We start from the raw sequence: 50260 nt of genomic DNA, 5'->3' as shown, positions 1-50260 counted from the left end.
GATGTCGGTAGCGGCGAGGCCTTCGGTGAAGGTGTGAGTGAACATATACTTGATCACTTCGCCTTTGCGGTGAGGGTGCGGCACCGGTGTGCGGGCGTTCCCTACGAAGTATTGCGATTGCTTGATAGCCATTGGACTGTCTCCGTTCTGGCGTTGAAAGGGTGAGAGGCGCCGCTAGGGCGCCCCATCAATGGCTCAGTTCGGGTTCTTACATGCGGTGTCGAGCGCGCAGACACCGAAGTCGAGGTCATTGAACCGCGTCTTCTTGATGCCCGCGATCAAGCCGCAGTAGATTTCGATCTGGTTGTCGGCGTCGGTCATTTTCTCGACCCACGACATCCGGGCACCGTTGCCGCCGGAGCCGTATGCAACCACACCGGCCTGACGGCCCAGCAGGAGCGCGCGGCCCGCGTCAACATCACCGCCAGCACCGTAGTCATTGAAGCGGCGAACCGATTCATGCTCATGCAGGACCATGTTGTTGACCATACCCAGACCACCTTTGCAGATGGGCGAGTTGCGGCCTTCCGAGGTGGCGAGTGCCTGACTGATCTTTGACCAGGACAAGTCGCCGGTTTCCACGCGCATGTCGTAGGCTTGGAAGGGCGACATCAGCACCACGAACCGTTTACCGCCTTCCACATTGACCGGGCTCATGCGAACCACATTCGGGTTCACCGCGTTCATCATGGTTGGCTTCACGGCCACACGCTCAAGGAACGCGACGTTCATCTTGTCGGTTGCCGTAATGGTCGCCTTGGATGTTGCCGAACCTGCATACAGCATGTGGTCGGCGTCAGGCGCATGAAGCGGGTTGCCTGCGAACGCTTTGTCGAACACGCCATCTTGGTTGATGGCGGTAAAGCCAACGTCACCGGAGAGGTAGCAGAAGTAGCCTTCATCCATCCACTGGGCGACATACTCGGAAGTACGGTCGCGGGCGATGCGGCGCAGGTTGTGCAGTGTGCGCTTGCGCGACATGCGGCCCGCAGCAGATGCACCCTTACGGGCTTGGTCGATCTTCACCTCGTCGGTGTAGAACGTCAGGCTTTCAGCCGAACCTTCGACGCGGTTATCACCCAGTGTCATGCCACCGCGCAGGCGCATGGACAGGTCGAACTGGATGGTGTCACCGGCTTCATCTTCGAGCTCAACCTTGCGCTCAACGATGTTGTTTTCACCTTTGCCGATGAATTTGGTCCAGTAGGACTGCTTTTCGGTATCTGTTGCGAGCGAAGTAGCCCAGCGACGGACTGCTTTCGGGTCGTTAACCCCAACCACAGTTTGCATTAGAACGTCTCCTTAGAGTCAAACTTGAGAATGACCCAGGCACGTCCTGCGCTTGGTATATGAACGCTGTTTACCACGCTTTAGGCGATCTTATCAACCTTCTTGGGCGGGGGTCTGAACGATGCTGCCCGCGCGCCTTACGATGGTCTTGTGGCGGGGGGCATCGACCACGATGCTCAACACCCCCTCTCCCGACCGAACCATGCGGATGATCGTATCATCGCCAACAGCAATCTCATGCGGGATGTGATTGTCTTTGGCGGTCAGTTTGGTCTTCCACATGGTCCTAGCCCCCTCAGACTTCTTCCAAGAAGCGTTCTTGCTGCTCGGGTGTCATGCTGTCGAAGGCGTTTTCGGCGCCAATCGGGTCTTTCATGATCTGCCGATCGATGGCGGCGAAGCGGCTGTCTTCCACCTCGGCGCTGGTGTCGCTGTTGAAGTCGGCCAGCGTCTGCGGTGCCTTGGGCTTCTCGCCCTTCTTCACCTCCAGCTTTTCCTCGGGCCCCTTGTCCTCGGCTCTTGCCTCGCCTTTGGCCGCCGGTGGGGCGATCTCAAGCGGTTTGCCGTTACGGGCCTCGTATTCCGCAGCGTAGAGGCGGTGCGCCATCTTGATCTGAGCATCGCGGCTCAGGTCGGCATAGGCTTGGTTGCCTGTCACAGCGCGCAACTGGCGGTCCCATCCTGCAAGGTGGTCGTCGTTCCAAAGATCGGGCGCGGCCTTCTTGTAGGCTTCCAAGCGGTTGTACCAGTGTTGCTGCTGGCTCTGCACCGCCTGCTGCACGGCGTTCTCGGCGGCTGTGACAATGGCTTGCGCCTGTGTCTGCTCTGCGATGATAGCCTTTTGCTGCTCACGGTATTCCTCCGAGGTCAGGTCGCCGTCGTCATACTTCGTCAGAAGTGCCTCCAAGGCTTCATCACCGGCGGCGATCTTCGCCTCTGCCTCGCTGGTGTCCGGGATTTGCGGCATGGCCGGGTCTTCGACCTCGGCGGCGGCGGCGGCATCATCTGCGGCTTGCTGAGACGCGGCGGCGTCTGCGGCGGCCTGCTGGGCTGCTGCGTCGTCCTCGCCGGTCGCTTGGTCCGCGATGTCGCCTTCCTCGGCGGGTGGCGTGCCCACCTCGGCTTTGGCCGGGTCGTCCGCGGCGGCCTTGCCCGCTTCGGCCTCTGGGTCTTCGATGTTCACAATGGGATCTTCACCCTGAGACAAAAGCTCAATCTCGGCATCCTCGAAGCCCGCTTCCTTCAGGCTTTCCACGGTGAATTCTTCGGGGATGTGGTCATGGTCGGTTTCGTTCACGCGAAAGGTCATGGCGTGTCTCCTTTGGTTGAGTGGTTCAGGCGTCGGTGCGCTGGTTGTCGTCGTCGTAGAAGACGGCTTTCACAGCGAACATGCTGGCCGTTTCGACGTGCGTGAGTGCGATACTCCGGCGGCGGCTTACGGGTAGCTGATTGACCACCTCCGCAAGCTCATTCGCCTTCTGTTTGATTTGATCCACCAATTCATTGTTGGAGGGATTGAAGTCTTTCGCGGTCACGTCGGTAGTCATGTTATGCGTCCTCTTTGTTTGCGGCGCCTGCCTGCTCTTTCAGGCGTTTGGCGCGGTCGGTGATCTGGTTCATGTCGTCTGTTTGCTTACGGGCGGCATCGGCGGTTTCTTCTTTGTGCTGGGCGTTGATCTTGGCGATTGCGACCTTGGCCTGGGCGTCAATCTCAGCGATGCGGATGTCGCCATCCTCCGCGATACGGGCCTTCTCGATCTCTACGGCGCGATAAGCTGCATCAGCGCGAGCGTCGGCTTCTGCAATCTTCTGCTCGTAGCGGGCGGTCTGCTTCATGGCTTCTTCGCGTAGCTTCATCAGCTCACGCTCAAACGCTTGCTGCTGCTCCATGAACCGCCGTTCAATCTCTGACCCTTGGGCGGCGTTCTCGGCGCCATTCCCGCCTTGAAGCTCTGCAATGATCTTCTGAGCCTCGGCGGATGCTTTCTCGGCCTCTGCCTTGGTCTTGGCGGCGTCGGCTTCCTTCTCGGAAAGCTCGGCCATGGCTGCACGCTGTTGAAGATCGTTCTGGGCCTTCTTGGCGGCCATACGCTCGGCTTCTTCCGGTGTCGGGTTATCGGGATCGGCGTCGGGATCCTCTTGGCCTGTCACCTCACGGATGCGCTTCACCAGTTCATCACGCTTCGGCACGTCGAGGGCTTCCACAATGAGGTCCATGATGCCCACAACCATCTGGGGCGCGGTCGAGGATAGACGGCCAGCCAATTCGAGTAGCTGCTCGGCCTGCGCCTGACGGGCTGTTGCGCGCCAGTCTTCCTCAGACACCACAAAGTCGGCTTTGAACTCTGCGATGCTGTTCTCTGGGTCGCCGTTGTTGATCGCCACAAAGTCGGGGTTGCCGCGACTGTCCGTGATGCGGAACTCGTCTTCTTCGGTGTAATACTGCTCCACCATGATGAGAGACTTCTCGCCATGGATGGCGCGGGAGAGGCGCAGGTTATCGAAGAATAGCGATGTGGTGAGTTGGCCTTGGTCCTGACGTGCCAAGATAGCCTTGCCGCTTGTCGCGTTGGTCTTGCGGCCAAGGTTCTCGTCCGTGACACCGCTGACCTGCTGGATCATCTGGGCATCGCGCGACATCATTTCGACGTGCGCGGCGGCAATGTCGCGGTCAGCATCGATTTGGGGGGCGGGCTTGCCTTGCTTATAGGTAATCACGGCATCCGGGCGCGCTGCCTCGTTGCGCAGTTCTTCGATGTCCTCCACGGCCCCTTCTTCCACGGTGACACGGGTGGTCGAGAGGTGGTGCAAGGATTTCGCGGCGCGGCGGTTCAAGTCACGTTGGATGTCGCGCAGGCCACGGATCATGCCATAGGGCATCCCATCACGGGCGCGGCGATAGCCCCAAAGCGGGGTGAAGGGGAAACGGTTGTGGCGGTATGGGCTGCGGCGCACGTCCAGCAGGCCGCTATCGGTCAACAGGGCGCAGTGAACCACCTGACGTGGGCGAGTGGAGAGGAAGGCGCGCCCCTCGTTGTACTCTGCGACGTGGCCGGGGCTGTAGGGGTCGAATAGCTCGCCGTGGAACTGCCCCCCCTTCATCACGGCTGCATCAGGCACCATGCGCTTGAACCAGCACTCAATGACGCGCACACGGTCGCGGTTGGCCACGGCGTTCTGACGGTTGCCGCCGGCATAGCTGTGGAAATGCTCGATTTCCTGAAAATCCATGGCGTCGTCGCCCAGATCGTCAGACATGAACATGCCGCTGCCGGATTCATTGGCTGCACGTTCGATCATCCCGGCCCGGTGACGCCAGAGCCCCATAGCGATGTCCACGTCCAGCCATTTGACGCGCATCTGATACCGGGCGTCCTCAAGGTCATAGCGAACGGCGGTGCTGTCATAGAGCATGGAGCGCCAGTTCTCGGAGCGCATGATAACCTTGGCGTGGTCGTCGTCGCTGCCCTGACAGGCTTCGAGCCAGCCTACACCGGCCTTCACGGCAGATTGGAAGGCATCGGCGGTGGCGCTTTCAAAGTGCGAGGCATCCGAGACGTGCTTGAGAAGCTGCGTCTTGCGCTCGGCGGCCTGCACACCGCGCTCGTTGCGCGCGAGAATGCGGTAATCCATGGTGGAGCGGCGCTGCGATCCGAGAACCCAGTTCACAGAGGTGTGGATCATGTTGAAAACCAGCGGCGCTTGCCCGCGCTCGGCTAGGATCTCAAGTTCATCCTCGGTGAATTGGATGTGGTCGTAGAAGTCCTCGTCCATCGCCATCTGAACGCGGTTCTCTGCCTGCCGGTCGAGCTCACGGATGTAGTGGCCCATGAGGTTCGTGTGCAGGTTCCAGCCTTGCGGGCTGTCCAGCCATGCGGTCTTGCGCTTGAGGTTGCGGTTCGGGTCCGGGGTATCATCCGGCAGGAACGTGTCACCCGGGGCCTTCTTGCGCCCGCCATGATAGACCAAGCTGCCCGATACATCGTCACCGGATGGCCGGTTGCGCTTTTCATCAGGGTTAAACATCGTTCGTGATCTCCGTCTCTTTAAGGGTCGACCCTGACAGACGGTCTTTGATGATAAGGTCGCCTATGGCCTCGGTTCCAAAGTTCGGCTTAGGCGGCATGTTGTAGAGGTCGCGCAGGCTATCGTTGATGGCGCTGAGGATGGGGATGAAGCCGTTGGGCAGAAGACCTTCTTCGATCCAGCCCACGATGGCGCGCTTGGCGTGTTGGCGGTCGCCAATGGTCTTGTCGTCGGACACGGCATAGCGCCACGCCTCACGCATGGGGATTACCACCGGCACGGTGCGGCCTGCGGCAATGGGGCGGGATGCGTCCAGGAGGACAAGGCACGGCTCTGTGCGGCCCTTCTGGTCGTCGTGCGTCAGCCATGTGCCAATGCAAGTGATGCCTTGGTGCGTCCGCTCAAAGTGGCGCTGTGCGAGATTGAGGGCGGGGCGAATAAGAGAAGTCATGCGGTCAATCCTGTGGCTCGGCGGCGGTGCTTGTTGCGCAGCGCGGGGAGTTGATTGGGGGGCGTGTAGCCTTGTGCCTTCTGGCGCAGTGCGTCAGCGGCGTGATTGTGCTCTGAGGGATGCCGGGGGTTCTCGGACCACCACTGCTGCTGATTGTTCCAGCCGCGGGAATAGGCTTCCAAGTGGGCGATGCCCTCTTTGCAGCCTTCCTCGTCAAACTCGTAGTGGCTGAACTCTTGGTAAACCAAGTCAATGCCGTGCTGGACGCGGGCGATCCGGGGAACAATGATCCATTCCCATGTTGGGCGGGTTTCCCTGACCTGCTGAACGGGCGATGTGACGCTCTCAACGCCCTGCTTGGCGTTGCTGCCGTCGTGAGGCAGGTAGTGCGCGCCCCAAGTGCAACCCAAGCTCTCCAGCCAGAGGATGAAGTGCAGGTAGCCTTGGTTGTTGTTCTCGTAGAAGTGCGTCCAGCGGTCCATGGCGCCGATGCGCTGGTGACACCAGATCGCGGTATGGTCGGTGGCGCCGATGTCCCAGAACGTATTCACCGGGACGTGCTTGACCATCGGGAACTTGCCGATGCGCTGCTGAATGCGCGCGTTGGAGATGGCAACGGCGTAGTATTTGCCCTCGTTCGAGGCTTGCCAGCACTCGGAAGGGGTCGAGGGATACTCACGCCACATGAGGTCAGGCGTGTTGGCAAAGTCGTTGTCGCGTTTGTTGATGTACCAAGCGCGCTGGTCGAGGTCCAAAACGCAATCCATCTCGATCTCAACCTTGTCGAAGTATTCATGCTCCTTGGCGCTGATGCGGATGCCTTCGGGGTTGATCCGGTATCCGCTGTCCATCCACCATGCGAAGAAGTGAAAGCGGTAATCTGTGGGCTGTAGCAGCACCTTGGCCTTGTGCTTGGCCTCGGCGCGCTGGCTCATGTCATAGAACGCGCCTGCCTTGCCTTCTGCCGTGGATTCGATGAACACCAGCCCAGTCTTGGGAACGCCCTGTAGCGAGCCGGAGGTGATCTCCATGGCCTTGTCAGGGTACTTGGCCGCGATCTTCCCCATTTCGGAGATATGCAGGAAGTGAGGCGTACCACCACGGGCCGAGGATGTGACTTCGATCGATGATCCGTTGGTGAAGACCATCTGCGTCTGAGTGCGCTCTGTGTAGGGTACAGCTTCACGCACCACCGCGGGCAGATTGTCGTAAGCGAAGCAGACCTTCTTTCGGTAGAGCTTGGTTGCCGCTTCCTTTGTGTGGGCGATCACGACAACCTCTTGATCCTTGTTAAACAAGGCGTGGTCGAGGGCCATGATCTCAATGAGGGTGGAAAAGCCCATCTGGCGGGCCTTGAGGATGATGTTCCGCTCATTGAGGTTCGCCAAAAGCTGCTGCTGCGGCTCGTTGGGCCTGAACGGAACGGCAATGTCGGGGATGTCGTCGGCGTCGTCGTCGCCTTTGGTGGTGATCTTGTAGAGCGCACCCGAGAATATGCGCCATTCCCATGAACCAAGGGCGGTTTTGAACTCGTCGTCGTCCTGCGGCACAAAGTCAGCCGTGACCACCCCTTGTTCGAGGAAGGCAATGCGGGCGTTCAAGGTCGCCAAGTTGCCCTGCGCGATGCTCACTTGCCGTCCTCCGGCTTATCGCGGCGGATCGGGGCTTTCGACATGCGCTGTTGGATCTCGGTGATGGCATCAGCAAATGCGCCAGCCGCGTGTTCAGCCTCCTTCTCGTAGACGCCAGTGTATCGGGCCAGCTTGTCGAGGGCGTTCAGCTTGTCATGCAGCTTGATCTTGGTCTTGCGGACATGGGTGAACTTGGCCTTGCCTTCGCTGTCACTCCCGTCGCGCTCCAGGACGGTTTCTGTCTGTATCTCTGCCAGTGCGTCGAGGTTGTCGTCGTCGGTGTCGTCCATGTTGATCTGAGGCTGTCCCTCGTCGTCAACGCGCATGAACTGGCGCATAGTGGCGAAGCCGACCTTGGCAAGCTCTGCAACGACACGCTCTTGCGTTACACCCTTTTTTTCGGACAGGCGGGCGAACCCGGCGCGGATAGCGTCGTAGACGTGTGGCTTAACCTTACCATTGCTTACCCACTGATAAGCCTTCGATTTGGCGACGGACTTACTGTATCCCGCTGCGATGGCGGCGCGCTCGGTATCCAGGTCAACAAGGTATTCATCCACGAACCTCAGTTCGCGGTTATCCAGCTCACGCTTTTTAGGTGTCTTTTTTGGTGGGGTCTTCGGTGCCAAGAAACCGCATCCTGCTACATTGTGGCGCGGTTTTATGATACCCCACAGGATGTAGCGGGAAAAAGGCGCTTAACCCCCCTAAAAAGGGGTCTGCTTAGATCAGTCTTCCGGGGGCGTTTCGTCTGGGTATGGCGTTGCCTCATAGTCGCTGAGGTATATCCCTACCATGCTGACGGTGTGCGGGCGCTCTGCGTTGTATTCCATGTGGCGGTATTCAACCGTGACCTTGGCAACAACGCCTGTGACCCTTTGCGGCTCTCCGACTTCCGTGGGGCTTAGGCCACGCTGCGCGCGGGTCATGTGGGTTGGGTAGTCCACCCAGTAAACCACTTCATCCCCTACGCGCGGGATAACGCTGGTGTAGATCGTGACGGGGAATGCGTCGTCATTGTCCGCGTCATGCAGGTGAACGGAGTTTGTGATTCCTCTCATGCCTTATCTCCACTCCATAGGCGGGCATACCGCTTGAGGATGCCCATGGTGCGGTCTGTGGGCTTGTAGGGCTCAATATGAGCGGGATCAGTGTTGAGCGCGGCGCGGCGCTTGGCTTCTTCAAGACCCATGGCGATGCTGTTGCTTTCGTCGGGGTCAAAGTGCTTGGTCCCCATAACCTTGTCATAGCATTCTTCGGGTGACAGGGGCTCAATACCAATGGGCGTCACATGGAGGCCTCGCGCCACCAAGTCTGCATCTGTGACCGTGTACCGTGGGCGCAGTGCTTTGGCCAGCAGATCAACCCAGTCGGTGCCCTCTGGGCCTGAGACTTGGATCACATGGCCGCCGATCAGCAAGGCGGGGCCGAGCTTGGTGGTGACGGGCTGGGCATGGGCGGCGTCTTTAATGAACTGCTTTTGATCCATGGGGGCGCTATCCTGCTTTGGCTGGTGCTTGTGGAGGGGGCTACAGACGCAGGGCATACCGGCGCCACAGTCGCACTCTTTCGGCCAAGCCTTGTCGGGGTGGTTCTCGCATACCCGCTCGCGGCCATTGCAGATGGTGCAGGTGGCTTGGCGGGCAAATTCTTCGGCGGGGCGGTATCCAGTGGTGTTCATGGTGTTCCCCTTGTCCCTTGTGAAAAGTGGCCCGCTATTCTCCGGGGGAGGACGCGGGCCTAGTTCAACTGAGGAAGTTGCAGTATCGAGCGGCGTTTTCTGTCCGACTCCCACGGACCAATCCAGCCACGGCCCCGCTGCAATCTACGATTAAGCCAATCGTCCCAACGGGTAGAACATATATGCGTCTTTCACCGGCTTCCCGGCGATCTGAATTTGGTTGCAAGGGTCGGACTTGAACCGACGACCTTCTGGTTATGAGCCAGACGAGATACCGCTTCTCCACCCTGCCCGAGAATATTACCCCTGCCCGATTCGCCTGTCACCACGCTTACCCCCCCCTATTCCGTTCGAACATTTGCCATCAGATGAATGTGCATACATTCCTCCGGGGCCAGCCCTTCGCCCGTGGCGGTTAGTATTTCGATCTTGTTCAGGAGGTCGGTGAGATAGTCGATCTTCTCGGCGGCCTCGCGCAAAACTTCGGGGTAATCCCATATGGCTGAATGGGTATCGCTCTCAGCGTCCCGCGCCACATCACGCAATTTCTTGGGTGTCGTCATGTCTTCCCCTCGGTCTGCGGCAATCCTGTTGCCATAGCTGCATCCCATCCATCGTTGTGGCCGAGGACATAGGCGCGATCCGACCTGTACCGCTCGATCTCCAGCGCCTGCTCGTTCAGCTTGTCACTTACTCGGTCGAGGATGTGGGCGTGTAGGCCCATCGCTGCGAGCCCCTCGCGCATCTTCCAGAGTTCTTGGCACATGGAGCGCACCGCGGCGTCCTTCGGCACGTCCAGTTTCGAAGTGTCTCCCATTACCGTCTCCCCTTCCGCGCTGCGGTGATCAACATCACCCCTCCAACGACGATCACCCAAAGGCCCATGGTCAACCCAAGCCACACCCAGAAGCTCGAAACGTAGAACTGCATGATCTCAAGCATCACTTCCGCCCCTTCTTGCTGCGGCGCTGTTTGCGGGCTGCTTTGACCTTGGCCCTGCTCTTACCGGACGGCTTACGGTTCTCGATGAATGAGCGCGGCGGCGATGGTGGTGGCGGGCTGACCATACCTGCGGCGAAGATCGAGGCGGCGATTGCTCTGAGGCTTCTCATAGTTCCAACTTCTCCAGCCATTTATCCCAACCTTCCTTTGCTTCGATCTGCTCAATCAGCTTTTCTGCGCACTGCGCGAAGTGATCGGTGATCATGAAGCGGCGCTTTTCTCGAAAGTCCCGCATACGGCGGATGTCGCTCGTGTCCTTGAGGATATTGGCGGCGGCCACGGCATCATCCAGCGCACGGTCGCTGATGGTCATGGGCTTGCCCGTTGCGGGGTCCAACATGTCGGTGTTCCAATCCCCGGAGAACCCACCGCTCATGTAGAATTTGACCTCAAGAACGGGCGGGCGATGGAAAACGGCATCTTTCGCAACCGCGTCCGTCCCTTTCCGCCCAGGACGGCCAAGGGGGCCACCATCGAAGCCACCAGCGTTGTAAACGTCTTCAACCTGCTTGCTTGGCATTGTGTCTTACTCCTTTGGCATTTTCAGAAGGTGGCGGGTGATGTCGCGCATGTCTTCAAGGTGCTTGCCCTGCGCGGTGTCGTCCTGTGCGCGAGACGGGCGCAAGCCATAGTCGTAGGCGGCATCCATGACGGCTTGCATGAAATCCACCGCTTCCGGCCCGTCGAGGATCGGCTCGGCTGGCCCGTGTTCCCCGTATTCGGAAACAGTGAACGTCAGGTCGGTGAGGGTGCGGAGGGTGTTGTTCTCCCCCGTCATAGCGAGGCGCAGTGCAGCCCCGCCGGTGAAATAGCTCTGTTGAGCGTGTGCGCGCCAAACCATTAGACGTTCTCCTTCTCGGTGTCGTGGATCTTGTCCCAGACGGGGCGGCCACACTTGGCGCAGTCTGGTCCCCACATTTCAGCCATGTCGGCCTCGTATCTGTGAGGGGTTACGGGTTGGCCGCGAAGTATCCCTATCGCTTGTTGGAGTGTTTCGTTATTGGCATAGATCGCTTCGATCTTGGCTTCGAACGTCACCGGTTTGGACAGGCGCCCGCAGGTGTCGCACTTCCAGTTGATGCGACCAAGGCTATCCCGGCAGACATAGCCGCCAGCGTGAAAGCGTTCGCACCACGCCCGCTTGATGCGGTCCCAGATGGTCATAGTCCCTTCCTCCGTTTAACTGCTTCGATTCCGTGCTGGACGGTCGTGTGGTCCCGGCTGAACAGCCGCGCAATGCGGGACAGTGAAAACCCCTGCTCATGCAGTTCGGCCATGCACTCTTGACGCCGGTGGGCGACATCGTGGGTCCGGGTCGGGCCAAAGAAATCGTGCAAGGGTATGCCCTGCCGACGTGCGAAGTCCGCAGCGTATTCTTCCGGGTTCTTGGATCGGGCAAGGTCCGGGTAGCACTGCGCCGCCCAGAAGTACGCCGTCTGCATTTCCTTTGCGGTAATCGGATCAATCATGCCTCAACCCTCTCGGGCTGCGCGGGGGTGCCGATGCTCTCGACCATCTGGATAAGCGCCCGCAAGGCGTCGGGCTTGCGGACGCGGTAGCGGATCACGTCGCCATGCCGGGGCCGCGTCCACGTCCATGCGTCTCGGACCAGATGCGCGTTTTTGGGAACAACCTGCCTCCCGTTGAGGTCAAGAAACACCTCAAACGCCACATGCTCGGATATGCCAATGCCAAGAACATCTGTTTCAACGATCTTGCCCTTGCAGGGACATCCGCGCCCGTCGTGGTCGATCCACGGGCCATATTCCTGATCTCGGGTCATGCTGCGATACCTCGCTCTTTCAGCTTTTCAGGGGGAACACGTCCGCTGTCCACAAGAGCCCGGGCGGTGATTGGGTTGACCGAACTCGGCGCGACGAACTTGCCGCTGTTGATCCGTTCGGCCCAGAAATCGAGCATTTCCTCTGTTGTCGCGCGATTGGCTTTCTTCGGAGGCCGATGGTTCTTCCAGCGTCCTTCAGCCAGCCAGTTGTCGGACATCTTGAGGTACTGCCGACTGTTTCCGGTGTTTTCGGCCTCATATGCCACGGCAGCCGCAACGATGTGCGCAGGATCGGCACCTGCCTCAACGGCCTCTTCAAAAAGCTGCTTAGAAAGGGTCTCGTCGTTCGGCCTCGGGTGTGCTTCCCAAAACTGATCGAAAAAATCTGTGTGTGTGGCGGTTTCCGACACACAATGGTTCTTTCCAGGTTCTATGGTGAGGTTCGTGTCGCAATTTGAGACTACCCCCGTCTCACCGTTGAGACTTTTCCCCTCGTTTTTTGAGACTACCCCCCCCGTCTCATTTTGAGACTTTTCCTTGGGCTTGGATGATGGGCCAAGCACAACATCTAGGTGTAGCTCGTACTGGTTCGACCCCCGTCCGCCGCTTCCATCACCTTTGCTTTGGCGTGAAACAAGGCCGAGATTTTCCAGTTCCGTGAGGTGCCGAAAGACGGTCGCGCGGCTCATTTCGCACTCGTCAGCGAGACGTTGCGCGGACGGATCGCACCGGTTCGTTTGCTTGTTGTGGAAGTCCGCAAGCTGGATCAGCACAACCTTCGCGGCGGGTTTTAACCCCTTCACGTTGGCCGCCCATATCAAAGCAATTCCGCTCATATGTGGTCCTCCAGCGTTATAGATTTCCCACTCAAATCGGGGTGGCATCCGGCTGTTTTCGATGTGTCCAGCACTGTCACAGGGCAGTTCAATTCGTGGTCGTAGACGATGAAGAAGGTGTACGCGCAAGGACCGCCCCCTACCCGCCACAGGCGGCGTCCCTTCTTGTTCAGGCGGGCGATGAAAGAGACGTACAGGTTGTCGCCGCGCTCTATGGCGTCGATGATCCCGTCCCATATCACCTTTGCATCTAGGCTGGGCTCTACGCGCTCTCCTAAGCGGCGTGAGAAATGGCTAAAGCACTTCCGGCTCGGGTGTACCTGATGGGGCTTGCGGCGGCGCTGGCGGCGGGTCATGCGGTACACTCCCCGTCTTCGTATGCGCCGCAGGTTCGATGTCGAGGGTGTCGATCAGGCTCCTCAAACATATCTGATTGCGCCAATAGCTTTTCACGAAACTGGCCCCAAGGAACCCCGTCGATGAACGTGCCAAAGCCGGTTTCTTCCATTTCATCAGGGAACCGATCATGCGGGTCAGCCCTCATCTGAGCGGCCAGCTTGACGCGGTGGAATTGGAAACATTGGCGGCAATTGCTAACGGTTCCGGCGGCGAGGTCGAATGGCTGCCGCTGCCAAAACCGAAGAACTTCATCGCGCCTTACGTTGGCCGAGACTAGAGGCATCCAAAGCGCCTCACGCGGCTGGTCCGGCATATCGTGCCGATGTGGTTCATCAGCGCGAATACCCAAGGCCTTAACCCACGAATTCCAGCCTTCCGAAACCAACATGCGCTTAGCGGCGCGAACCTTTAATTGCTCGGTGCAAATACGCTTCCGACCGTTCGGCACAAAGCGCTTGTGCAGGATCATCGCTTTGAATGGTTCGCCGTCACGCGCAGCGCTATTGTGGGAGACAACCTCATACCACGGCTTGACCGGACTATACTGGACCCACGTTATCGGGATGGACCATCTGTCAGAAACCTCTTGAACGAAATCAAGCGTTCCGTCCATCTCGCGGCCAGTGTTGGCAAAGACTACGCGGACACGATCAGAGATCCCCCCGTTTGCCTCCGCTATCTGGTGAAGCATGTAGGCGCTGGTGCGTCCACCGCTGAAAGCGATATGCACGTTTCCTTCGGGCAACAGGTATGGCGCCAAACTTGTATCATGAAAGGTCATAGCAGCCGCTCCTGCGTTGGTTCGCCGCCCTCACGGAACAAACGACGCAGGACGGTTTCCCCCTGCCAATCGCGGTCCCAGACAAGCCAGCCATTGCGTTGAGGGGGTGAACCTCCCCCGCGGAAATCGATCTTCCAGCAGCAGACATACGCGCGGCTTACCGGGAACCGGGCGTGAATCTCGTCCATCCCGTTGATGCGGGCCGCAATCCAGTCCCAGTTAAGCAGCATGGCGGCATATCGGACGCCCAGCCTCTCGATGTGTTCCAGCCACCGACCATGCCCGTCGCGCGCCGATACCTCGTTATACGGCGGGTTGGTGATGATGATGTCCGCAGGTGGGCGGCCCATGTTCTCATAGGTGCCGTCCCAGCTATAGAACGGTCGCGTGATGGTCCCGGGGTGGCCCCGGTCCACGATGTCGCTGCCAATCACGTCGAACCCATGCGCGGTAAGCTCACGGGCCATGTGGCCGCCGCCCACGGCGTTCTCCCAGATAGGGCCGCCGATCTCGCGCAGACGGTCGCCTTCGGCTGCGAGGAATGCCGCCGTGGCGTCCCGTGGGGTGGGATCATAGTCCAACGGATCGCGGATTGCGTCAGGCTTCCGCTGTTCAGGCAGCCCGCCGATAAGCATCTGCGCGGGGTGGATCTTGCGCTTCGCTTTGGTCGCGCGGAAAAGGGACTTTGTGGAGGGGGCGTTCATGTATGCTTCTCCATGCTGGCTTTGATCCGGTTCATGATCCAAGCGATGCACGGCACGGCCATGCTGTTCCCAAGCGCCTTGTATTGCGGGCCATCAGCGGCAGGCTTGCCCCGGTAAGTGATGGCGCAGTGATCGTCGGGGAACCCTTGCAGGCGGGCGCACTCGACGGGCATCAGGCGGCGGACCACTGGGCTAAACAAGTGAGGCGGCTCTGATTTATTCGGAATCGTGTGGCAGACTTCCGGCGACGGGACGCTTCCGTTCGTCTTGCATGTGACTTGGTTCGGGTCGAACGCCACCACGGGCGTGCCACGCCCGGTCCCGTCCTCGCTGGCGTCATGGCCCTCGCCTGTCAGCGCGTGGGTGGTGCTGCCGCTTACGGCCACCGCCGCATGGCCCCCGGCGTTCTGGTGGCTGTTGTTGTGGCCCATCGACCGGAGCGGTGTCTCGCCACCGCTGGCGTCGTGCTGGACCTCAGTGCCATTGCAGTCGAAGGCAACCATGTTCTGCGTTTCATCCCCAGCGGGGCCCCCGCTGCCTTTCGACCATTTGGAGGAAACCGTGCCAGCAATTGCACCGTGGTGGCCTTGAACGCGGTCTGGGACCAGACCGCCCGCTAGGTCGAAGTCTGTCCCAAGCCCGCCCCCGCCTTGAGTGCGCGCGCTAAGAGTTCCGGCAACGTCTTGCCCCGCTTCTCGGCGCGGCGGATGATCCCCGCGCAGGCTGTCGGGCTCAAGAAGTATTTGGGCGGGATCGCAGCAGTTTCCAAAGTCGATGACAACGAACACGCGGCGGCGCCGTTGCGCCACTCCGAACCATTGGGCGTCAAGAACGCACCATGCAGCCCGTGCCCTTGGCCCCTCAACCATACCTTCACTTGGCCAGCTTCCCCCGGCAGGACGTGGGAGGGCATCCACTGCGCCGACAAGTCCTCCCAAGAAACACCCGAAGGCGTTGCCTTTGTCGGAGAGCACCCCCGGCACATTTTCCCAGAGGATGGCGAGTTTTCCATCAGGTCGAGCATCGACGATTGCATGGCATGTCTCCACAAATTTCAGGGTAAGGTTGCCGCGGGCATCTTCGGTTCCGCCGCGCAGACCAGCGATCGAGAAGGCTTGGCAAGGTGTGCCAGCCACCAGCACGTCAGGCAGCGGGACACCGCGCGACCGGGCAAGCGCCGGCGTCACTTCGGTCATGTCAGACCACAGCAGCGGATCGCCTTGATTGTGATCTTCGGGTAGCTTGTACCCAAACCGATCTTGCAGAACTGCTCGGGGAAATGGCTCGATCTCTGAGGCGAGACGCCAATCCATCCACGGCGCGGCCACTTCGGGCGCACCAATTCCGCTACACAGGGTCCATCCAATCATGTCTCAACCACCTCCACGCCCTGCGCGGCAAGGATCGCCTTCTTCATGATGAAGGTGTCGGTCGGGTGGCCTTTGCTGTCCTCGACCACCTCGGCGTTGATGCGCTTGTCGAAGTAGACGAAATCGGCCTTGTAGATCATGACCCGGCCCGTCGGGGTGAGGATGGGTCCATCCTTGCCTTGCAGTTCAAACGGGACTTGTAGGCGCAGGTTCTCAATGATCCCGGCGCGCTCAAGGTGGCGCAGTTCGCCAAAGCGGTTGGCCTCGCGTTGACTGTCGAAGTCTATTTCACCAACCGTCACCCGCTTGGTCCCGCGCACACGGCCCTTGTCCGCCCCCGTGGAGGGTTGCTGTTGCTTGCGATAATCTGCTGCGGTGATGCGCTCGGTCATGACGACAATCCCCGCTCGCGGCGCATACGACGAACGCAGCGAACCATGATCTGACGGCGGTCTGCTTTAAGCTCTGACAACGCCGCTTGCTTTCGCTCGATCCGCGCCTGTAGGCGGGCAAGGCGGCGCAGTTCGAGATCGCTGGCGAAGGCCGTCCAAGGGGCACCGCACTGAAACGGTTTAACCACCTCGTTGACCTTGGGGCCGATTGCTTTGAACCAATCCATCGCGGTTGGTTTGCGGGGCGACTTGCTGGCGGTCTGTTCAACACCAACAGTTGAACACCGATTTTCCAGATCGTAGTCCATGGTATCCAGCATATTCACTCCCTGCGCGGCCAGTACGCCGCCTTGATGGTGGTTGGTTTCTCGTCGGTGCTGTGCGCCAGATCGGCGTCCATCACCTTGTTGGTTCGGGTGGTGATGCCGGACCCGGGAACCCCGAACCGATCTTCCATCCCGCGAATGGTTGCCCCGGCGGCGCGGGCCCGGACCATTTCAAGAAGGCGCTGATCCTGAGCCCTGTTCGCCGCCATGGCTCACGCTCCGCTCATTGGGCGCTGCTTGATGAACATTGCGCGGCCCAACCCCTTCACGAAGGCAGTGCGCAGTTCAGCCGTGGCAATCGACTTGACGTGCTTGCATTGGCAGGGCTGTAGAGCCACGCGAAGTGCCTGCACCTCGTCTATCGGGATGGTGACGATGATGTTGTCACCGTCACGTCGAGCGGTTGTTTTCACAGGGCACCCCCGATCTTGCGCAGGGCATTGGTAATGGCCGGAGGTGTGCAACCGATGATGCGGGCCGCCTCCTTGCGACTGATGCCGCTACCCAAAAGGGGGACGATCTTTTCCGCGACCCCTTTGGGGCGGGTCGCCTCGGCCTCTTGAGAACCCCAGAAACGGCGCGCGGCGTCGTTCTCGCGCGCAGCGACTTGAGCAGGTGTCATAGCAATGCCCCTTGTTCTGGCGCCTCTTGGGGCGCGGATTTAATGAGAAACCAGCGTTTGAACCGCTTGCCGTTCTGCTTCACCCAGTCGTCACCGATGGTATGACCGGCTTCTTTCAGATCGAGGATGCGGCGCGGGAGGTGCATCACGCCGAAGTTCTCGACGGCCTCCCAGAAGGTGATCGATCGACCGGCCTGCAAGTGGGCGAGGATCTTGGCGTTCTGCGTCTCAATCATATCTCGACCCCCAGTTCGCGGAGGGACTTGTTCCGATAGAAGGACGCGGCCCGGACATACCCGGGCTGGCTGAACTCAGGCTCTTGAGGCAGGCACTTCCAGCCGCGGCGCTTCATGATCGCGGACACCGCGCGCGCTGAAAGGCCGATCTCTTCGCCGATGTCCTTATGAGTGCAGTCCCAGTTGACAGACTGAGCAGCCCGCCAGACCAAGAAGTCATTGGCCCGGGCGCTCATGCTGCACCTCCTTGCGCAGAGCGCTGGAATCGAGTGTAGTCGATCCCATGAAAAAACTTGCGATCATTCTCGCGCTTCTGGGCGCTCCGGCTGCGGCTGATAATTACCTTTCCGTTACTGCGGAGAAGCTCCACGAGTTCTGCACACCAATCAAAGATGGTGGCTGTGAACCAAACGGCGATGATGTCTGGGAGGTTTGCGAGGTTGCGACGATCCTTCAGGTCGCCTCCTGCGGCAATTACATCCTTGGCGTGATCGACGGAATGGATCAACAAGCAATGATTGATGGGAAGAGCAGCAGTGACATCTGCGTCAGACCCAGTAATGAGATCAAACGAACCGACCTGAATGATGTGGTCTTGAGGTACCTTAATGAACAAAACGAGGGGCGAAACCTCTCTGCGTCCATATCTGTTTGGCAGGCTCTCAGCAAAGCCTTCCCCTGCTGAAAGAACGGTGCGCAGCGCACATTCTTTGACATCATAAGGCCGATAGATGGATGTTTTTAAACTCATTTTGACGCCACCGCCTTGCAATCACGGGACACCCTGCCAATATTATTAGCAGTGGACTTCCAGTTGAACAAAGAGCGGGGACAATCAATGCCAGCCTTACGAGACATCTTTTCGATGTCGTCATACCAACTAGCTGGAAACATGCCCGTAGTGCGGGCATGTCTGATCATATGGAAAGACACACCGAGCCGCGCCATAATGGCTTCTGGCGTCAGGGCATCGATAATCTGATGGACAGGTTTCTTGCTCATAGCTCGTACAATGCTAAACTATTTAGCAATCGTCAAGCTAACAGTTCAGATTTGCGCCAAGTATCTTGGCATATCATTATGCAAGGTATGAGCAAAGATGATGAAACGCCCCGCCCCTACTCCGATATTGCCGAGCGCCTAAAATGGCATCGGACACTCCTAGACATGAATCAGGATGAGTATGCTAGGTCGATTGGGGCGAAGCGGTCTGCGTTATCACTATGGGAGGCTGGAACTCACCGCATGTCCTTAAATGCTGCGCTGGATTTGCGCAGCAAATACGGCCTCTCGCTCGACTTCATGTATGAAGGCATTGATGATGCGTTGCCGATGACCTTGCGCAATGCTTGGCGCGACAGGCCCTGAGTTAGCGCCTCTAAGAAATCTATTGTAAAACCTGTAGCAGCTGCGCCCTCGCGCAGTTGTTCGATTCTGTCCATAATGTTCCCCTTTTGGTCCAATATTCTAAACTAGGCAAATATATGCAGCCCGGTCAATGCTAATCCGATAAGTTAATATTTTTAGCTTTTCCGTATTGCGTTGCTAAGTTTTTTAACATACCTTCTTTCTGTAGCCAATCCCGGCACAGGAGGAAGAAATGATCTTGGCACACATCACTCCCGAAGGCTTGAAGCGCGGCCTTACGCCCGCTCGCCTTAACCGTCTGATCGAGGACATCGAGCGCGATGCGTTTGACGTTTTCGACCTGGACCCCATCGACTTCACCATCATCAAGGATGGCAACTCTGGTGGTTGCCCACCGGCGCAGCAGGTGGCGTCATGAGCAAGTTGATGGAATACCGTACGATCAAAGCGGCTGAGCGTTCATCGAAGCAATATATCGCACTGATCGGCAAAACGACAACAAACTCCACGGTTGCTCAGCGCAACGGAGAACATGCAACGGCGGGATCGCTGCACAAATTTGCAGTGCAAACGCAAATCCACTTCCAGCCCTATGACGGGGCGACAAACTACCACGACTGCAAGGCATTTGACGCGGCCCTGACACGCGCAGCGCGTGAACGCTTCACTGAGTTGCGCGACCGCGCCTTTGAAATCCTGCGCGAAGATGCCGCCAAGTTGGCCGAAGAAGCCAAGGCTGAGTTGCAGAAGGAAATGGACGATATTTCTGAGCAGGTGGCGTCATGACCCTGTTCACCGCCTTCCACCCATCTACCGGGTTCACCCCCGTAGGTGATTGCATCTGCGAAGAATGCGGCAAGAACGATCTCCTGCCTGAGCAGATGTCCGACAACCACCGCTTTGGTTATCCGATCTGCGCCGAATGCGCGGAAATGATCCTGAGCGGCTACGTCCACTGCAATGAATGCCGCGGCAAGCCTGCTGGCATCCGGCGCTATGACGCTGTTCGCGGCGAAAGCTACACCGACTGGTGCGTTCGCTGTGATGGCCGCCGTAAGGTGTTCGTCGGTGTCCTGCCCCATCTGCGCGAAGAAGCGAGGGCAGCCCAATGATCCCGCTCCGCAAAGACGACATCATCACGCTGTCCCAGCCGTCCCGCGAGGTTCGCGCGCAGGACCGCAAACCGGTGCGCTACAAGCCCCTGCCCGTCCAGATGTTCATTGCTGGCCTCATGCTTTCCGTCGCTGCGCTGATTGGTGGTCACATCGTCAGCAAGGGCGTGGCGAACTTGGCGCACTTCAATGCAACGGAAATGCCGTTCACCATCCGGGGGGCATACTGATGTCCGCTATCACCCCGATCACGCAACGCGCGATCCACACCTACACCTGCACCGACCTGACGAAGCCAGCTTTGGCGATCATCGACGGTTGTCCTTGGTTGTTTTACGACCCCTCGCCCCTTCGAGCGAAAAAGAAGGCTGACGAGTGGCGCCGGGACATGGTGCGCCAAGACAAGCTCATTCCAGCCAAGACAAAGGCTGAGTGGCTTGGAGAGGCGCAGGCATGATGCGCCAGCCTTCCACCTTCTCCGAGCTTTACCGCTGGCACAACGCGGCCATGGCCGGAAAGAACCCGCCTGTGCATGATGGCGAGCCCCAGTGCGGCTATTTTAAGCGCCGCATGATTAAGGGCGGCCCGTGGGTGCCAGTGCGTATCTTCGTTGAGCGCGAGATTGACCCGGAAACGGGCGAGCTTGCCTCGGACGAGGTGCTTTGCATCGAGGTGGAAGGCATTCGCAAAGACGACCCTGCCGATCAGTGGACGTATCTAAAGCCCATCAGCCGCGCCGAGTTCAACCACCTCACCGACTATCGCCTGCGCGACACCCGGATGATGGACCCATATCGGCCAATCGACCTTTCCGAACAACCAACACCACCCCAAGGAGTATTTTAATGCTGGACAAGACAATGGACGCCGTGACCGAAGATGCAACAGAAGTTGTAGGGGCGGAGAAAGTCACTGAGCAAGAACCTGTCTATGTAGTGTTCGACACCGAGACGACCGGACTGTTCATCTTCCGCGACAAGGAAACCGGCAAACCCGTGCCGGCCGATGATCCGCGCCAACCCCGCATGGCCTCTTTCGCTGCAATCCTCGCTGATGCGGAAGGCAACGAGATTAGCCGCGAGAAGCACTTCATCAAGCCCGATGGCTGGACCATCGACGGCACCTATGCCGCTGAGGTCAATGGCCTGACTGATGAGTTCCTGAACAAGAACGGTATCTCAGTAGCAGAGGTTCTGGACCTCTGGGAAAGCTATGTTGAGCGCGGACTGATCGCAGCGGCCTTCAACGCTCAATTCGACATGAAGATGATGCGAGCCGAGCTACGCCGCGCTGGCCGTGACGATATGTTCGAGAAAACCCGCAACACCTGCCTGATGCGGGGTCTCGCCCCCTACAAGGACGAGGGCCTCTGCATCGTGCGCGGCTACGTCAAGCTGTCCGAAGCATGTGAATACTTTGGCATCGTCAATGCTGACGCACATGACGCGATGGCCGATGCCGAGGCTGCGTTGGGCATCCTCAAGAAACTGATCGAGACGGGCCGGGTGATTGAACCCAAGGTCCATTACGCGAAGGAAACAGCAAATGCTTGATGAAGTAAACGAACGCGCCGTGATCGGCGGTAATCGCCCACCCGCCTACGATCTTGAAGTCCTGACCGCGCACAAAAATACGGCGCATGAGTTCCTCAAGGTCACTAAGCAGTGGCTCGACATGGACTTGATTAAAACCCCTGAACACGCGGAGCAGGTCACAGACCAGATCGACGGACTGCGCAAGCTGTGGAACAAGATCGATAAGGCACGGAAGGCAGAGAAGAAGCCCCACGATGATGCTGCGCAAGAGGTTCAGGACGCCTTCAATCCACTTCTGACCAAGGTCAAGACTGCGGGTGACAAACTCAAGCCCAAGCTGGCCGCTTATGCCAGCGAGCAGGCGAAGATCGAAGCGAAGAAGAAGGCCGATGCCGAAGAAAAAGCCCGCAAGGCCGCAGAGGAAGCCGAAGCCGCCCGCAAGGCCGCCGAGGAGTCGAACGACATCGATGCACAGGTTGAGGCCGAGGAACAAGCTAAGGCCGCTGCTGCGGCACAAAAGGCAGCAGCCAAGAAGACCACCACCAACGTGAAGTCTGCCAGCGGCGCGGGCCGCACGATGTCGCTGCGCAAGATCAAAGAGGTGGAGATCACCAACGCCAACGTCCTGTTCATGGCGATCCGCGAAGAACCGGAGGTTCAGGAAGCCTTGGCGAAAGCGGCAACCCGCATTGTCCGCGCGTCTGGCTACGACAAAGGCAAACCTCTGCCCGGCATCAAGGTGAATGAACGTGAGGTGATGGCTTAATGCCCCGCCCGCTCAAATATCTCGAAGGCGACCGGATCACCGACCCGCTGGACGCGATCAAGGAGATTTTGGCGGGCCGGTACATCATCGACGGCGGAAAACGCCAACACCCGTCTTGGATGGGTGCTCAGCAGCTTCACCAGATCAACGCAGCAACGAAGCGCGGGCATCTGCGCTTTGCCATCCCAAACCCCGAACACCCTGACAACAAGGAACCACAGAAATGAACCTGCCAGTAAAAACCACATCATCCCTTTTGATGGACCCGGAATCCTTCAACCACATGCAGCGCGTCGGCAGCATGTTGGCCCTGTCGCCTTTGTTCCCCGAACACCTGCGCAAAGGGTCCAAGGACATCGCTATCGCCAATGGCGTCTTGGTGATGAACATGGCCGCGCGGCTGAATGAAGATCCTCTGACAGTTGCCCAGAACATCTACTTTGTCTCCGGCAAGCCGGGTTGGTCCTCGTCTTACATGATCGGCAAGGCCAACCAGCACGGTGTTTTCAAGAACCCGATTAGCTGGGAGATCAAAGGCAAGGGAGAAAGCCTCTCTGTCACTGCGTTTGGCGAACTGTCTTCAACCGGCAAGCGCGTCGAAGTAACCTGCGACATGGCGATGGCGAAGGCCGAAGGCTGGACGAAGAACAGCAAGTATCAGTCTATGCCGGAGCAGATGTTGCGCTACCGCTCTGCCACGTTCCTGATCCGCCTCTACTGCCCCGAAGTGATGGTTGGCGTCCCGGCGCAGGTTGAGATTGAACTTGGAATGAAGGACGTGACGCCGGACGACTATGCCGACTACCGAGCGGCCAACCAGAAGCCCGCCCAGCCGGAACCGGAGGATGTTGAACTGGTACCGGATGAAGAACCGGCTGGCGAGCAGGAACCGGCTCCTAAAGAAGAAACCAAGCCAGAACCGAAGCAGGAAGAAAAGAAGACTGCCGAGACAAAGGCCGAGGATAAGCCCGCGGAGAAGCAGGACAGCAAGACCGCGAACGGACCAGACGCCGAGCAGTTCCGTGGCCTCTTTGATCGCATTGTCGCTGACATGCGCGATGGTTTCCCCGTCGATGAAGTGGTCGATGTTTACAAGGCCCAAATCGAGCAGATGGAGAAGTCCGCGCCCTCGCTGCACAAGGAACTGCTGGAAGAAATGGAAGCCTGCCGTAAGGCCGAGGCCGAAGGCGAACAGGGTTCTGAAAGCTAATGCGCGAGCAGGATCTCATTCGCGCGGTATGGACAGGGCAATCGTTCGTCCCTGACGGCCACTATGCGCTGGCGCAGGCCCGCGACCGGCTGGGCGATGGTCAGGTGGTGAATCTCGACCTCGACCCGGAGCGGTCAGCGAAAAGCCACAAGCACCAGTTTGCCTTCGTCCGTACCGCGTGGATGAACCTGCCCGAGCATCACCTCGGGACACCCTACGCAGTCTCTACGGAAGCCCTGCGTAAGTATGCGCTGATCCAAACGGGTTACTGCAACACAGAAATGATGGCGATGGGAACGACGGAGCGCGCCAACCGAGCCGCAGCCCTCCTATCGCGCGTCTCAACGAATATGCACGGCTTTGCCATCACCAACGTGATCGGCACCGTCGTCTACTGCCACACGCCCCACAGCCAAAGCATGAAGGCAATGGGCGGCGAGGCCTTCAAACGCAGCAAGCAGGACATGCTTGAATATCTGGCCGACATGATCGGCGTCACCGCCGACGAACTGGCGAAGATGGGGAAGAAGGGGGAGACATGAACTTCTTATTCGGAGCGGTAGTCGGTAGCGGCGCCATGCTGGGCCTCCTGATCTGGCTATTCCTGATCGGCCACAAGAGACGTGTGCGCCGCGCGCCTGCGAGCAATGAGCCGACACCCGGTCAGAAGCTCGAAAACGCGCGCCGCTACCTTCACCACATCGCCACGACAAGCTCAGTCGCGCAGGCCCAGAAGGTCGCGCGCAAAGCATTGAGGGAGACATCATGAGTAGAGAAGTTCCCGAGTGGGTCGGAAAGACCGACAACACCGCGCTTCCGCCCCGCGTTAAAATTCGCATCTTCGACCGCTGCGGCGGCAAGTGCGCTGAGTGCGAACGCAAGCTGGGTGTCGCCGGAGAAGACCCAGAGTTCGATCACATCGTCGCGCTGATTAACGGCGGCGAAAACCGCGAAACGAACTTCCAGTGCCTATGCCGCGGCTGCCACCGCGCGAAGACCAATATCGACGTTGCCACCAAGTCTAAAGATCGCCGCGTCAAGGCAAAGCACCTCGGAATCGAGAAGAAGAAGCAACGCCTTCCGGGATCGAAGGGCACCAAGTGGAAGCGCAAGGTCGACGGCACCGTAGTGCCAAGGAATTGAGTTCCCCATCACGGGGATAACGCGGCCACGGCGACCCAGTGGCATACGACAACCGCGCATACACGCGGGCATTTTGTGAAGTCGGACCCCCAGACCGCCCCGCCGTTCGCGCCACCTCCACATGAGGGAGCGGCGGGGCAAACCGACACAGGGAGGGAATATGACCGCTAAATACATCGAAGACCGCGAGCTGATCGCGATGGCCCGGGAGATCGGGTGCAATGACGAAATGGTGCAGCGCCTCGCTGACCGCATCGAAGCCCTGCGCGGCGGCATGGCTGCGATTAAAATGAACCCTTCGCTGGCCTCCTGCCAGCTTATCGCATCACAATCCCTGAAAGGAAGCGTAGCGTGAAATCCGATCTCCATGACATCGATGTGATTTTCCAACATGCCACGGATCGTGCCGTATGCGTCCGCGCCGACGAGGATAGCGAAGACCAGTGGACCCCGCTTGCTTTGTGCGAGGTAGAAGGCAACCGGGCGCGCGGGGGCGTGGTCACGCTGACCGCACCACAGCGCATCCTTGAGGAAAGGGGGCTGGTGTGAGCATTGATGAACTTGCTGAGGCCGCAAAGCTGGTGAGCGACCACATCAACGAAGTGGCCGACGTTGCGGAGGATGCCGCCCGGTTTCGCGAGGTTCGCGCGACGATATACGTCAACGCCATTCACGGACTCGGATGCACCGAGGAAGAGGCAACCGCCTACGCTGACGGCACATCGGAAAAGACTTTTGTGCAGGCGTTGATTGAGCGCTTTGAAGGGGTGAATGCCACGGACCAAGCCGAGCGCATCGCTGATTTGGAGGGGGAGCGAGACCGCTGGAAAGACAACTGCCAGAGTGCCACAGGGACCATCGGCGTAATCCGCGCTATGATTGGTGAAATGTTTGGCGCCACCGCCAGCATTGAAAGCCAAGATGCAACACTGCTGCGAGGTCCAGAGCCTAAGCATGATGGAGAAGCAATCCTTGAAGCGTTGCAGCGGGTTCAGTCTGCTCTTGAGACTAACCGCAATGCACTGCTGACCCCGACACCGCAGGAGGCGGCGAAGGTGCTGTTGACCGAATGGATCGACCACGGGGAAGGGGTGCAAGGTGAACTTTCACGCTATGAGCGCGGGGGCGATGGCTGCATGTATCCTAGCATCGACGGAACTTGGGTTGACTTCAAAGCCGTGGAATCCGCTCTACGCACTATCTCGGAGGACAGCCATGAGTAACGCACGGGAAAAACTAGCTGAATACCTGTATGAGCAAGGCATAAGTGAGGCCTACTTTGACGCAGTGCAGGACCAAAACAGGCCGATACTGGACGGGGAACGGGCTATCGCTGACGCCATTATCGCCGCACTGCCGGGGCTGGTGAAGCTGTTGGAGTGGGAAAAGTCTTGGGCTTGGGGTCTCGATTTGTGGACCTCCGAGGGTTTTGAAATCAGCCACTCAAAGGATCAAGGGTGGTGGGTAAAGGGTGGCGGGACTACAGCCTTTTCACCACAGAGCCTAGAAGCAGCCAAAGCCGCCGCACAGGCACATTACACAGCGCAGATCATGGCAGCGTTTGGGATCGACGCCGCCGCAATGAAGGAGGGGAAGGACGCATGAACGTCGAGATCCCCCGCCTTGCGGTCAAGGAAACCACAGCCGCGAAGATGCTGGACTTGCCTGCATCGGAGTTCCGGCGGTTGGTTGGTGCGGGTGCTCTGCCGCCCCCCTGCCGATTAGGCGGGCACGATCGATGGCGCGTAAGCGATATTGAAGCCATACTGAACGGCAGTGCCGCACAACCCGACGAGGACTTTGAGCTTTGAAGCCAGCCAAACCCCAGATCAAAAAGAAACGATTGGTCTGGAAGTGGGACCGGCACCGGGCGGCATGGATGCCGTACTACCGAGTGACACGCACTGTTGCTGGCAAGCAGACTGAGAAGACTTGGCTCATAGATTGGCAAGGCGATCCGCGTACCCTCGATACGATCTATTGGGAACTTCACACTGGGCGCGACCTGCGCCAGAAGACGCCGGCCAAGCAAACATGGCGAGAGTGCATAGAGGCATGGCGCGCAGACATATCAGTTCAACAAGACCTCGCCGCGTCGACCAAGACGAGTTATCGCCGGGACATGGACCGTATTCTTGAAAAGAACGGCGACAAGGCGATGGCGCGAACCACCCGCCCCGGCCTAAAGGCCGCGCTGGCAAAGATGGCCGATCAGCCGCGCAAAGCCAGCAAGTATGCTCAGACCATCTCCATCCTTTGGAACTATGCGCTCAGTGAGCTCGACTGGCCCTTGGGCGCAAACCCGGCAAAGAAACTGGCATCATACAAGCCTAAGACCCCCTATGAGCCGTGGCCTGCGTGGATGGTGGCGAAACTCGATACAGCGCCAGACAATGTACAGACCGCTGCACATCTGATCCTTGGAACCGGCCAACGTCCGAATGCCGCGATCTGCATGACGCACGATCAGTTCAAAGGCGAAACGATGTTCGTCCTGGACGAAAAGGGCGGAGAACTGTTTGAAACCTTCTGCCCTAAGCGGCTCCGCGAATTTGTCTCAGGCCTGCCCCGCCGAGGGGAATATCTGCTGGCGAAGAACCTGCGCGAGCCCGTTGGATACAGCGCCATTGAAAAGGCGTTCAGAGCTTGGAGGGAAACGCTCGGGCCCAATGCCAAACCGTTCACACTTCACGGCTTGCGCAAACTGGCAATCATCGAATTGGCCGAAGCCGGAGCGAGTGACGCCGAGATCCAAGCGGTGACAAACCAGAGCGCTGAAATGGTTGTCTACTATCGCAAGCGAGCGAACCGGTTGAAGCTATCGAAAGCCGCTCAGGAACGCCGTGAATAACCCCGGAGGATTCGGAACGAACAGGGGGTGAACGAACCCAGAAACTGTGAGTGGACACTGTGAGTGGATGGGGGCGAACTTTACGGAAAATGGCGTAAGCCATTGGTACCCAAGGCCGGACTCGAACCGGCACGCCTCGCGGCGGGGGATTTTGAATCCCCTGCGTCTACCATTCCGCCACTTGGGCACGTAGGGCGATGTAGCCTGCAAAAGCGGCAGGAGCAAGTGGATTTTCACCCGCGCTGCGCGCCCAGTTGCTTGACCTTGGCCGCGCGACATGGTGAGGCATTCAAAACAGCCGGAGCCCCCGATAATGATCCGCCGCCTTTATGACTGGACCCTGGGCCTGGCCCAACACCGCCATGCCCTCTGGGCGCTTGCCGTTGTCGCTTTTGTCGAAAGCTCCTTCTTTCCGATCCCCCCTGACATCCTGATGATCCCGATGATCATCGCGCGGCCAAATCGCGCTTGGCTGATCGCCGGGGTGGCGCTGCTCGCCTCGGTCTTGGGCGGGCTTTTGGGTTATGCCATCGGCGCGCTGGCCTTTGAGAACCTCGGCCAGCCGATCCTTGCAAGTCTGGGCAAAACCGATGCGATGGCGGAATTCTCGACCCGGTTCAATGACATGGGCTTTTGGGCGGTGCTGGTCGCCGGAGTCACCCCCTTCCCTTACAAGGTCATCACGATCATGTCGGGCTGGACGGGTATGCCGCTGGGCACCTTTATCATGACCTCGATCCTTGCCCGTGGGCTGCGGTTCTTTGTCGTGGCGGGGCTGCTGTGGCGCTTTGGCGCACCGATCCGAGATTTCATTGAACGGCGCTTGGGTTTGATGTTCACATTGGCCGTCGCCCTGCTGATTGGCGGCTTCATGGTGGTAAAGGTTCTATGACAGGTAAGACTTTGACTTCGCTGGCAACGCTCGGCTCAGCCGCGCTGTTGCTGGGTGCTTTCGGGTTTCAGCATCTGGGCGGCTACGCGCCTTGCCAGATGTGCCTTTGGCAGCGCTGGCCCCATGCGGCGGCGGTGCTGATCGGGGCAATCGTGCTGTTTGGCGGGCCGCGCGTGCTGGCATGGCTCGGCGCCTTGGCGGCGGCGGTGACCGCGTTGATTGGCGTCTTTCATGCCGGTGTGGAATGGGGCTGGTGGCCCGGGCCAAGTTCCTGCACCGGCGGCGGCATGGATTTGGGCAGCCTCGATGGCGGGTCGCTGCTGTCGACCGAAGGCCCGAGCGGCTTGGTGATGTGCGATGAGATCGTCTGGCAGTTTCTGGGCCTGTCGATGGCCGGGTGGAACGCGATTTTCACTTTCATCTTGGTCGGCCTTTGGGTCGCCGCCGCGCGGAAGGCGGCCTGAAAGACAAGAACCTGACAAACTGGACAGGCGACCTTACAATTTGTCAAAAACACCCCCGAAACGGACAGTTTGACAGCTTGTCGTTCGACAGATGCGCGGATTAACTGAGATCAAACATCTCAGGAGTCCCCCATGTCGAACCAACAGAACTGTATTTTGCTGGGCGTTCCGCTGGACAGCGGCAAACGCCGTCGCGGCTGCCTGATGGGGCCGGACGCCTACCGCACCGCGGGGCTGGAGCGCGCGCTGCGCGACCTTGGCCATAGCGTAACCGACCGCGGCAACGTGGCCCCTGCCCCCTACCACGCCAAGGAGCACGAGAAACTGCACGCGCTGGAAGAGACCATCGCCTGGACCGAGAGCCTCGCCGCCGCTTCCGATGCGGCGATGGACGACGGGCTGCCGATTTTCATGGGCGGCGACCACGCGCTGGCCCTTGGCACCGTGCTGGGCGCGATGCGCCATGCCGAAAAGGCAGGCCGCCCGCTCTTCGTGCTCTGGCTCGATGCGCATACGGATTTCCACACGCCCCAGACCAGCGACAGCGGCAACCTGCACGGCACGCCGTTGGGCTATGTCACCGGGCGCGAGGGGTTCGACGGCTTTCCAAAGATCGACAGCCCCCTGCCCCATGACAACATTGCCATGATCGGGCTTCGCTCCGTCGACGCCGCCGAACGTGCCGCCTTGCAGGAAACCACCGTTACTTACGTCGACATGCGCGAAATCGACGAGAGCGGCATCGCCAAGCCGCTGCAGCGCTTCCTCGACAAGGTCGCGGCGGCGGGCGGCATGCTGCATGTCTCGCTCGACGTCGATTTCCTCGACCCTTCCGTCGCGCCCGCCGTGGGCACCACCGTGCCGGGCGGCGCCACCGTGCGCGAGGGCCATCTGGTGATGGAGATGCTCTCGGACAGCGGTCTGATGACCTCGCTCGATCTGGTGGAGCTGAACCCCTTCCTCGATGAGCGGGGGCGCACCGCGCAGCTGATGGTGGACCTCACCGCCTCGGCCTTTGGCCGCCGCGTCTTTGACCGCCCCACACGCGCATATTGATTGGAGACCCCAAGATGACCAACCTCAAACCCTCCGACAAGGCGCTGGTGCCTTTTGTCTCCGTCGACCAGATGATGAAGCTGATCCACCATGTTGGCGTCGAAGAGATGCTGCGCGGGCTGGCCGAATATATCGAAGCCGATTTCAAACGCTGGGAGCTTTTCGACAAGACCCCGCGCGTGGCGAGCCACTCCGAGAAGGGCGTGATCGAGCTGATGCCGACCTCTGACGGCGATGTTTACGGTTTCAAATACGTCAACGGCCATCCCGACAACACCAAGACCGGCTTCCAGACCGTGACCGCCTTTGGCCTTTTGGCCAATGTGGCCAACGGCTACCCGGTGCTGCTGACCGAGATGACGATCCTCACCGCGCTGCGCACGGCGGCGACCTCGGCGGTGGTGGCGCGGCTGCTGGCGCCCAAGGGCAGCCGGGTCATGGCGATGATCGGCAACGGCGCGCAGTCCGAGTTCCAGAGCCTCGCCATGAAGGCGATCTGCGGCGTGGACGAGGTGCGCCTTTACGACATCGACCGCGCGGCAACCGCAAAATGCGCGCGCAATCTGGCGGGCTCGGGGCTAAAAGTCGTGGAATGCGACAGTGCCGAGGAGGCGATCATGGGCGCGCAGATCATCACGACCTGCACCGCGGACAAGCAATATGCCACGATCTTGACCGACAATATGGTCGGCTCCGGCGTGCACATCAACGCGATCGGCGGCGATTGCCCGGGCAAGACGGAACTGGCGCCCGCCATCCTGCACCGCTCGGGCATCTTCGTGGAATACCCCGAGCAGACCCGCATCGAGGGCGAGATCCAGCAGCTTGAGCCCGACCATCCGGTGACCGAGATCTGGCAGGTGCTGACAGGCCAAGCCGAGGGCCGCCGCGACGCGCAACAGATCACGCTGTTTGATTCCGTGGGCTTCGCGATCGAGGATTTCTCGGCCCTGCGCTATGTGCGCGACCAGATCGCCGAGACCGGGCTGTTCCAACCGCTCGACCTTCTGGCCGACCCGGATGATCCGCGCGACCTGTTTGGCATGTTGCAACGCGCGGGCTGAGCGTTTGGGGCCGCCGTCTCTAAGCGGCGGCCTCTACCCTTTCGTCACGTCATGGGCGTAGAGCCAATCGAAGGCCCGCAGCATGGCACCGGGGGCCAGCGTTGAGGCGATGCGCAGCCCGGTATGGGCCGCAAGGCGGATCGGACCTGAGCGCAGGTGATAGCGGGTGGCGTTGCCTTCGGAGGTTTTCACGATGCGCCGTGCTCGGTCGATACGCGCGGCCTGATAGGCGGTGAGCGCCGCGTCGCGCGGATGGCGGCTTAGGCAATCGGCCAAAACCCATGCATCCTCCAACGCCATATTCGCGCCCTGCGCCAGAAAGGGCAGTGTCGGATGGGCCGCGTCGCCCAAAAGCGCGGCGCCCTCTGCCTGCCAATTGGCCGCGACGGGGTGGTGGTGCAGCCCCCAGAGGGTGACCTTCTCCACTGCCTCCAACATCTGCGCGGCCTCCGCCCTGAAACCGGCAAAGGCGCGGCGCAGGTTGGCGGGATCGTCGCGATGATGCCAGCCCTCGGCGGCCCAATCGTCACGCTCTTCCACGGCCACGAGGTTGACCATGCGCGCCTCGCGTAGCGGGTAGCTGACCAGATGCTTCCCCGGCCCCATGGTGACCCGCGCCTCGGGCGGATGATCGACCACGTTGGGAATGAGCGCCCGCCACGCGACCTGCCCTGAGAAACGGGCCTGATCCGCCCCGTTCAACTGCACCCGCCCGACCGAATGGATGCCATCGGCAGCCACCACCAGCTCTGCCCGCCGCCGCCCGCCGCGGGCCATCTGCACCTGCGGCAGCGCACCGGGATGGATGGAGGCGACCTGCGCATCGGTCTCGAAGCTAACATTGGCGCGCTGTGCGGCCTCGCGCAGAAGGTCGATCAGATCGGCACGGTGGAGAAAGTAATAACGCTGGTCCTCCGGCAGGCGGGTCAGGTCCAGCCGCGCCACTTGGCCGCCCTTGGCATAGTCGCAAAGCCGTACCGCCTGCCCGCGCACCGCACCGCGTGCCGCCAACCCACGCTCAAGCCCCAACCCGCGCAGGACGGCGAGGCCATTGGGGCTGATCTGAAGCCCGGCACCGATCTCGGAAAAGCGCGCGGCCTGCTCCAACAGGGTCACGGCCACGCCACGCCGCGCCAGCGCTGTGGCCAGCGCCAGCCCGCCGATCCCGCCGCCCACGACAATCGCATTGGAAGGTTTCATTCGCGCCCCAACCACAAACGCCGAAGCATTTGCCCCGGCGTGTGGTGTTTCAGGTGATGTCAGTCGTCGCGGTGGACTTTTTCGCGCCGCTCGTGACGCTCTTGCGCCTCAAGGGTCATAGTGGCGATGGGCCGCGCGTCCAGCCGTTTGAGCGAGATCGGATCGCCGGTGACCATGCAGTAACCGAACTCTCCCTCGTCGATCCGCCGCAGCGCCGCGTCGATCTTGCCGACCAGTTTACGCGCCCGATCCCGGGTCCGCAGTTCCAAAGCGCGGTCGGTCTCTTCCGAGGCGCGGTCGGTCACGTCCGGGATGTTCCGGGTGCCGTCTTGTAGTGTCTCGATCGTGTCGCGGCTGCCTGCCAACAGTTCCGCTTTCCAGTTGATCAGCTTGCGACGAAAGTACTCAAGCTGACGGTCATTCATGAATGGCTCGTCCTCGGCCGGACTGTAATCGTCCGGCAGGAAAACTTCCTGCTTCATTTGTTTTTCCCCGGCGGTTTTCAACTCAGACATTAAAAAGGCCTGTCTCCCGACATCTTCCCTGCCGCAGCGTCTATCTGAGCGGGTTACAATTGTCACTACACAATCCCTTTGATTTTTGGTTAAAGGCCAAGGATCAAGCGCCCGTCACACGAGGTTGAAAACAAGATGAAATTTCAAGGCACCAAAGACTACGTCGCCACCGATGACCTGAAAATCGCCGTGAATGCGGCGGTTACCTTGGAGCGTCCGCTTCTGGTGAAAGGTGAGCCCGGCACCGGCAAAACCGAATTGGCGCGGCAGGTCAGCGACGCCTTGGGTCTGCGCATGATCGAATGGAACATCAAATCGACCACACGCGCGCAACAGGGGCTTTACGAATACGACGCCGTGAACCGCCTGCGCGACAGCCAATTGGGCGATGAGCGCGTGCATGACGTCAAGAACTACATCCGCAAGGGCAAGCTTTGGCAGGCCTTTGATGCCGATGAAAAGGTCGTGCTGCTGATCGATGAGATCGACAAAGCCGATATCGAATTCCCCAACGATCTGTTGCAGGAATTGGATAAGATGGAGTTCTTTGTCTATGAGACGGGCGAGACGATCCGCGCGCGTCAGCGCCCCATCGTGATCATCACCTCCAACAATGAAAAAGAACTGCCCGATGCTTTCCTGCGTCGCTGTTTCTTTCACTACATCCGTTTCCCTGAAATGGAGACCCTGAAGCAGATCGTCGAAGTGCACCATCCGGGCGTCAAACAGCAACTGCTGACCACGGCGCTGACGCAGTTCTACGAAATCCGTGAGCAACAGGGGCTAAAGAAAAAGCCCTCGACCTCCGAGGTGCTGGACTGGCTGAAACTGCTGCTGGCCGAGGATATGGACGCCGAGGATCTGGCCAAGGATGGCCCCAACGCCCTGCCCAAACTGCATGGCGCGCTGCTGAAAAACGAGCAGGATGTGCATCTGTTCGAGCGGCTGGCCTTTATGGCGCGCCGCCAGCGGTAGAGCGGCAACACAAATGCGACTTTACGTCAAAAGCGGGTATTTTCCTCGCTTTTGATTTTTCGCCTGCCTAGGCTGAGGTCAATCACGGGCACCAAGACCCGGGTTTAAACGACCGATGGGGCAGGCAAATGCAAGGACAGACAGCGGCAGCGCCATGCGCAGTTTGCGATAGATCACAGCGGAATAGGCCGCGCAAAGGCCCAAGCGCATGAGGCGCGGGGTGAAGGCGCGGCTGATCCTGCCGCTGATGATGTTGCTAAACGCCTGCGTGCCGGCCTCCCATTCCGAGGTGGCGACCCGCGCGGTGATCGCCGACAGCACCCTGCCCCCGATGAAGCAGTTCGCCCAAGCCCGCCCCACGACGCCGCATGTGTCGAATGCTGCCTTGGCCGAAGATTTCCTTGATCTGTCCTTTCGGATGGAAAGTGGCCGGGTCCTGCCCGTTCTGACCCGCTTTGAGGGGCCAATCACCCTGCGGGTTTTGGGGCAGCCACCTGCGACCTTGGGGCCGGACCTTGCGCGGCTGCTGGCCCGTCTGCGCCGGGAAGCCGGGATGGAACTGCGTGAGGTCACGGGCGGAGAGGCGAGCATCACCATTCAAGCGGTGAACCGCAGCCAGATCCGGCGGCTCTTGCCGCAGGCGGCTTGTTTCGTGGTGCCGAATGTCAGCACACTGGAAGAATACCGCCGCACGAGGCGCTCCGCCGCCACCGATTGGACCCGCCTGACCGAGCGGCGCAAACTGGCGATTTTCCTACCCAATGACGTAAGCCCGCAAGAAAGCCGCGACTGCCTGCATGAGGAATTGGCCCAAGCGCTTGGGCCGCTGAACGATCTCTACCGCCTGCCGGATTCGGTCTTTAACGACGACAATGTGCATACGGTGCTGACCGGTTTCGACATGCTGGTGCTGCGCATCTACAATGACCCGGCGCTGCGCTCTGGCATGACCCGCGACGAGGTCGCCGCGCGCCTGCCGGGCATTTTGGCGCGGGTAAACCCCGGCGGCGGCACCGTTGCCCCCCGCCCCGCGCGCGCCACGCCGCAGGTCTGGAGCCGCGCCATCCAGACGGCCCTTGGCCGCGACGTGGGCCGCAACGCCCGGATGTCTGCGGCCCAAGATGCGCTGCGCATCGCCCAAACGCAGGGTTGGCAGGACAACCGCCACGCATTCTCGCATTACGCTATGGGCCGCGTCACGCAGATGACCGATCCTGCCGCCGCGCAGACACATTACCAGATGGCCGACGCACTTTATGCCCGCACCCCCGGCACCACGCTGCATCGCGCCTATGTCGCCACGCAGCGTGCGGGCTATGCAGTGACCACCGGCGACGGTGCAGGCGCGCTCGCCCTGATCGAGCCGCATCTGCCGATTGCCGAAGCCAGCGAAAACGCCGCCCTTCTGGCCACGCTCATGCTGCTCAAGGCCGAAGCGCTGGAGATCGAAGGCCGCGGCATTGAGGCGCGCCGCGTCAGGCTGGACAGCATCGGCTGGGCGCGATACGGCTTTGGCCCTGACTGGGCCGTGCGGGCCAAGCTGCGCGAAATCGCGTCCCTGAACCCGCGCAATGGATAGGCCCGCAACATAGACGGGCGATAGACAATGATAGCAATCGGATTGGCATTGATCGGCGCGATAATCGGCGGGCTAACGGCCCGCAAACGTGGCGGCAACCGCAAAGACATCGCGCAATATGCAACGGGCTACGGCTTTGCCTTCCTGATCGTCGGCATGATCGCCACGGTCCTTCTGGACCGCGCGCTGAGCCTCTGATGTTTCTGCCATTCTTCGATCAACTCCGCCGCCACGGTGTCCCGGTCTCGCTGCGCGAGTTTCTGGCCTTTCTCGAAGGCATGAAGGCGGGGCTGGCCACCTATGACGTTGAGGCGTTTTACTACCTCGCCCGCGTGTCGATGGTGAAGGACGAGCGCAACATCGACAAGTTCGACCGCGCCTTTGCAGCGGCCTTTAAGGGGCTTGAGAACATCAGCCTTGATGACGTGCTCGAGGCCGTGGACCTGCCCGAAGACTGGCTGCGCAAAATGGCCGAAAAGCATCTTACGCCCGAGGAAAAGGCCGAGATCGAAGCCGCGGGCGGTTTCGACAAGCTGATGGAGACGCTGAAAAAGCGACTCGAGGAGCAAAAGGGACGGCATCAGGGCGGCTCGAAATGGGTCGGCACGGCGGGCACCTCGCCTTTCGGTGCATACGGCTACAACCCCGAGGGCGTGCGCATCGGCCAGAAGGAAAGCCGCCACCAGCGCGCGGTCAAGGTTTGGGACAAGCGCGAGTTCCGCAATCTGGATGACAACGTCGAGATCGGCACCCGCAACATCAAACTGGCGCTTAAACGTCTGCGCCGTTGGGCGCGCGACGGGGCGGCAGAGGAGTTCGACCTGAACGGCACCATCCGCGCCACGGCAGAGCATGGCTATCTCGATGTGAAAACCCGGCCAGAGCGGCGTAATGCCGTGAAAGTGCTTCTGTTTCTCGACATCGGCGGCTCTATGGATCCGCATGTGAAGGTCGTCGAAGAACTGTTCAGCGCCGCGCGGGGCGAGTTCAAACATCTTGAGCATTTCTATTTCCACAACTGCCTTTACGAAGGTGTCTGGCGCGACAACCGCCGCCGTTGGGATGCGCAGATCCCCACCCATGAGGTGCTGCGCAGTTACGGCTCTGATTATAAATGTATCTTCGTGGGCGACGCCTCCATGTCGCCCTATGAGATCGCCTATCCCGGCGGCGCGAATGAGCATTGGAACGCGGAAAGCGGGGCCACATGGCTCGCCCGTGCGCGGGATCAATGGCCGAACCACCTGTGGATCAACCCGGTGCCGGAACGGCAGTGGGGCTACACCCAGTCGATCGCGATGATCCAAGAGATTTTCGGCCCCGAGGCCATGGTGCCGATGACCCTCGAAGGGCTGAGCCGGGGCATTAAGACCATGACGCGATCTTGAACGCTCGGCCTTGAAACCTTTCCGCCCTGCGCCAGTTGAGGGGACGAACGCAAGCGCAGTGAAAGGATATTCCAATGGCTTCGATCGTAAAAACCGGCAGCGCAAAATGGGAAGGCTCGCTCAAAGAGGGCAAGGGCCATGTCTCAACCCAAAGCGGTGTGCTGTCTGACCAGCCCTATGGCTTCAACACCCGTTTCGAAGGCAAGGAAGGCACCAACCCAGAAGAGCTGATCGGTGCGGCCCATGCGTCTTGTTTCTCCATGGCGTTGTCGATGATCCTTGGGCAAAGCGACCTGACGCCCGACAGCATCGAGACCAAGGCAGAAGTGCATCTAGAAGAGAAAGACGGCGGCTTCCACGTGCCCAAAGTGCATCTGACGGTCGAGGCCAGCATCCCCGGCGCGAGCCAAGAGGACTTCGACAAAGCCGCGAAGACCGCCAAAGAGAACTGCCCGATCTCCAAGCTGCTGACCGCCGAGATCACGATGGACGCAAAACTCGTCTGATCGCATGACATGAAACCGGGGGCGCGGCCTTGTGCCGCTTGCCCCCGGCCCTCGGCCTGCCCATATTGCGGGCATGATCCGCTTTCTCCCCATCCTGCTGGCCATCCTTTACGCGCTGGCCATGTATCGTTTCTCCGCTTGGCGCACGGCGCGCGAGCTGGACGCGAAATCAACCCCCTTGGTGGACCCCAAACTCAACGACATGAGCGCCAAGATGGCAAAGGCGTTGGACCTGCCGCGCATAAAGGTGCATCTTTATGAGATCGAACCGGTCAACGGGCTGGCAGCCCCCGATGGGCGCATTTTCATCACCCGCGGGTTTTACAACAAGTTTCGCCAAGGTGCGGTAACAGCTGAGGAATTGGCGAGCGTCATCGCGCATGAGTTGGGCCATGTGGCGCTTGGCCATTCGCGGCGGCGGATGATTGATTTCTCGGGCCAAAACGCCCTGCGCACGGCGCTGGCGATGGTGCTTGGGCGGATCATTCCCGGGATCGGTGTGCTGATCGCAAACGGGCTGACCAGCCTGCTGGCTGCCCGCCTCTCACGCGGGGATGAGTATGAGGCAGACGCCTATGCCGCCGCCCTGCTGACCAAAGCGGGCATCGGCATCGGCCCGCAGATTTCCCTGTTCGAGAAGTTGGACGCGCTCAGCCAAAACGGCGCTGGACGCCCGCCCGCGTGGCTGCTGAGCCACCCCAAGACCGAGGAACGTGTCGCCGAACTGCGCAAGCTGCAACTGCGGTGGGAGGGCTAGGCCAGAGCCTTTGCCAGCCGCGGCAGCCGTGCCTTTTTCAGCAGGGCGCGCATCTCCCATTGCTCGCCCGACAGCCGCCGCGCCTCTTGCAAGACGGCGTCGGCCACGGGGGCGACCAATTCCGGTGTCGCTTGCCAAATCCCATGCAGATAGCTGTCAGGATCGGCCCGGCTCAGCCCCTCTTCGGCGAGGATTTGGCGGGGGAAATCCTTGGCGTTCAGCGTCAGGATCATGTCGGCGCTGCTGGCCACGGCGACGGCCAGAACATGAATGTCATTCGCATCCGGCAACCAAAGCCGCGCCTGTAGGCTGGGGGAGGCCGCGCGTTCGGCCCCCGGCCAGTTGCCGCGCAGCAGTGCGATCTCGGCCCGCGCTTGTGCTTCGCCCGTGGGCCCAAGCTTGATCGCTGCACGGGCCCATTCTTCTAAGATACGCGCCGACCAGACCGGCTCGAACGCGCCCCTTGCTGCCACACCCAACACCATTTCGCGCATCACCGTGGGGTAGAGCACGCAGGTGTCGATCAGCACACGGGGGCGCGTTTTCATCACAGCCGGAAAAACAGCGATTTGAGGTAACCGCTTTCCGCAAGCTGCGGCAATTGCGGGTGGTCCGCCCCGGCGAAACCGGTGTGCAGCAGCATGGCGCGGCGTCCGGCCCGACCGATGCCGCGGACGGAGGCGGTGCGGAATTGGTTCAGATCAGCGGCATGTGAGCAGGAGCAGAGCCCCAGAATGCCATTCTCTGCCACCAGCTGCGCCGAGAGCCGCGCGACGCGTTCATAGGCACGAAGCCCTGCGTCGACCGCTTGGCGCGAGGGGGCAAAGGCGGGCGGGTCGCAGATCACCACGTCGAAAGTCTCGCCCTCGTCCCGCAGGGCGGTGAGCACGTCGAAAGCATCGCCTTGGCGGGTGGCGAAACGGTCTTGCATGCCCATCGCCGTGGCCCCGGCCTCGGCCAGTTCCAGCGCGGGGGCGGAGCCGTCCACCGCCAGCGCCGAGTATGCGCCGCCCGCAAGTGCCGCAAGGGAGAAGCCGCCGACGTGAGAGAAGACATCGAGCACCCGCGCGCCATTTCGCGCAAGATTGGCGGCAAAGGCGTGGTTCGGGCGCTGGTCATAGAACAGGCCGGTTTTCTGCCCGCCGGTGAGGTCGGCCATATAGGTCGCGCCATTCATCGGCACCGGCAGCGGCCCCTCGGGCGTTTCGCCCGCCAACGTGGAAGAGGCATCGTCTAGCCCTTCGAGCTTGCGGGTCCGGCCTGAGGCGTTTTTGAGTACGTTGTGCACGCCCGTCACCGATTGCAGCGCGGCGACGAGCGGCTCAATCAGCGCATCGGCCCAAGCGGCATTGGGTTGGATCACGCAGGTATCGCCGAAACGGTCGATGATGACACCCGGCAGGCCATCGGCCTCGGCATGGATCAGGCGGTAATAGGGTTGATCGTAAAGCTGGCTGCGCAGTTGAAGGGCGCGATTGAGGCGCGCTTCGAACCAAGCCTGATCGATCTGCGTCTCGGCGTCTTGGTCGATCATCCGGGCGATGATCTTGGAATTCGGATTGACCGCGACCAGCCCCATGGGCTTGCGCTCGGCATCCTCCAACAGCGCCAGCGTACCGGGGGCGAGCCCGCGCGTGCGGCGGTCGGTGACCAGTTCATTTGCATAGACCCAAGGAAAGCCGTGGCGGATGGCGCGGGCATTGGCCTTGGGCAATAGGCGCACCACGGGACGTGTGGCAGGCTGCGGGGCGGAGGGGGTTTGGGGCGTTGTCATAGCGCCCCTCGTACTGCGTTCGCGCGGCTGGGGAAAGAGGTTTCGCAAGCCCCGATCGGCGGTCAGTTGCGCGCCCTGCCCCGCCACCCGCCCCGGCGGCGCGGGGTGGTCAGCGTCGTCTGCCCCTCGCGCAGCACTTGGGTCATCGGGTGATCGGCGGCGGCGCGGTGACGTTCCAGCAATCGGGTCATGGCGGCGGCGCTGTCCTGCCCTTCGGGCAAGCTCAGGGCCCAATCAAGGAAGATGCTGCGGCATTCGGCGGGGCCGATCCCCTCCATGCGGTAGGATTCGCGGATCAGGCCCTTGGGGTCGTCGGGATCGCTCATGCGCCCTCCCGCCCCGGCATTGGCAGCGCTGCGTTGATGATCTGCGCGGCGCTGTTGTAGTCGGTCTGCATCTTGCGTTCCAAGGCAGAGAGGTCGTCACATTCCAGCACCCGGCAGAGGAAACTCGCCCCCGCCTGCCCCATCGCCCCCGCCTCAATCGGATTGGCCGAGAGCAGCCGCGCGGCGCAGTTCAGGGTCCAAGCGTCGGTATAGGCGGCGGAGAGGGTCGCCTCCCCATCGGTGTCGATCACCCCTTCGTCGCGCGCGGCGGCAAGGCCCGCGTCGATCTCACGCGCGCCAGTGCCGCCGATGAGCGCCCCCGCCTGCGCGAAGAGTTCGATATCCTGCAACCGGCCCGCGCCGGTCTTGGCGTCGAGCGCGCCTGCGGGGCTGCGGGCGGCGGCGATGCGGCGGCGCATATCGGCCACCTCCCCCAGCACCTTGTCACGCGGGGCGGCGCGGCTGAGGATGTCTTTGCACAGCGCGTTAACATCGCGGCCCAGATCCTCTGCCCCCGCGATCACCCGGGCGCGGGTGAGGGCCAGATGCTCCCACACCCATGCTTGTTCTTTCTGATAGCTCTCGAAACTGGCAAGGCTGGTCGCCACCGGCCCCTGATTGCCCGAAGGGCGCAGGCGCATATCGATGTCGTAGAGCTTGCCTTGGGCCATCGGCGCGGTCATCGCGGTGATCATCGCTTGGGTCAGCCGCGCGTAATAGCTGCGCGTGGCGAGGGGTTTGGGGCCATCGGAACTCTCCACCCCATCCGCGTCATAGATCACCAGCATATCAAGGTCCGAGGTCGGCGTGAGCCGCCCGGCCCCGAGCGAACCCATGCCAAGGATCACCGCCCCGCGCCCCGGCGGCGGGCCATGGCGGGTGGCGAATTGATCGACGACCACGGGCCAAAGCGCCTGCAAAACGGCTTGGGCAAGCTCGGCATACTGCCGCCCGGCGGTGGCCGCGTCGATCAGCCCGCGCAGCAGATGCACGCCGATCCGAAAATGCCATTCGTGCGCCCAACGGCGGGTGCCGTCAAGGCGCAACTCATAGTCCGCCTCCCCCGCCAGATGCTGCGCCAGCATCTCGGTCAGCTTGGTCTGCCCCGGCCAGTCCGAGAAGAAATCGCCGCCGATCACCGCGTCGAAAACGCCGGAGTTGCGCGACAGATGCGTGGCAAGCGCGGGCGATGTGGCGACGATATCCACCAAGAGATCGCCCAGTTGCGGATTGGCCCGCAAAAGCGAGAAGAGCTGCACCCCGGCGGGCAATCCCGCGAGAAAACCGTCAAAGGCCAAAAGCCCCTCATCCGGTTTCGCAGATTGCGCCAGACGGTCGAGCAGCAGTGGCTTCAGCCGCCCGAAAATATCCGCCCCCCGCTCCGAGCGCAGCGCGGGATAGCTGGGCCAACGGTCCAGCACCGAGGTGTCGAATTGATGCGCCGGGCGGGCGGCTTCGGGCTCTTCCCTCGTGGCGGCGAAAAAGCTTTCGATCAGGTCGTGCACGGCTTGAAGTCGGCTATGAAGATCGGCCTGCAAGTCATTGACATCCATGTCCATCATGGCGGCCAGACGTTCAAAATCGGCATCATTGCGGGGCAGCGTGTGGGTCTGCGCGTCCTGCACCATTTGCAAGCGGTGCTCTACCGTGCGGTGTGCGCGGTAATGATCGCCAAGCGTTTCGGCGACCTCTTTGGGCACCCAGTTCTTCTCGGCCAGCACCTGCAACCCTGCCAGCGTCCCACGGGGCCGCAGCTCCGCATCCCGGCCCCCGGCGATGAGCTGCCGGGTCTGGGTGAAAAACTCGATCTCGCGGATGCCGCCCCGGCCCAGTTTCATGTCATGGCCCGGCAGGGTGATCGGGCCGCCCAAGCCCTTGTGCTCACGGATCGCCAGCCGCATGTCGTGAGCGTCTTGGATGGCAGCGAAATCCAAATGGCGGCGCCAGACGAAGGGGCGCAGGGATTGCAAAAACGCCTCGCCTGCCGCGATGTCGCCCACTGCCGGACGGGCCTTGATATAGGCCGCGCGCTCCCATGTGCGGCCAAGGCTTTCGTAGTAGCGTTCTGCCGCCTCCATCGCGATGCAGACGGGGGTGACCGCCGGGTCGGGGCGCAGGCGTAGGTCCGTGCGGAAGACATAGCCTTGGGCAGTGTTTTCGCTCAGCGTGGCAGACATGGCGCGCGTGGCTTTGATGAAGGCGCTGCGGGCGGCGTGGAAATCATCCGGCGCGAAACGGCTTTCGTCGAAAAGGCAGATCAGGTCGATGTCGGAGGAATAGTTCAGCTCCCCCGCGCCCATCTTGCCCATGGCAAAGACGACCATGCCGGCGCAATCGGAAAGATCGTCCATCGTCATGCCCGGCAGCTTGCCGCGTTTGATCTGTGCCGCCAGCCCCGCCCGCAGGGCCGCGCCGCAGGCGGCATCGGCGTATTCCGTCAGCGCACCGGTCACCTCCTCCAGCGACCATGCCCCGCCCAGATCGGCCAGCGCGGTCAGCAGCGCCATACGCCGCTTGCCCTGCCGCAGCCCATCGGCAAGCCGGTCGGGGGCCAGTTCCGCCGCTGCCGCGCAATTCTCGGCCAGAGCGCCTTCGGGGTTTGCCACCGCCGCGCTCAGCCAGCCCGCCTCTTTCTCCAAAAGCGCCATCAGATAGGGCGCGGTCGAGGCCGCAGCCGAGATCATTTCGCGCAACTCCGGCGCGAGATCGGGCAGCAGGGCCGCCGCATCCTGCGCGCGTTCGCGGTGATAGACACGGGGGGAGCGGGTGATCCGGGCGGCGAGAGATGGGTCTGTCATGGGGCCAGCTTTGCGGGCTGATCCAAGCGGCGTCAATGGGGGTTGCGGCAGGGCGCGGGCTTGCTACGACTTTGGCGCGCGCCCTGAGGGGGCGCGATGCGACAAGGGGCAGAGAATGAGCAAGAGTTTGAAACGGGTCCGCGCCACGCTGGAGGCCGCGGGGGTGACGCCGGAAATCCGCGAGACGGCTTTGGCGCGGACGGCGGTGGATGCGGCCACGGCGCTTGATTGCGCCGTTGACCAGATCGCGAGATCAATCGTTCTGCGCGGCGAAGACAGCGGGGCGGCGCTGCTCTTCATCACCGCGGGCGCGCAGCAGGTCGATCTCGAACAGGCCGCAGCGCTGGCCGGAGAGCCTTTGGGTAAGGCCGATGCCGCGCTGATCCGCGCGCAGATTGGCTTTGCCATCGGCGGTGTCGCGCCTTTGGGGCATATTACACCGCCGCGCGCTTGGTTTGACCGCAACCTGCTGCAATTCCCGCTGGTCTGGGCCGCTGCGGGCACGCCGCATCACGTTTTCTGTCTTGAACCGCAGAGAATGGCGCAGCTTTCGGGTGCGCAAGTCGCTGATTTCACTGTCGCTTCCTAAATAATGTAAAAAACATTCACATAGCCCCTTGCGAAACGGGTTCGGCGTTCCGATCTATTCAATGTGAAAGACATTCACATTATCCGAAACGCCCGGGCCGGCGACAGGCCCGTCACGACCGAAAGGCTCAACAATGACGACAGTGACCACCGACCCGACCTACTCCCCCCGCCCCAGCTGGCTGGCCCGGACGGAAGCTTGGATGGACGCACGCGGCAAAGGCGCATGGATCGCCGCCATGGTGCTCGGCTTCATCTTCTTTTGGCCCCTCGGCCTCGCCCTTCTTGCCTATATGACTTGGAGCAAACGCATGTTCTCTTCGAAATCCTGCAGCCGCAAATCCAGCCGCGCGATGATGTCGCGCAGCACCGGCAACCGCGCCTTTGACGCCTATAAGGCCGACACGCTGCGCCGTTTGGAGGAAGAGCAGCACAACTTCGAAGCCTTCCTTGAGCGTCTGCGCGAGGCCAAGGACAAGGCCGAGTTCGACCAGTTCATGGACGAACGCGCCAAGCGGGACGAGACGGCCACAAACGCCTAATCGCACCCTGACCCCCGCCCCCCGGCATCCCGCCCGGGGGGCCTTTCGCAGGACAAGACATGACCCAGACCCCAGACCCCGACCTACACCCGCAATTCTATGACGGCATCGCTGGCAAACGGCTGCTGGCTTGGGTCATCGATGTGACCCTTGTCCTGCTCTTTTGCGTGCTGATCTTGCCGTTCACGGCCTTTACGGGGCTGTTCTTTTTCCCCTTCCTGACGCTGGTGGTGGGCTTTGCCTACCGGGTGGCCACGCTGACCAGCGGCTCGGCCACATGGGGGATGCGCCTGATGGCGATGGAGCTGCGCGACCACCGCGACCGGCCCTTTGATTTCATGACCGCGCTTTTGCATACCATCGGCTATTCGCTGTCGATGACGGTCACCATCATTCAGGTCGTCTCGGCCGTTCTCATCTGCACCACGGCCCGCCGTCAAAGCCTTACGGACATGGCGCTTGGCACCGTGCCGGTGAACCGGCGGCTCAGCCGCTAGGGGCGCAGGCAAATTTGCCCTTGGCGGAGCGGGGGGTGGTTGATAGCATCCCCCGATAAATGTTGGAAGCCCATGCGACATACACTGCCTTTGACACCGCAATTCTATGTCACAGCGCCGCAACCCTGCCCCTATCTGGAGGGCCGGATGGAGCGCAAGCTGTTCACCGCCCTTCAGGGCGATAATGCCGCACGTCTGAATGACAGTCTGTCGAGCCAAGGTTTCCGCCGCTCGCAAAATGTTCTGTACCGCCCCTCCTGTGCCGATTGCGCCGCTTGTCTTTCCGCGCGGATCGACGTGGCCGCTTTCCGCCCCAGCAAAAGCCAGCGCCGCATCCTGAAGCGCAACGCGAGGCTGGAACGCCGCGCGACATCGCCTTGGGCCACGGAAGAGCAATATGACCTTTTCCGCAGCTATCTCGACAGCCGCCATGCGGATGGGGGCATGGCGGATATGGACGTGTTCGAATTCGCTGCGATGATCGAGGAAACGCCGATCCGCAGCCGGGTCATCGAATATACCGACCCCGAGGCCGACAATACCCTCGTCGGTGTCTGCCTGACCGATGTGCTGGGCGACGGGGTGAGCATGGTCTATTCCTTCTACACCCCCGACCGGCCCCGCAACGGGCTGGGCAATTACATTATCCTCGACCATATCGAAATCGCCCGCGCGGCGGGGCTGCCTTATGTCTATCTGGGCTATTGGGTGCCCGGCAGCCAGAAGATGGGATATAAGGCCAAATTCTCGGGGCTAGAGGTCTATATGGGGGGCCAGTGGCAAAAGATGCGCGATCCTGAGGGTTTCGTGCCCGACCAGCATCCGCTCAGCAACGATCCCATCGCCGAACAGGTGGCCAATATCACCCTGCCGGATGTCAGCCCGCGCTGAGGAAACCTATTGATTTGGCACTATTACCGGGCGGCCCCTTGGGCGGCCCGTTTTGCTTTGTGCGATACCGCGCCGGAAATGCAGGAAAGTACGCCATGCCGATCAAATCTTTCCAAAAATAACGCATATGAGGCGTGCTGCGAAATAAACCTACAAATAATCCCGCCCGACGCACAAGATTTTCGCCATTTCGCTGTTGACGCCCCTCTTTCCCCCTCCTAATCTCACGCCACGCTTAGAGGACCCTTAAGATGACCGACCTAGTCATTATTGTAAGACACACGCGCATGGGCCGGTAACGGTAGACCATAATCCTTCCCATGCGCCCCCGTCAGACCGGGGGTTTTTTTATGCCAATCGCAATAACCTGCCTTACGGAGCACCCAAGATGAAACGCCAGATGACCGGAGCGAAAATGATCGTCCAAGCCCTGATTGACCAGGGTGTGGACACCGTCTTTGGATATCCCGGTGGCGCGGTGCTACCGATCTACGACGAGGTCTTTCAGCAGAATTCGATCAAACACGTTCTGGTGCGCCATGAGCAAGGGGCGGTGCACGCCGCCGAAGGCTATGCCCGCTCCACTGGCAAACCGGGCGTTGTGCTGGTGACCTCCGGCCCCGGTGCCACGAATGCGGTCACGGGCCTCACGGATGCGCTGCTCGACTCCATTCCGCTGGTGGTGCTGACCGGTCAGGTGCCGACCTTCATGATCGGCTCCGACGCCTTTCAAGAGGCCGACACCGTGGGCATCACCCGCCCCTGCACCAAGCACAACTGGCTGGTGAAAGAGACCGATACCCTTGGCGCCACTCTGCACGAAGCCTTCCATGTCGCCACCCATGGCCGCCCCGGCCCGGTGCTGATCGACATCCCCAAGGACGTGCAATTCGCCACCGCCCACTACGAGTCCCCCAAACCCTCGACCTCGCGCTATCAGCCTCAGGTCAAGGGCGACATGGCCGAGATCACCGAACTGGTCGCGGCGATGGAGACGGCGAAGCGTCCGATTTTCTACACCGGCGGCGGCGTCATCAACTCCGGCCCGGCGGCGAGCCAGTTGCTGCGCGAATTGGTTGATGCCACCGGCTTTCCCATCACCTCGACCCTGATGGGCCTCGGCGCCTACCCGGCGTCGGGTGAGAAATGGCTTGGGATGCTCGGGATGCATGGGCTCTACGAAGCCAATATGGCGATGCATGACTGCGACCTGATGATCAACATCGGCGCGCGGTTCGACGACCGGATCACCGGTGTTATTGACAGTTTCAGCCCAAAATCCACCAAGGCCCATATCGACATCGACCCATCGTCGATCAACAAGGTGATCCGCATCGACATTCCGATCGTCGGCGATGTGGCCCATGTGCTCGAAGATCTACTGAAGGTCTGGAAGTCGCGCGGCCGCAAGACCAATAGCGAGGCGGTGGCGAAATGGTGGCAGCAGATTGAAGAGTGGCGCAGCATCGACTGCCTCAAGTTCAACCAATCCGGCAAGGTGATCAAACCCCAGCACGCGCTGGCGCGGCTCGAAGCGCTGACCAAGGATCACGACCGCTATATCACCACCGAAGTAGGCCAACACCAGATGTGGGCCGCGCAATACCTCGGCTTTGAAGAGCCGAACCGCTGGATGACCTCGGGCGGCCTTGGCACCATGGGCTATGGTTTCCCCGCCTCCATCGGCGTGCAGATGGCCCACCCCGAGGCGCTGGTGATCAACGTGGCAGGCGAAGCCTCGTGGCTGATGAACATGCAAGAGATGGGCACGGCGATGCAATTTGGCCTGCCGGTAAAACAGTTCATCCTCAACAACGAGCGGCTCGGCATGGTGCGCCAGTGGCAGGAACTGCTGCATGGTGAGCGCTATTCGCAAAGCTGGTCCGAAGCCCTGCCCGATTTCGTCAAACTGGCCGAAGCCTTTGGCGCCAAGGGGATCATCTGCTCGGACCCCGATGACCTTGATGATGCGATCATGGAGATGATCAACCACGACGGGCCAGTGATCTTTGACTGTCTGGTCGAGAAGCATGAGAACTGCTTCCCGATGATCCCAAGCGGCAAGGCGCATAACGAAATGCTGTTGCCGGGCGATCATGAGACCCAAGGTGTGATCGACGCAAAAGGCTCGGTATTGGTGTAACCCGTTTTCTTTAAAAGAAAACGTCCCGGAAATTTTTGAAGTTTCCGGCGAAGACGAAGAAGGACGAAGACATGGCTGCCCTAAAAATCAAAAAAGGTGCGACCTCGCATTCCGCCTATAACCTACGGCCCAACTTCTCGGATGTGGTTGAAAAACACACGCTGGCCGTGCTGGTCGAGAACGAGCCCGGCGCGCTGGCGCGGGTGATCGGCCTGTTCTCGGGCCGGGGGTATAACATCGACAGCCTGACCGTGGCCGAGGTGGACCACACCGGGCATCTGTCGCGCATCACCATCGTCACCAGCGGCACGCCGCAGGTGATCGAGCAGATCAAGGCGCAGGTTGGTCGCATCGTGCCGGTGCATGAGGTGCATGACCTCACCGTCGAAGGACCGAGCGTGGAACGGGAACTGGCGATTTTCAAAGTCGTCGGCAAGGGCGAACATCGGGTCGAAGCGCTGCGGCTGGCGGATATCTTCCGCGCCAATGTGGTCGACAGCACGCTCGAAAGCTTTGTTTTCGAGATCACCGGCGCGCCGGACAAAATCGACGCTTTCGCCGAGTTGATGCGCCCGTTGGGGCTGGCCGATGTCGCCCGCACCGGCGTGGCCGCCCTCGCCCGTGGTGTCTGACACGCGGGGCGTTTAGGCTTTCAGTTGGGCCGCGCGGAATTGGCGCGGTCCGGGCTTGGCGGTAAAGGGTATGATCTGAGCGCCTTGCTGGCGCTTTCCCTCTGCCTCCGGCTCTGCCGCCACGGGGTTATCTTGCCGCAGCGCCTCGGGCAGATGCGAAGCCGCTTTCTCCTGCACCAGCCGGGGGTTGCCCGCGATACGCAGCTTGCGATGCACTGAGACGTCGAACTGCACCATATCGCCCGTGTCAAACCCCGCCCCCTGCCCGACACGGATCGCCGGCTCTTCGTAATAGGCAAGATCGCCTTGATCTTCGCACCAGAAAACCGCTTTTCCGGCGCTATTATCGCTCCACAGAACTACACCAATCATAGTACACCCCGCTTTCGATGTTTGCTCTCCATTCTGCGACAATCGAAAGGGGTGCAACATAGGTTATAATGCAACGCCCGCTTGCATTTTGTGTCGGTTCCAGTAGGGTCAGCTACAAATCAGCGTCAGCTTTGACGCGCCTTCGCGTCAGTCTGTTAACCATCTGGCCATAACGGCTTTTATTCTAAGGCCGCGACGCAAATCAGAACGAGGCTGCATGTCCGCTCCCAACCGCTCCCCCTCTGAACTTCGTAGCATGTTCGGCGCCAATCTGCGCCAGTTGGCAGCGGATTACCCCTCGATCTCTGACCTTGCCCGGCAGCTTGGCATCAATCGCACGCAATTCAACCGCTACCTCTCGGGCGAAAGCTTCCCCCGGCCCGATGTGCTGGCCCGGATCTGCCGCTTTTTCGAGATCGACGCGCGGGTGCTGCTAGAGCCCGTGACCGAGATTTCCCTGAACCAAGATCCGATCAACAACAGCTTCTTGCGCGACTTTTTGGGCACCGGGGTTCAAAATGTGCCCGAGGGGGATTTCCCAAGCGGTTTTTACCGTTTCGCGCGGCGGTCTTTTCTGGATCAGGACAGGTTCGTGACCGGCGTGGTTTTTATCACGCGCCATGGCAGCAGCACCTTCCTCCGCGGCTATGAGAGCGCGCCTTCGCTGCGTGCACAAGAGCTGCCGACTAACCCGATGGCGCGGGAATATCGCGGCATCGTCTCACGGCAGGAGAATGGGGTTTCCATCGTCGTTTCGCGGCGTCGCACGCTGACCGGGTCGTTCAACTATCTCAACCGCGTCGCCTCTTTCGAGAATAACTTTTGGGTGGGCTACGTCACCCGGACCGCCCCCGAAAGCGCCGCAGGCACGCGGGTGACCCGGCTGACCTATGAGTATATCGGCAGAGACCCCAAAACCGTGCTGCCCGCCGCGCGGCAGGCGGGGTTCACCGACATCGACGCGCTGATGCCCTACCACCGCCGCCTGCTTCAGCCTGATGCGCCCTTTAACTGAGCCCCGCTAGAGCTGGGGCGGCTGCGCCTGCGGATAGCCTGTCGCCTGATGCCAGCCTTGGGCCAGTTGCAGCAGCCGCGCATCGCTGCCGCGCTTGCCGATAAGTTGCAGCCCCAAGGGCAGACCGCGCGCGTCGAAACCTGCGGGGATGTTGACCACCGGCAGACCAATCAGGCTGGCGGGGACCACCACCTGCATCCAACGGTGATAGGTGTCCATCGGCTGGCCGTCGATCTCAGTCGGGTGCACCTGTTCGACTGCAAAGGGCCAGACCTGCGCCGAGGGCAGCACCAGCACATCGACTTCCTCAAGGAGAGCATCCGCCGCGCGGAACCAATCAGATCGGATGCTACTGGCGCGCTGGATGTCAGAGGCCGAGAACCCCTGCCCCCGTGCGACCTCCCATTGCGCGGCGGGTTTCAGCCCCTCGCGCCGAGCGGGGTCGTCATAGAGCGCCCCGAGGGAGGCCGCCACGGCAAAGGACCGCAGGGTGATCCAGCTTTCCCACATGGCCTCCGCATCAAAGGGTGCCGCCAAGGGCGTGACCGTATGGCCGAGGTCGGCCAAGCGCTTCAGCGCCGCCTCGCTATGGTCGATGATCCCCGGCGCGCAGGGGAAGGCACCGCACCAGTCACCCAGCCAGCCGATCCGCTGGGGGGTCAGCGCCGCGTCGATCTGCGGTGCTGCATCGGGGGTGGTGCGGGTCAGCGGTTCGCGCGGATCATAGCCTGTCATCACGTCCAGCAGGGCGGCAAGGTCGCGCGGGCTGCG

At 60.9% G+C, this 50260-nt stretch carries 78 protein-coding genes and 2 tRNA genes (2 of these 80 only partly in view); 37 read left to right on the top strand and 43 right to left on the bottom strand.

Annotated elements, in window-relative coordinates:
- From J7392_RS14095 to J7392_RS13935, 34 genes are all read right to left on the bottom strand, one after another.
- Positions 1-132, bottom strand: partial view of a hypothetical protein gene (locus J7392_RS14095; protein ID WP_209218166.1) — the start only. 312 nt of this gene lie to the left of the window's left edge; the window shows 132 of its 444 coding nt (coding positions 1-132); it begins with the start codon at positions 130-132; its stop codon lies off the left edge, out of view.
- Between the two features lie 63 nt (positions 133-195).
- Entirely contained in the window at positions 196-1290 is a 1095-nt protein-coding gene (locus J7392_RS14090) for a N4-gp56 family major capsid protein (RefSeq protein ID WP_209218165.1), read from the bottom strand.
- 93 nt (positions 1291-1383) lie between these two features.
- A complete protein-coding gene (locus tag J7392_RS14085) occupies positions 1384-1572 on the bottom strand; it encodes a hypothetical protein (protein ID WP_209218164.1) in 189 nt (62 codons plus the stop codon).
- Positions 1573-1585: 13 nt separating this feature from the next.
- Complete coding sequence (locus J7392_RS14080; protein WP_209218163.1) at positions 1586-2599, bottom strand: hypothetical protein; 1014 nt, start codon at positions 2597-2599, stop codon at positions 1586-1588.
- 25 nt (positions 2600-2624) lie between these two features.
- A complete protein-coding gene (locus tag J7392_RS14075) occupies positions 2625-2837 on the bottom strand; it encodes a hypothetical protein (RefSeq protein WP_209218162.1) in 213 nt (70 codons plus the stop codon).
- 1 nt (position 2838) lies between these two features.
- Positions 2839-5316, bottom strand: coding sequence for a hypothetical protein (locus J7392_RS14070; protein WP_209218161.1), 2478 nt, complete (start codon positions 5314-5316; stop codon positions 2839-2841).
- Positions 5309-5767, bottom strand: coding sequence for a hypothetical protein (locus J7392_RS14065; protein WP_209218160.1), 459 nt, complete (start codon positions 5765-5767; stop codon positions 5309-5311). The genes J7392_RS14070 and J7392_RS14065 overlap by 8 nt, the downstream gene beginning before the upstream one ends.
- Entirely contained in the window at positions 5764-7398 is a 1635-nt protein-coding gene (locus J7392_RS14060; RefSeq protein ID WP_209218159.1) for a hypothetical protein, read from the bottom strand. Before J7392_RS14060 ends, J7392_RS14065 begins: the two co-directional genes overlap by 4 nt.
- A complete protein-coding gene (locus J7392_RS14055; RefSeq protein ID WP_209218158.1) occupies positions 7395-8027 on the bottom strand; it encodes a terminase small subunit in 633 nt (210 codons plus the stop codon). Before J7392_RS14055 ends, J7392_RS14060 begins: the two co-directional genes overlap by 4 nt.
- Before the next feature lie 99 nt (positions 8028-8126).
- Positions 8127-8459 carry a hypothetical protein gene (locus J7392_RS14050; protein WP_209218157.1) on the bottom strand — a complete coding sequence of 111 codons (333 nt, stop codon included), beginning with the start codon at positions 8457-8459 and terminating at the stop codon, positions 8127-8129.
- On the bottom strand, positions 8456-9079 hold the full coding sequence (locus tag J7392_RS14045; RefSeq protein WP_209218156.1) for a hypothetical protein: 624 nt from the start codon (positions 9077-9079) through the stop codon (positions 8456-8458). Before J7392_RS14045 ends, J7392_RS14050 begins: the two co-directional genes overlap by 4 nt.
- 217 nt (positions 9080-9296) lie before the next feature.
- Positions 9297-9371: transfer RNA gene (locus tag J7392_RS14040), tRNA-Met, on the bottom strand.
- Between the two features lie 49 nt (positions 9372-9420).
- Positions 9421-9642, bottom strand: a complete 222-nt coding sequence (locus tag J7392_RS14035) for a hypothetical protein (protein WP_209218155.1) — start codon at positions 9640-9642, stop codon at positions 9421-9423.
- Positions 9639-9896 (bottom strand): hypothetical protein, encoded by a 258-nt coding sequence (locus J7392_RS14030; protein ID WP_209218154.1) that lies wholly within the window; start codon positions 9894-9896, stop codon positions 9639-9641. The genes J7392_RS14035 and J7392_RS14030 overlap by 4 nt, the downstream gene beginning before the upstream one ends.
- Positions 9896-10021: a hypothetical protein gene (locus tag J7392_RS24365; protein ID WP_280634612.1), complete on the bottom strand. Its 126-nt coding sequence runs from the start codon at positions 10019-10021 to the stop codon at positions 9896-9898. The genes J7392_RS14030 and J7392_RS24365 overlap by 1 nt, the downstream gene beginning before the upstream one ends.
- Positions 10021-10191: a hypothetical protein gene (locus J7392_RS14025; protein WP_209218153.1), complete on the bottom strand. Its 171-nt coding sequence runs from the start codon at positions 10189-10191 to the stop codon at positions 10021-10023. Before J7392_RS14025 ends, J7392_RS24365 begins: the two co-directional genes overlap by 1 nt.
- On the bottom strand, positions 10188-10601 hold the full coding sequence (locus J7392_RS14020) for a hypothetical protein (protein WP_209218152.1): 414 nt from the start codon (positions 10599-10601) through the stop codon (positions 10188-10190). The genes J7392_RS14025 and J7392_RS14020 overlap by 4 nt, the downstream gene beginning before the upstream one ends.
- 6 nt (positions 10602-10607) lie before the next feature.
- Complete coding sequence (locus tag J7392_RS14015) at positions 10608-10922, bottom strand: hypothetical protein (protein ID WP_209218151.1); 315 nt, start codon at positions 10920-10922, stop codon at positions 10608-10610.
- The gene (locus J7392_RS14010) at positions 10922-11245 is read right to left on the bottom strand and encodes a hypothetical protein (protein WP_209218150.1); all 324 of its coding nucleotides are present in this window, start codon (positions 11243-11245) and stop codon (positions 10922-10924) included. The genes J7392_RS14015 and J7392_RS14010 overlap by 1 nt, the downstream gene beginning before the upstream one ends.
- Positions 11242-11550 carry a helix-turn-helix domain-containing protein gene (locus J7392_RS14005; RefSeq protein ID WP_209218149.1) on the bottom strand — a complete coding sequence of 103 codons (309 nt, stop codon included), beginning with the start codon at positions 11548-11550 and terminating at the stop codon, positions 11242-11244. The genes J7392_RS14010 and J7392_RS14005 overlap by 4 nt, the downstream gene beginning before the upstream one ends.
- On the bottom strand, positions 11547-11864 hold the full coding sequence (locus J7392_RS14000; protein ID WP_209218148.1) for a hypothetical protein: 318 nt from the start codon (positions 11862-11864) through the stop codon (positions 11547-11549). Before J7392_RS14000 ends, J7392_RS14005 begins: the two co-directional genes overlap by 4 nt.
- Positions 11861-12700, bottom strand: coding sequence for a helix-turn-helix domain-containing protein (locus J7392_RS13995; RefSeq protein ID WP_209218147.1), 840 nt, complete (start codon positions 12698-12700; stop codon positions 11861-11863). Before J7392_RS13995 ends, J7392_RS14000 begins: the two co-directional genes overlap by 4 nt.
- On the bottom strand, positions 12697-13056 hold the full coding sequence (locus J7392_RS13990) for a hypothetical protein (RefSeq protein ID WP_209218146.1): 360 nt from the start codon (positions 13054-13056) through the stop codon (positions 12697-12699). The genes J7392_RS13995 and J7392_RS13990 overlap by 4 nt, the downstream gene beginning before the upstream one ends.
- Positions 13053-13880 (bottom strand): phosphoadenosine phosphosulfate reductase family protein, encoded by an 828-nt coding sequence (locus J7392_RS13985; RefSeq protein ID WP_209218145.1) that lies wholly within the window; start codon positions 13878-13880, stop codon positions 13053-13055. Before J7392_RS13985 ends, J7392_RS13990 begins: the two co-directional genes overlap by 4 nt.
- Positions 13877-14584, bottom strand: a complete 708-nt coding sequence (locus J7392_RS13980; RefSeq protein ID WP_209218144.1) for a hypothetical protein — start codon at positions 14582-14584, stop codon at positions 13877-13879. The genes J7392_RS13985 and J7392_RS13980 overlap by 4 nt, the downstream gene beginning before the upstream one ends.
- Positions 14581-15954 carry a DNA cytosine methyltransferase gene (locus J7392_RS13975; protein WP_209218143.1) on the bottom strand — a complete coding sequence of 458 codons (1374 nt, stop codon included), beginning with the start codon at positions 15952-15954 and terminating at the stop codon, positions 14581-14583. Before J7392_RS13975 ends, J7392_RS13980 begins: the two co-directional genes overlap by 4 nt.
- Positions 15951-16346 carry a DUF1064 domain-containing protein gene (locus tag J7392_RS13970; RefSeq protein WP_209218142.1) on the bottom strand — a complete coding sequence of 132 codons (396 nt, stop codon included), beginning with the start codon at positions 16344-16346 and terminating at the stop codon, positions 15951-15953. The genes J7392_RS13975 and J7392_RS13970 overlap by 4 nt, the downstream gene beginning before the upstream one ends.
- The gene (locus tag J7392_RS13965) at positions 16343-16666 is read right to left on the bottom strand and encodes a hypothetical protein (RefSeq protein ID WP_209218141.1); all 324 of its coding nucleotides are present in this window, start codon (positions 16664-16666) and stop codon (positions 16343-16345) included. The genes J7392_RS13970 and J7392_RS13965 overlap by 4 nt, the downstream gene beginning before the upstream one ends.
- Before the next feature lie 2 nt (positions 16667-16668).
- The gene (locus J7392_RS13960; RefSeq protein WP_209218140.1) at positions 16669-16881 is read right to left on the bottom strand and encodes a hypothetical protein; all 213 of its coding nucleotides are present in this window, start codon (positions 16879-16881) and stop codon (positions 16669-16671) included.
- A gap of 3 nt (positions 16882-16884) precedes the next feature.
- Positions 16885-17085, bottom strand: a complete 201-nt coding sequence (locus J7392_RS13955) for a hypothetical protein (RefSeq protein WP_209218139.1) — start codon at positions 17083-17085, stop codon at positions 16885-16887.
- Positions 17082-17294: a hypothetical protein gene (locus J7392_RS13950; RefSeq protein WP_209218138.1), complete on the bottom strand. Its 213-nt coding sequence runs from the start codon at positions 17292-17294 to the stop codon at positions 17082-17084. Before J7392_RS13950 ends, J7392_RS13955 begins: the two co-directional genes overlap by 4 nt.
- Positions 17291-17530, bottom strand: a complete 240-nt coding sequence (locus J7392_RS13945; protein ID WP_209218137.1) for a helix-turn-helix domain-containing protein — start codon at positions 17528-17530, stop codon at positions 17291-17293. Before J7392_RS13945 ends, J7392_RS13950 begins: the two co-directional genes overlap by 4 nt.
- Entirely contained in the window at positions 17527-17766 is a 240-nt protein-coding gene (locus J7392_RS13940) for a hypothetical protein (protein WP_209218136.1), read from the bottom strand. The genes J7392_RS13945 and J7392_RS13940 overlap by 4 nt, the downstream gene beginning before the upstream one ends.
- Positions 17763-18281, bottom strand: a complete 519-nt coding sequence (locus J7392_RS13935) for a hypothetical protein (RefSeq protein WP_209218135.1) — start codon at positions 18279-18281, stop codon at positions 17763-17765. The genes J7392_RS13940 and J7392_RS13935 overlap by 4 nt, the downstream gene beginning before the upstream one ends.
- A gap of 158 nt (positions 18282-18439) precedes the next feature.
- On the opposite strand from J7392_RS13935, the gene J7392_RS13930 reads away from it, so the two are divergent.
- The 20 genes from J7392_RS13930 (at position 18440) to J7392_RS13835 (ending at position 27515) form a co-directional block, all read left to right on the top strand.
- Positions 18440-18898 (top strand): helix-turn-helix transcriptional regulator, encoded by a 459-nt coding sequence (locus J7392_RS13930; RefSeq protein ID WP_209218134.1) that lies wholly within the window; start codon positions 18440-18442, stop codon positions 18896-18898.
- A gap of 232 nt (positions 18899-19130) precedes the next feature.
- Positions 19131-19316: a hypothetical protein gene (locus tag J7392_RS13925; protein WP_209218133.1), complete on the top strand. Its 186-nt coding sequence runs from the start codon at positions 19131-19133 to the stop codon at positions 19314-19316.
- Positions 19313-19684 (top strand): hypothetical protein, encoded by a 372-nt coding sequence (locus J7392_RS13920; protein ID WP_209218132.1) that lies wholly within the window; start codon positions 19313-19315, stop codon positions 19682-19684. Before J7392_RS13925 ends, J7392_RS13920 begins: the two co-directional genes overlap by 4 nt.
- Complete coding sequence (locus J7392_RS13915) at positions 19681-20010, top strand: hypothetical protein (RefSeq protein WP_209218131.1); 330 nt, start codon at positions 19681-19683, stop codon at positions 20008-20010. Before J7392_RS13920 ends, J7392_RS13915 begins: the two co-directional genes overlap by 4 nt.
- Entirely contained in the window at positions 20007-20240 is a 234-nt protein-coding gene (locus tag J7392_RS13910; protein WP_209218130.1) for a hypothetical protein, read from the top strand. The genes J7392_RS13915 and J7392_RS13910 overlap by 4 nt, the downstream gene beginning before the upstream one ends.
- Positions 20240-20467, top strand: coding sequence for a hypothetical protein (locus J7392_RS13905; protein WP_209218129.1), 228 nt, complete (start codon positions 20240-20242; stop codon positions 20465-20467). The genes J7392_RS13910 and J7392_RS13905 overlap by 1 nt, the downstream gene beginning before the upstream one ends.
- The gene (locus J7392_RS13900) at positions 20464-20856 is read left to right on the top strand and encodes a hypothetical protein (protein ID WP_209218128.1); all 393 of its coding nucleotides are present in this window, start codon (positions 20464-20466) and stop codon (positions 20854-20856) included. The genes J7392_RS13905 and J7392_RS13900 overlap by 4 nt, the downstream gene beginning before the upstream one ends.
- Positions 20856-21563 carry a 3'-5' exonuclease gene (locus J7392_RS13895; RefSeq protein ID WP_209218127.1) on the top strand — a complete coding sequence of 236 codons (708 nt, stop codon included), beginning with the start codon at positions 20856-20858 and terminating at the stop codon, positions 21561-21563. The genes J7392_RS13900 and J7392_RS13895 overlap by 1 nt, the downstream gene beginning before the upstream one ends.
- The gene (locus J7392_RS13890; protein ID WP_209218126.1) at positions 21556-22311 is read left to right on the top strand and encodes a hypothetical protein; all 756 of its coding nucleotides are present in this window, start codon (positions 21556-21558) and stop codon (positions 22309-22311) included. Before J7392_RS13895 ends, J7392_RS13890 begins: the two co-directional genes overlap by 8 nt.
- The gene (locus J7392_RS13885) at positions 22311-22538 is read left to right on the top strand and encodes a hypothetical protein (RefSeq protein ID WP_209218125.1); all 228 of its coding nucleotides are present in this window, start codon (positions 22311-22313) and stop codon (positions 22536-22538) included. The genes J7392_RS13890 and J7392_RS13885 overlap by 1 nt, the downstream gene beginning before the upstream one ends.
- The gene (locus J7392_RS13880) at positions 22535-23521 is read left to right on the top strand and encodes a hypothetical protein (RefSeq protein ID WP_209218124.1); all 987 of its coding nucleotides are present in this window, start codon (positions 22535-22537) and stop codon (positions 23519-23521) included. Before J7392_RS13885 ends, J7392_RS13880 begins: the two co-directional genes overlap by 4 nt.
- On the top strand, positions 23521-24063 hold the full coding sequence (locus tag J7392_RS13875) for a hypothetical protein (protein ID WP_209218123.1): 543 nt from the start codon (positions 23521-23523) through the stop codon (positions 24061-24063). The genes J7392_RS13880 and J7392_RS13875 overlap by 1 nt, the downstream gene beginning before the upstream one ends.
- The gene (locus J7392_RS13870; protein WP_209218122.1) at positions 24060-24290 is read left to right on the top strand and encodes a hypothetical protein; all 231 of its coding nucleotides are present in this window, start codon (positions 24060-24062) and stop codon (positions 24288-24290) included. The genes J7392_RS13875 and J7392_RS13870 overlap by 4 nt, the downstream gene beginning before the upstream one ends.
- Positions 24287-24664 (top strand): HNH endonuclease signature motif containing protein, encoded by a 378-nt coding sequence (locus tag J7392_RS13865; protein ID WP_209218120.1) that lies wholly within the window; start codon positions 24287-24289, stop codon positions 24662-24664. Before J7392_RS13870 ends, J7392_RS13865 begins: the two co-directional genes overlap by 4 nt.
- A 160-nt stretch (positions 24665-24824) precedes the next feature.
- Entirely contained in the window at positions 24825-25019 is a 195-nt protein-coding gene (locus J7392_RS13860; RefSeq protein WP_209218118.1) for a hypothetical protein, read from the top strand.
- Entirely contained in the window at positions 25016-25213 is a 198-nt protein-coding gene (locus J7392_RS13855) for a hypothetical protein (RefSeq protein ID WP_209218116.1), read from the top strand. Before J7392_RS13860 ends, J7392_RS13855 begins: the two co-directional genes overlap by 4 nt.
- Complete coding sequence (locus tag J7392_RS13850; RefSeq protein WP_209218114.1) at positions 25210-25887, top strand: hypothetical protein; 678 nt, start codon at positions 25210-25212, stop codon at positions 25885-25887. The genes J7392_RS13855 and J7392_RS13850 overlap by 4 nt, the downstream gene beginning before the upstream one ends.
- Positions 25880-26269 (top strand): hypothetical protein, encoded by a 390-nt coding sequence (locus J7392_RS13845; RefSeq protein WP_209218112.1) that lies wholly within the window; start codon positions 25880-25882, stop codon positions 26267-26269. The genes J7392_RS13850 and J7392_RS13845 overlap by 8 nt, the downstream gene beginning before the upstream one ends.
- Positions 26266-26475 carry a helix-turn-helix domain-containing protein gene (locus tag J7392_RS13840; protein WP_209218110.1) on the top strand — a complete coding sequence of 70 codons (210 nt, stop codon included), beginning with the start codon at positions 26266-26268 and terminating at the stop codon, positions 26473-26475. The genes J7392_RS13845 and J7392_RS13840 overlap by 4 nt, the downstream gene beginning before the upstream one ends.
- Positions 26472-27515: a tyrosine-type recombinase/integrase gene (locus J7392_RS13835; protein WP_209218108.1), complete on the top strand. Its 1044-nt coding sequence runs from the start codon at positions 26472-26474 to the stop codon at positions 27513-27515. Before J7392_RS13840 ends, J7392_RS13835 begins: the two co-directional genes overlap by 4 nt.
- Before the next feature lie 103 nt (positions 27516-27618).
- Here the strand turns inward: J7392_RS13835 and J7392_RS13830 are convergent.
- A tRNA-Leu gene (locus J7392_RS13830) sits at positions 27619-27702 on the bottom strand.
- 126 nt (positions 27703-27828) lie between these two features.
- On the opposite strand from J7392_RS13830, the gene J7392_RS13825 reads away from it, so the two are divergent.
- From J7392_RS13825 to J7392_RS13810, 4 genes are all read left to right on the top strand, one after another.
- Complete coding sequence (locus J7392_RS13825; protein WP_209218107.1) at positions 27829-28407, top strand: YqaA family protein; 579 nt, start codon at positions 27829-27831, stop codon at positions 28405-28407.
- The gene (locus J7392_RS13820; RefSeq protein ID WP_209218106.1) at positions 28404-28871 is read left to right on the top strand and encodes a disulfide bond formation protein B; all 468 of its coding nucleotides are present in this window, start codon (positions 28404-28406) and stop codon (positions 28869-28871) included. Before J7392_RS13825 ends, J7392_RS13820 begins: the two co-directional genes overlap by 4 nt.
- Before the next feature lie 132 nt (positions 28872-29003).
- The gene (gene rocF, locus J7392_RS13815; RefSeq protein ID WP_209218105.1) at positions 29004-29927 is read left to right on the top strand and encodes an arginase; all 924 of its coding nucleotides are present in this window, start codon (positions 29004-29006) and stop codon (positions 29925-29927) included.
- Positions 29928-29941: 14 nt separating this feature from the next.
- Positions 29942-30991, top strand: a complete 1050-nt coding sequence (locus J7392_RS13810) for an ornithine cyclodeaminase (protein WP_209218104.1) — start codon at positions 29942-29944, stop codon at positions 30989-30991.
- Positions 30992-31024: 33 nt separating this feature from the next.
- Here J7392_RS13810 and J7392_RS13805 read toward each other — a convergent pair whose 3' ends face one another.
- Together J7392_RS13805 and dksA are read right to left on the bottom strand one after the other, a co-directional pair.
- Positions 31025-32191 (bottom strand): FAD-dependent monooxygenase, encoded by a 1167-nt coding sequence (locus J7392_RS13805; protein ID WP_209218103.1) that lies wholly within the window; start codon positions 32189-32191, stop codon positions 31025-31027.
- 59 nt (positions 32192-32250) lie between these two features.
- A complete protein-coding gene (dksA, locus tag J7392_RS13800) occupies positions 32251-32673 on the bottom strand; it encodes an RNA polymerase-binding protein DksA (protein WP_209218102.1) in 423 nt (140 codons plus the stop codon).
- 168 nt (positions 32674-32841) lie between these two features.
- On the opposite strand from dksA, the gene J7392_RS13795 reads away from it, so the two are divergent.
- The 6 genes from J7392_RS13795 to J7392_RS13770 all read left to right on the top strand — a co-directional run bounded on the left by J7392_RS13795 (position 32842) and on the right by J7392_RS13770 (position 37911).
- Positions 32842-33681: a MoxR family ATPase gene (locus tag J7392_RS13795; RefSeq protein WP_209218101.1), complete on the top strand. Its 840-nt coding sequence runs from the start codon at positions 32842-32844 to the stop codon at positions 33679-33681.
- Between the two features lie 208 nt (positions 33682-33889).
- Positions 33890-35260 carry a DUF2927 domain-containing protein gene (locus J7392_RS13790; RefSeq protein ID WP_209218099.1) on the top strand — a complete coding sequence of 457 codons (1371 nt, stop codon included), beginning with the start codon at positions 33890-33892 and terminating at the stop codon, positions 35258-35260.
- A gap of 27 nt (positions 35261-35287) precedes the next feature.
- Positions 35288-35458: an apolipoprotein acyltransferase gene (locus J7392_RS13785; protein WP_209218098.1), complete on the top strand. Its 171-nt coding sequence runs from the start codon at positions 35288-35290 to the stop codon at positions 35456-35458.
- Entirely contained in the window at positions 35458-36648 is a 1191-nt protein-coding gene (locus tag J7392_RS13780) for a VWA domain-containing protein (protein ID WP_209218096.1), read from the top strand. Before J7392_RS13785 ends, J7392_RS13780 begins: the two co-directional genes overlap by 1 nt.
- A gap of 74 nt (positions 36649-36722) precedes the next feature.
- Positions 36723-37154: an OsmC family protein gene (locus J7392_RS13775; protein WP_067630331.1), complete on the top strand. Its 432-nt coding sequence runs from the start codon at positions 36723-36725 to the stop codon at positions 37152-37154.
- Positions 37155-37227: 73 nt separating this feature from the next.
- Complete coding sequence (locus J7392_RS13770; RefSeq protein WP_209218094.1) at positions 37228-37911, top strand: M48 family metalloprotease; 684 nt, start codon at positions 37228-37230, stop codon at positions 37909-37911.
- Here J7392_RS13770 and J7392_RS13765 read toward each other — a convergent pair.
- From J7392_RS13765 to J7392_RS13750, 4 genes are all read right to left on the bottom strand, one after another.
- Positions 37908-38459 (bottom strand): PIN domain-containing protein, encoded by a 552-nt coding sequence (locus J7392_RS13765; RefSeq protein ID WP_209218093.1) that lies wholly within the window; start codon positions 38457-38459, stop codon positions 37908-37910. The genes J7392_RS13770 and J7392_RS13765 overlap by 4 nt on opposite strands.
- Positions 38459-39685, bottom strand: a complete 1227-nt coding sequence (locus J7392_RS13760) for a class I SAM-dependent rRNA methyltransferase (RefSeq protein WP_209218091.1) — start codon at positions 39683-39685, stop codon at positions 38459-38461. The genes J7392_RS13765 and J7392_RS13760 overlap by 1 nt, the downstream gene beginning before the upstream one ends.
- Positions 39686-39747: 62 nt before the next feature.
- Complete coding sequence (locus J7392_RS13755; protein WP_209218089.1) at positions 39748-40011, bottom strand: hypothetical protein; 264 nt, start codon at positions 40009-40011, stop codon at positions 39748-39750.
- Positions 40008-42809, bottom strand: coding sequence for a glutamine-synthetase adenylyltransferase (locus tag J7392_RS13750; RefSeq protein ID WP_209218088.1), 2802 nt, complete (start codon positions 42807-42809; stop codon positions 40008-40010). The genes J7392_RS13755 and J7392_RS13750 overlap by 4 nt, the downstream gene beginning before the upstream one ends.
- Positions 42810-42924: 115 nt before the next feature.
- Here J7392_RS13750 and J7392_RS13745 point away from each other — a divergent pair, with 115 nt between their 5' ends.
- From J7392_RS13745 to ilvN, 6 genes are all read left to right on the top strand, one after another.
- Entirely contained in the window at positions 42925-43398 is a 474-nt protein-coding gene (locus J7392_RS13745; RefSeq protein WP_209218086.1) for a YbaK/EbsC family protein, read from the top strand.
- 133 nt (positions 43399-43531) lie between these two features.
- The gene (locus J7392_RS13740) at positions 43532-43939 is read left to right on the top strand and encodes a DUF2852 domain-containing protein (protein ID WP_209218085.1); all 408 of its coding nucleotides are present in this window, start codon (positions 43532-43534) and stop codon (positions 43937-43939) included.
- Between the two features lie 59 nt (positions 43940-43998).
- Complete coding sequence (locus tag J7392_RS13735) at positions 43999-44436, top strand: RDD family protein (protein WP_067268666.1); 438 nt, start codon at positions 43999-44001, stop codon at positions 44434-44436.
- Positions 44437-44508: 72 nt separating this feature from the next.
- On the top strand, positions 44509-45327 hold the full coding sequence (locus J7392_RS13730; RefSeq protein ID WP_209218084.1) for an arginyltransferase: 819 nt from the start codon (positions 44509-44511) through the stop codon (positions 45325-45327).
- Between the two features lie 388 nt (positions 45328-45715).
- Entirely contained in the window at positions 45716-47470 is a 1755-nt protein-coding gene (locus J7392_RS13725) for an acetolactate synthase 3 large subunit (protein ID WP_209218082.1), read from the top strand.
- 71 nt (positions 47471-47541) lie between these two features.
- Positions 47542-48102, top strand: a complete 561-nt coding sequence (gene ilvN / locus J7392_RS13720; RefSeq protein ID WP_067268661.1) for an acetolactate synthase small subunit — start codon at positions 47542-47544, stop codon at positions 48100-48102.
- A 12-nt stretch (positions 48103-48114) separates the two neighbouring features.
- Here ilvN and J7392_RS13715 read toward each other — a convergent pair whose 3' ends face one another.
- Complete coding sequence (locus tag J7392_RS13715; RefSeq protein ID WP_209218080.1) at positions 48115-48474, bottom strand: hypothetical protein; 360 nt, start codon at positions 48472-48474, stop codon at positions 48115-48117.
- A 217-nt stretch (positions 48475-48691) separates the two neighbouring features.
- On the opposite strand from J7392_RS13715, the gene J7392_RS13710 reads away from it, so the two are divergent.
- Positions 48692-49489, top strand: coding sequence for a helix-turn-helix transcriptional regulator (locus tag J7392_RS13710; RefSeq protein ID WP_209218078.1), 798 nt, complete (start codon positions 48692-48694; stop codon positions 49487-49489).
- 6 nt (positions 49490-49495) lie between these two features.
- On the opposite strand, the gene J7392_RS13705 is transcribed toward J7392_RS13710, so the two are convergent.
- Positions 49496-50260, bottom strand: partial view of an amidase gene (locus tag J7392_RS13705; RefSeq protein ID WP_209218076.1) — the 3' portion only. 645 nt of this gene lie beyond the right edge of the window; the window shows 765 of its 1410 coding nt (coding positions 646-1410); its start codon lies off the right edge, out of view; the stop codon is at positions 49496-49498.

Origin of the sequence: Sulfitobacter sp. R18_1, assembly GCF_017743915.1 — a bacterium.
Lineage (GTDB): Bacteria > Pseudomonadota > Alphaproteobacteria > Rhodobacterales > Rhodobacteraceae > Sulfitobacter > Sulfitobacter faviae.
This window is presented reverse-complemented; position numbering and strand designations above follow the sequence as displayed.

Excerpts from the sequence above, each read along its gene's own strand:
- J7392_RS14090 (WP_209218165.1), bottom strand. The coding sequence starts at position 1,290 with ATGCAAACTGTGGTTGGGGTTAACGACCCGAAAGCAGTCCGTCGCTGG.
- J7392_RS14085 (WP_209218164.1), bottom strand. The coding sequence starts at position 1,572 with ATGTGGAAGACCAAACTGACCGCCAAAGACAATCACATCCCGCATGAG.
- J7392_RS14080 (WP_209218163.1), bottom strand. The coding sequence starts at position 2,599 with ATGACCTTTCGCGTGAACGAAACCGACCATGACCACATCCCCGAAGAA.
- J7392_RS14075 (WP_209218162.1), bottom strand. The coding sequence starts at position 2,837 with ATGACTACCGACGTGACCGCGAAAGACTTCAATCCCTCCAACAATGAA.
- J7392_RS14070 (WP_209218161.1), bottom strand. The coding sequence starts at position 5,316 with ATGTTTAACCCTGATGAAAAGCGCAACCGGCCATCCGGTGACGATGTA.
- J7392_RS14065 (WP_209218160.1), bottom strand. The coding sequence starts at position 5,767 with ATGACTTCTCTTATTCGCCCCGCCCTCAATCTCGCACAGCGCCACTTT.
- J7392_RS14050 (WP_209218157.1), bottom strand. The coding sequence starts at position 8,459 with ATGAGAGGAATCACAAACTCCGTTCACCTGCATGACGCGGACAATGAC.
- J7392_RS14045 (WP_209218156.1), bottom strand. The coding sequence starts at position 9,079 with ATGAACACCACTGGATACCGCCCCGCCGAAGAATTTGCCCGCCAAGCC.
- J7392_RS14035 (WP_209218155.1), bottom strand. The coding sequence starts at position 9,642 with ATGACGACACCCAAGAAATTGCGTGATGTGGCGCGGGACGCTGAGAGC.
- J7392_RS14030 (WP_209218154.1), bottom strand. The coding sequence starts at position 9,896 with ATGGGAGACACTTCGAAACTGGACGTGCCGAAGGACGCCGCGGTGCGC.
- J7392_RS24365 (WP_280634612.1), bottom strand. The coding sequence starts at position 10,021 with ATGCTTGAGATCATGCAGTTCTACGTTTCGAGCTTCTGGGTGTGGCTT.
- J7392_RS14025 (WP_209218153.1), bottom strand. The coding sequence starts at position 10,191 with ATGAGAAGCCTCAGAGCAATCGCCGCCTCGATCTTCGCCGCAGGTATG.
- J7392_RS14020 (WP_209218152.1), bottom strand. The coding sequence starts at position 10,601 with ATGCCAAGCAAGCAGGTTGAAGACGTTTACAACGCTGGTGGCTTCGAT.
- J7392_RS14015 (WP_209218151.1), bottom strand. The coding sequence starts at position 10,922 with ATGGTTTGGCGCGCACACGCTCAACAGAGCTATTTCACCGGCGGGGCT.
- J7392_RS14010 (WP_209218150.1), bottom strand. The coding sequence starts at position 11,245 with ATGACCATCTGGGACCGCATCAAGCGGGCGTGGTGCGAACGCTTTCAC.
- J7392_RS14005 (WP_209218149.1), bottom strand. The coding sequence starts at position 11,550 with ATGATTGATCCGATTACCGCAAAGGAAATGCAGACGGCGTACTTCTGG.
- J7392_RS14000 (WP_209218148.1), bottom strand. The coding sequence starts at position 11,864 with ATGACCCGAGATCAGGAATATGGCCCGTGGATCGACCACGACGGGCGC.
- J7392_RS13995 (WP_209218147.1), bottom strand. The coding sequence starts at position 12,700 with ATGAGCGGAATTGCTTTGATATGGGCGGCCAACGTGAAGGGGTTAAAA.
- J7392_RS13990 (WP_209218146.1), bottom strand. The coding sequence starts at position 13,056 with ATGACCCGCCGCCAGCGCCGCCGCAAGCCCCATCAGGTACACCCGAGC.
- J7392_RS13985 (WP_209218145.1), bottom strand. The coding sequence starts at position 13,880 with ATGACCTTTCATGATACAAGTTTGGCGCCATACCTGTTGCCCGAAGGA.
- J7392_RS13980 (WP_209218144.1), bottom strand. The coding sequence starts at position 14,584 with ATGAACGCCCCCTCCACAAAGTCCCTTTTCCGCGCGACCAAAGCGAAG.
- J7392_RS13975 (WP_209218143.1), bottom strand. The coding sequence starts at position 15,954 with ATGATTGGATGGACCCTGTGTAGCGGAATTGGTGCGCCCGAAGTGGCC.
- J7392_RS13970 (WP_209218142.1), bottom strand. The coding sequence starts at position 16,346 with ATGACCGAGCGCATCACCGCAGCAGATTATCGCAAGCAACAGCAACCC.
- J7392_RS13965 (WP_209218141.1), bottom strand. The coding sequence starts at position 16,666 with ATGCTGGATACCATGGACTACGATCTGGAAAATCGGTGTTCAACTGTT.
- J7392_RS13960 (WP_209218140.1), bottom strand. The coding sequence starts at position 16,881 with ATGGCGGCGAACAGGGCTCAGGATCAGCGCCTTCTTGAAATGGTCCGG.
- J7392_RS13950 (WP_209218138.1), bottom strand. The coding sequence starts at position 17,294 with ATGACACCTGCTCAAGTCGCTGCGCGCGAGAACGACGCCGCGCGCCGT.
- J7392_RS13945 (WP_209218137.1), bottom strand. The coding sequence starts at position 17,530 with ATGATTGAGACGCAGAACGCCAAGATCCTCGCCCACTTGCAGGCCGGT.
- J7392_RS13940 (WP_209218136.1), bottom strand. The coding sequence starts at position 17,766 with ATGAGCGCCCGGGCCAATGACTTCTTGGTCTGGCGGGCTGCTCAGTCT.
- J7392_RS13935 (WP_209218135.1), bottom strand. The coding sequence starts at position 18,281 with ATGAGTTTAAAAACATCCATCTATCGGCCTTATGATGTCAAAGAATGT.
- J7392_RS13930 (WP_209218134.1), top strand. The coding sequence starts at position 18,440 with ATGTCTGATCATATGGAAAGACACACCGAGCCGCGCCATAATGGCTTC.
- J7392_RS13925 (WP_209218133.1), top strand. The coding sequence starts at position 19,131 with ATGATCTTGGCACACATCACTCCCGAAGGCTTGAAGCGCGGCCTTACG.
- J7392_RS13920 (WP_209218132.1), top strand. The coding sequence starts at position 19,313 with ATGAGCAAGTTGATGGAATACCGTACGATCAAAGCGGCTGAGCGTTCA.
- J7392_RS13915 (WP_209218131.1), top strand. The coding sequence starts at position 19,681 with ATGACCCTGTTCACCGCCTTCCACCCATCTACCGGGTTCACCCCCGTA.
- J7392_RS13910 (WP_209218130.1), top strand. The coding sequence starts at position 20,007 with ATGATCCCGCTCCGCAAAGACGACATCATCACGCTGTCCCAGCCGTCC.
- J7392_RS13905 (WP_209218129.1), top strand. The coding sequence starts at position 20,240 with ATGTCCGCTATCACCCCGATCACGCAACGCGCGATCCACACCTACACC.
- J7392_RS13900 (WP_209218128.1), top strand. The coding sequence starts at position 20,464 with ATGATGCGCCAGCCTTCCACCTTCTCCGAGCTTTACCGCTGGCACAAC.
- J7392_RS13895 (WP_209218127.1), top strand. The coding sequence starts at position 20,856 with ATGCTGGACAAGACAATGGACGCCGTGACCGAAGATGCAACAGAAGTT.
- J7392_RS13890 (WP_209218126.1), top strand. The coding sequence starts at position 21,556 with ATGCTTGATGAAGTAAACGAACGCGCCGTGATCGGCGGTAATCGCCCA.
- J7392_RS13885 (WP_209218125.1), top strand. The coding sequence starts at position 22,311 with ATGCCCCGCCCGCTCAAATATCTCGAAGGCGACCGGATCACCGACCCG.
- J7392_RS13880 (WP_209218124.1), top strand. The coding sequence starts at position 22,535 with ATGAACCTGCCAGTAAAAACCACATCATCCCTTTTGATGGACCCGGAA.
- J7392_RS13875 (WP_209218123.1), top strand. The coding sequence starts at position 23,521 with ATGCGCGAGCAGGATCTCATTCGCGCGGTATGGACAGGGCAATCGTTC.
- J7392_RS13870 (WP_209218122.1), top strand. The coding sequence starts at position 24,060 with ATGAACTTCTTATTCGGAGCGGTAGTCGGTAGCGGCGCCATGCTGGGC.
- J7392_RS13865 (WP_209218120.1), top strand. The coding sequence starts at position 24,287 with ATGAGTAGAGAAGTTCCCGAGTGGGTCGGAAAGACCGACAACACCGCG.
- J7392_RS13860 (WP_209218118.1), top strand. The coding sequence starts at position 24,825 with ATGACCGCTAAATACATCGAAGACCGCGAGCTGATCGCGATGGCCCGG.
- J7392_RS13845 (WP_209218112.1), top strand. The coding sequence starts at position 25,880 with ATGAGTAACGCACGGGAAAAACTAGCTGAATACCTGTATGAGCAAGGC.
- J7392_RS13840 (WP_209218110.1), top strand. The coding sequence starts at position 26,266 with ATGAACGTCGAGATCCCCCGCCTTGCGGTCAAGGAAACCACAGCCGCG.
- J7392_RS13825 (WP_209218107.1), top strand. The coding sequence starts at position 27,829 with ATGATCCGCCGCCTTTATGACTGGACCCTGGGCCTGGCCCAACACCGC.
- J7392_RS13820 (WP_209218106.1), top strand. The coding sequence starts at position 28,404 with ATGACAGGTAAGACTTTGACTTCGCTGGCAACGCTCGGCTCAGCCGCG.
- rocF (WP_209218105.1), top strand. The coding sequence starts at position 29,004 with ATGTCGAACCAACAGAACTGTATTTTGCTGGGCGTTCCGCTGGACAGC.
- J7392_RS13810 (WP_209218104.1), top strand. The coding sequence starts at position 29,942 with ATGACCAACCTCAAACCCTCCGACAAGGCGCTGGTGCCTTTTGTCTCC.
- J7392_RS13805 (WP_209218103.1), bottom strand. The coding sequence starts at position 32,191 with ATGAAACCTTCCAATGCGATTGTCGTGGGCGGCGGGATCGGCGGGCTG.
- dksA (WP_209218102.1), bottom strand. The coding sequence starts at position 32,673 with ATGAAGCAGGAAGTTTTCCTGCCGGACGATTACAGTCCGGCCGAGGAC.
- J7392_RS13795 (WP_209218101.1), top strand. The coding sequence starts at position 32,842 with ATGAAATTTCAAGGCACCAAAGACTACGTCGCCACCGATGACCTGAAA.
- J7392_RS13790 (WP_209218099.1), top strand. The coding sequence starts at position 33,890 with ATGAGGCGCGGGGTGAAGGCGCGGCTGATCCTGCCGCTGATGATGTTG.
- J7392_RS13785 (WP_209218098.1), top strand. The coding sequence starts at position 35,288 with ATGATAGCAATCGGATTGGCATTGATCGGCGCGATAATCGGCGGGCTA.
- J7392_RS13780 (WP_209218096.1), top strand. The coding sequence starts at position 35,458 with ATGTTTCTGCCATTCTTCGATCAACTCCGCCGCCACGGTGTCCCGGTC.
- J7392_RS13775 (WP_067630331.1), top strand. The coding sequence starts at position 36,723 with ATGGCTTCGATCGTAAAAACCGGCAGCGCAAAATGGGAAGGCTCGCTC.
- J7392_RS13770 (WP_209218094.1), top strand. The coding sequence starts at position 37,228 with ATGATCCGCTTTCTCCCCATCCTGCTGGCCATCCTTTACGCGCTGGCC.
- J7392_RS13765 (WP_209218093.1), bottom strand. The coding sequence starts at position 38,459 with ATGAAAACGCGCCCCCGTGTGCTGATCGACACCTGCGTGCTCTACCCC.
- J7392_RS13760 (WP_209218091.1), bottom strand. The coding sequence starts at position 39,685 with ATGACAACGCCCCAAACCCCCTCCGCCCCGCAGCCTGCCACACGTCCC.
- J7392_RS13755 (WP_209218089.1), bottom strand. The coding sequence starts at position 40,011 with ATGAGCGATCCCGACGACCCCAAGGGCCTGATCCGCGAATCCTACCGC.
- J7392_RS13750 (WP_209218088.1), bottom strand. The coding sequence starts at position 42,809 with ATGACAGACCCATCTCTCGCCGCCCGGATCACCCGCTCCCCCCGTGTC.
- J7392_RS13745 (WP_209218086.1), top strand. The coding sequence starts at position 42,925 with ATGAGCAAGAGTTTGAAACGGGTCCGCGCCACGCTGGAGGCCGCGGGG.
- J7392_RS13740 (WP_209218085.1), top strand. The coding sequence starts at position 43,532 with ATGACGACAGTGACCACCGACCCGACCTACTCCCCCCGCCCCAGCTGG.
- J7392_RS13735 (WP_067268666.1), top strand. The coding sequence starts at position 43,999 with ATGACCCAGACCCCAGACCCCGACCTACACCCGCAATTCTATGACGGC.
- J7392_RS13730 (WP_209218084.1), top strand. The coding sequence starts at position 44,509 with ATGCGACATACACTGCCTTTGACACCGCAATTCTATGTCACAGCGCCG.
- J7392_RS13725 (WP_209218082.1), top strand. The coding sequence starts at position 45,716 with ATGAAACGCCAGATGACCGGAGCGAAAATGATCGTCCAAGCCCTGATT.
- ilvN (WP_067268661.1), top strand. The coding sequence starts at position 47,542 with ATGGCTGCCCTAAAAATCAAAAAAGGTGCGACCTCGCATTCCGCCTAT.
- J7392_RS13715 (WP_209218080.1), bottom strand. The coding sequence starts at position 48,474 with ATGATTGGTGTAGTTCTGTGGAGCGATAATAGCGCCGGAAAAGCGGTT.
- J7392_RS13710 (WP_209218078.1), top strand. The coding sequence starts at position 48,692 with ATGTCCGCTCCCAACCGCTCCCCCTCTGAACTTCGTAGCATGTTCGGC.